This window comes from Psychromonas ossibalaenae ATCC BAA-1528 (assembly GCF_000381745.1).
GTDB classification, from domain to species: Bacteria; Pseudomonadota; Gammaproteobacteria; order Enterobacterales; family Psychromonadaceae; genus Psychromonas; species Psychromonas ossibalaenae.
The window spans coordinates 1-57,671 of the sequence record NZ_KB906989.1; the positions used below are offsets into that span (position 1 = coordinate 1).

At 43.5% G+C, this 57,671-nt stretch carries 62 protein-coding genes, 1 other RNA gene and 1 pseudogene (1 of these 64 running past the window's edge); 14 read left to right on the forward strand and 50 right to left on the reverse strand.

What is annotated here, in order from left to right; all coding sequences use genetic code 11:
• Window positions 1-324, forward strand: a pseudogene (locus tag G327_RS27190) (IS4 family transposase); the annotation flags it as partial.
• A 201-nt stretch (window positions 325-525) separates the two neighbouring features.
• On the opposite strand, the gene G327_RS0112105 reads toward G327_RS27190, so the two are convergent.
• The 12 genes from G327_RS0112105 to G327_RS0112160 form a co-directional block, all read right to left on the reverse strand.
• Window positions 526-951 carry a hypothetical protein gene (locus tag G327_RS0112105; RefSeq protein WP_019615045.1) on the reverse strand — a complete coding sequence of 142 codons (426 nt, stop codon included), beginning with the start codon at window positions 949-951 and terminating at the stop codon, window positions 526-528.
• Window positions 952-959: 8 nt separating this feature from the next.
• On the reverse strand, window positions 960-4,415 hold the full coding sequence (locus G327_RS0112110; RefSeq protein WP_019615046.1) for a hypothetical protein: 3,456 nt from the start codon (window positions 4,413-4,415) through the stop codon (window positions 960-962).
• Window positions 4,416-4,531: 116 nt separating this feature from the next.
• Entirely contained in the window at window positions 4,532-5,515 is a 984-nt protein-coding gene (locus G327_RS0112115; protein ID WP_019615047.1) for an ABC transporter ATP-binding protein, read from the reverse strand.
• 10 nt (window positions 5,516-5,525) lie between these two features.
• Window positions 5,526-6,482 carry an ABC transporter ATP-binding protein gene (locus G327_RS0112120; protein ID WP_019615048.1) on the reverse strand — a complete coding sequence of 319 codons (957 nt, stop codon included), beginning with the start codon at window positions 6,480-6,482 and terminating at the stop codon, window positions 5,526-5,528.
• On the reverse strand, window positions 6,479-7,459 hold the full coding sequence (locus tag G327_RS0112125) for an ABC transporter permease (RefSeq protein ID WP_019615049.1): 981 nt from the start codon (window positions 7,457-7,459) through the stop codon (window positions 6,479-6,481). Before G327_RS0112125 ends, G327_RS0112120 begins: the two co-directional genes overlap by 4 nt.
• A 9-nt stretch (window positions 7,460-7,468) precedes the next feature.
• A complete protein-coding gene (locus tag G327_RS0112130) occupies window positions 7,469-8,443 on the reverse strand; it encodes an ABC transporter permease (protein WP_019615050.1) in 975 nt (324 codons plus the stop codon).
• Between the two features lie 53 nt (window positions 8,444-8,496).
• Complete coding sequence (locus tag G327_RS0112135; protein ID WP_019615051.1) at window positions 8,497-10,140, reverse strand: ABC transporter substrate-binding protein; 1,644 nt, start codon at window positions 10,138-10,140, stop codon at window positions 8,497-8,499.
• A gap of 379 nt (window positions 10,141-10,519) precedes the next feature.
• Window positions 10,520-11,875, reverse strand: coding sequence for a glycoside hydrolase family 30 protein (locus G327_RS0112140; protein WP_019615052.1), 1,356 nt, complete (start codon window positions 11,873-11,875; stop codon window positions 10,520-10,522).
• Between the two features lie 342 nt (window positions 11,876-12,217).
• Complete coding sequence (locus G327_RS0112145; RefSeq protein ID WP_019615053.1) at window positions 12,218-13,000, reverse strand: ribonuclease H family protein; 783 nt, start codon at window positions 12,998-13,000, stop codon at window positions 12,218-12,220.
• Between the two features lie 79 nt (window positions 13,001-13,079).
• The gene (locus G327_RS0112150) at window positions 13,080-13,316 is read right to left on the reverse strand and encodes a DUF3389 domain-containing protein (RefSeq protein WP_019615054.1); all 237 of its coding nucleotides are present in this window, start codon (window positions 13,314-13,316) and stop codon (window positions 13,080-13,082) included.
• The gene (gene pepT / locus G327_RS0112155) at window positions 13,310-14,548 is read right to left on the reverse strand and encodes a peptidase T (RefSeq protein WP_019615055.1); all 1,239 of its coding nucleotides are present in this window, start codon (window positions 14,546-14,548) and stop codon (window positions 13,310-13,312) included. Before pepT ends, G327_RS0112150 begins: the two co-directional genes overlap by 7 nt.
• Before the next feature lie 123 nt (window positions 14,549-14,671).
• Window positions 14,672-15,541, reverse strand: a complete 870-nt coding sequence (locus tag G327_RS0112160; RefSeq protein ID WP_019615056.1) for an AraC family transcriptional regulator — start codon at window positions 15,539-15,541, stop codon at window positions 14,672-14,674.
• A 184-nt stretch (window positions 15,542-15,725) separates the two neighbouring features.
• On the opposite strand from G327_RS0112160, the gene G327_RS0112165 reads away from it, so the two are divergent.
• A complete protein-coding gene (locus G327_RS0112165) occupies window positions 15,726-15,917 on the forward strand; it encodes a hypothetical protein (protein WP_019615057.1) in 192 nt (63 codons plus the stop codon).
• 160 nt (window positions 15,918-16,077) lie between these two features.
• Here the strand turns inward: G327_RS0112165 and G327_RS0112170 are convergent, their stop codons facing one another.
• Window positions 16,078-16,386, reverse strand: coding sequence for a hypothetical protein (locus G327_RS0112170; protein WP_019615058.1), 309 nt, complete (start codon window positions 16,384-16,386; stop codon window positions 16,078-16,080).
• Between the two features lie 313 nt (window positions 16,387-16,699).
• Between G327_RS0112170 and pspB the strand changes: the two genes are divergently transcribed.
• Window positions 16,700-16,921 carry an envelope stress response membrane protein PspB gene (pspB, locus tag G327_RS0112175; protein WP_019615059.1) on the forward strand — a complete coding sequence of 74 codons (222 nt, stop codon included), beginning with the start codon at window positions 16,700-16,702 and terminating at the stop codon, window positions 16,919-16,921.
• Complete coding sequence (pspC, locus tag G327_RS0112180; RefSeq protein WP_019615060.1) at window positions 16,918-17,310, forward strand: envelope stress response membrane protein PspC; 393 nt, start codon at window positions 16,918-16,920, stop codon at window positions 17,308-17,310. Before pspB ends, pspC begins: the two co-directional genes overlap by 4 nt.
• Window positions 17,311-17,381: 71 nt before the next feature.
• Here the strand turns inward: pspC and G327_RS0112185 are convergent, their stop codons facing one another.
• Window positions 17,382-18,116: a transporter substrate-binding domain-containing protein gene (locus tag G327_RS0112185; protein ID WP_019615061.1), complete on the reverse strand. Its 735-nt coding sequence runs from the start codon at window positions 18,114-18,116 to the stop codon at window positions 17,382-17,384.
• 22 nt (window positions 18,117-18,138) lie between these two features.
• Entirely contained in the window at window positions 18,139-19,674 is a 1,536-nt protein-coding gene (locus G327_RS0112190; RefSeq protein WP_019615062.1) for a methyl-accepting chemotaxis protein, read from the reverse strand.
• A 242-nt stretch (window positions 19,675-19,916) separates the two neighbouring features.
• Between G327_RS0112190 and G327_RS0112195 the strand changes: the two genes are divergently transcribed.
• From G327_RS0112195 to metQ, 4 genes are all read left to right on the forward strand, one after another.
• Window positions 19,917-20,774 (forward strand): PfkB family carbohydrate kinase, encoded by an 858-nt coding sequence (locus G327_RS0112195; protein WP_019615063.1) that lies wholly within the window; start codon window positions 19,917-19,919, stop codon window positions 20,772-20,774.
• Window positions 20,775-20,988: 214 nt separating this feature from the next.
• Window positions 20,989-22,023: a methionine ABC transporter ATP-binding protein MetN gene (metN, locus tag G327_RS0112200; protein WP_019615064.1), complete on the forward strand. Its 1,035-nt coding sequence runs from the start codon at window positions 20,989-20,991 to the stop codon at window positions 22,021-22,023.
• A complete protein-coding gene (locus G327_RS0112205) occupies window positions 22,013-22,699 on the forward strand; it encodes a methionine ABC transporter permease (protein WP_019615065.1) in 687 nt (228 codons plus the stop codon). Before metN ends, G327_RS0112205 begins: the two co-directional genes overlap by 11 nt.
• Before the next feature lie 54 nt (window positions 22,700-22,753).
• Window positions 22,754-23,569: a methionine ABC transporter substrate-binding lipoprotein MetQ gene (gene metQ, locus G327_RS0112210; RefSeq protein ID WP_019615066.1), complete on the forward strand. Its 816-nt coding sequence runs from the start codon at window positions 22,754-22,756 to the stop codon at window positions 23,567-23,569.
• 91 nt (window positions 23,570-23,660) lie between these two features.
• Here the strand turns inward: metQ and G327_RS0112215 are convergent, their stop codons facing one another.
• The 9 genes from G327_RS0112215 to hemA form a co-directional block, all read right to left on the reverse strand.
• Window positions 23,661-25,430: a sensor domain-containing diguanylate cyclase gene (locus G327_RS0112215; RefSeq protein ID WP_019615067.1), complete on the reverse strand. Its 1,770-nt coding sequence runs from the start codon at window positions 25,428-25,430 to the stop codon at window positions 23,661-23,663.
• A gap of 266 nt (window positions 25,431-25,696) precedes the next feature.
• Window positions 25,697-26,791, reverse strand: a complete 1,095-nt coding sequence (gene rlmM / locus G327_RS0112220) for a 23S rRNA (cytidine(2498)-2'-O)-methyltransferase RlmM (protein WP_019615068.1) — start codon at window positions 26,789-26,791, stop codon at window positions 25,697-25,699.
• Between the two features lie 316 nt (window positions 26,792-27,107).
• The gene (locus G327_RS0112225; RefSeq protein ID WP_019615069.1) at window positions 27,108-27,488 is read right to left on the reverse strand and encodes a DUF423 domain-containing protein; all 381 of its coding nucleotides are present in this window, start codon (window positions 27,486-27,488) and stop codon (window positions 27,108-27,110) included.
• Between the two features lie 38 nt (window positions 27,489-27,526).
• Complete coding sequence (gene kdsA / locus G327_RS0112230) at window positions 27,527-28,372, reverse strand: 3-deoxy-8-phosphooctulonate synthase (RefSeq protein ID WP_019615070.1); 846 nt, start codon at window positions 28,370-28,372, stop codon at window positions 27,527-27,529.
• A gap of 16 nt (window positions 28,373-28,388) precedes the next feature.
• Entirely contained in the window at window positions 28,389-29,234 is an 846-nt protein-coding gene (locus G327_RS0112235; RefSeq protein ID WP_019615071.1) for a SirB1 family protein, read from the reverse strand.
• A 3-nt stretch (window positions 29,235-29,237) separates the two neighbouring features.
• The gene (locus G327_RS0112240) at window positions 29,238-29,624 is read right to left on the reverse strand and encodes a SirB2 family protein (RefSeq protein ID WP_019615072.1); all 387 of its coding nucleotides are present in this window, start codon (window positions 29,622-29,624) and stop codon (window positions 29,238-29,240) included.
• 30 nt (window positions 29,625-29,654) lie between these two features.
• The gene (gene prmC, locus G327_RS0112245) at window positions 29,655-30,479 is read right to left on the reverse strand and encodes a peptide chain release factor N(5)-glutamine methyltransferase (RefSeq protein WP_019615073.1); all 825 of its coding nucleotides are present in this window, start codon (window positions 30,477-30,479) and stop codon (window positions 29,655-29,657) included.
• Window positions 30,480-31,571 (reverse strand): peptide chain release factor 1, encoded by a 1,092-nt coding sequence (gene prfA / locus G327_RS0112250; protein WP_019615074.1) that lies wholly within the window; start codon window positions 31,569-31,571, stop codon window positions 30,480-30,482.
• 111 nt (window positions 31,572-31,682) lie between these two features.
• On the reverse strand, window positions 31,683-32,942 hold the full coding sequence (hemA, locus tag G327_RS0112255; RefSeq protein WP_019615075.1) for a glutamyl-tRNA reductase: 1,260 nt from the start codon (window positions 32,940-32,942) through the stop codon (window positions 31,683-31,685).
• Between the two features lie 253 nt (window positions 32,943-33,195).
• Here hemA and G327_RS26065 point away from each other — a divergent pair, with 253 nt between their 5' ends.
• On the forward strand, window positions 33,196-33,639 hold the full coding sequence (locus tag G327_RS26065) for an outer membrane protein assembly factor BamE (protein WP_019615076.1): 444 nt from the start codon (window positions 33,196-33,198) through the stop codon (window positions 33,637-33,639).
• A gap of 77 nt (window positions 33,640-33,716) precedes the next feature.
• On the opposite strand, the gene G327_RS0112265 is transcribed toward G327_RS26065, so the two are convergent.
• On the reverse strand, window positions 33,717-34,007 hold the full coding sequence (locus G327_RS0112265; RefSeq protein ID WP_019615077.1) for an RnfH family protein: 291 nt from the start codon (window positions 34,005-34,007) through the stop codon (window positions 33,717-33,719).
• A 7-nt stretch (window positions 34,008-34,014) separates the two neighbouring features.
• Window positions 34,015-34,452: an SRPBCC family protein gene (locus G327_RS0112270; RefSeq protein ID WP_019615078.1), complete on the reverse strand. Its 438-nt coding sequence runs from the start codon at window positions 34,450-34,452 to the stop codon at window positions 34,015-34,017.
• A 140-nt stretch (window positions 34,453-34,592) separates the two neighbouring features.
• On the opposite strand from G327_RS0112270, the gene smpB reads away from it, so the two are divergent.
• Window positions 34,593-35,078, forward strand: a complete 486-nt coding sequence (gene smpB / locus G327_RS0112275) for an SsrA-binding protein SmpB (RefSeq protein WP_019615079.1) — start codon at window positions 34,593-34,595, stop codon at window positions 35,076-35,078.
• Between the two features lie 109 nt (window positions 35,079-35,187).
• Window positions 35,188-35,542, forward strand: a transfer-messenger RNA (tmRNA) gene (ssrA, locus tag G327_RS26520).
• 76 nt (window positions 35,543-35,618) lie between these two features.
• Here ssrA and G327_RS0112280 read toward each other — a convergent pair.
• The 24 genes from G327_RS0112280 to G327_RS0112395 all read right to left on the reverse strand — a co-directional run bounded on the left by G327_RS0112280 (window position 35,619) and on the right by G327_RS0112395 (window position 53,864).
• The gene (locus G327_RS0112280) at window positions 35,619-35,816 is read right to left on the reverse strand and encodes a hypothetical protein (RefSeq protein WP_019615080.1); all 198 of its coding nucleotides are present in this window, start codon (window positions 35,814-35,816) and stop codon (window positions 35,619-35,621) included.
• 1 nt (window position 35,817) lies between these two features.
• Entirely contained in the window at window positions 35,818-37,428 is a 1,611-nt protein-coding gene (locus G327_RS27350) for a hypothetical protein (RefSeq protein ID WP_019615081.1), read from the reverse strand.
• Window positions 37,425-37,898 carry a baseplate complex protein gene (locus G327_RS0112290; RefSeq protein WP_019615082.1) on the reverse strand — a complete coding sequence of 158 codons (474 nt, stop codon included), beginning with the start codon at window positions 37,896-37,898 and terminating at the stop codon, window positions 37,425-37,427. Before G327_RS0112290 ends, G327_RS27350 begins: the two co-directional genes overlap by 4 nt.
• The gene (locus G327_RS0112295; protein WP_019615083.1) at window positions 37,886-38,782 is read right to left on the reverse strand and encodes a hypothetical protein; all 897 of its coding nucleotides are present in this window, start codon (window positions 38,780-38,782) and stop codon (window positions 37,886-37,888) included. Before G327_RS0112295 ends, G327_RS0112290 begins: the two co-directional genes overlap by 13 nt.
• A complete protein-coding gene (locus G327_RS0112300) occupies window positions 38,779-39,711 on the reverse strand; it encodes a hypothetical protein (protein WP_019615084.1) in 933 nt (310 codons plus the stop codon). The genes G327_RS0112295 and G327_RS0112300 overlap by 4 nt, the downstream gene beginning before the upstream one ends.
• The gene (locus G327_RS26070; protein ID WP_019615085.1) at window positions 39,711-41,966 is read right to left on the reverse strand and encodes a tail fiber protein; all 2,256 of its coding nucleotides are present in this window, start codon (window positions 41,964-41,966) and stop codon (window positions 39,711-39,713) included. Before G327_RS26070 ends, G327_RS0112300 begins: the two co-directional genes overlap by 1 nt.
• 17 nt (window positions 41,967-41,983) lie before the next feature.
• Window positions 41,984-42,556, reverse strand: coding sequence for a phage tail protein (locus tag G327_RS0112310; protein WP_019615086.1), 573 nt, complete (start codon window positions 42,554-42,556; stop codon window positions 41,984-41,986).
• Window positions 42,556-43,755, reverse strand: coding sequence for a baseplate J/gp47 family protein (locus G327_RS0112315; RefSeq protein ID WP_019615087.1), 1,200 nt, complete (start codon window positions 43,753-43,755; stop codon window positions 42,556-42,558). The genes G327_RS0112310 and G327_RS0112315 overlap by 1 nt, the downstream gene beginning before the upstream one ends.
• The gene (locus G327_RS0112320) at window positions 43,752-44,084 is read right to left on the reverse strand and encodes a DUF2590 family protein (RefSeq protein WP_019615088.1); all 333 of its coding nucleotides are present in this window, start codon (window positions 44,082-44,084) and stop codon (window positions 43,752-43,754) included. The genes G327_RS0112315 and G327_RS0112320 overlap by 4 nt, the downstream gene beginning before the upstream one ends.
• On the reverse strand, window positions 44,074-46,251 hold the full coding sequence (locus G327_RS0112325) for a phage tail tape measure protein (protein ID WP_019615089.1): 2,178 nt from the start codon (window positions 46,249-46,251) through the stop codon (window positions 44,074-44,076). Before G327_RS0112325 ends, G327_RS0112320 begins: the two co-directional genes overlap by 11 nt.
• The gene (locus G327_RS26860; RefSeq protein WP_019615090.1) at window positions 46,248-46,424 is read right to left on the reverse strand and encodes a DUF6890 family protein; all 177 of its coding nucleotides are present in this window, start codon (window positions 46,422-46,424) and stop codon (window positions 46,248-46,250) included. Before G327_RS26860 ends, G327_RS0112325 begins: the two co-directional genes overlap by 4 nt.
• A gap of 8 nt (window positions 46,425-46,432) precedes the next feature.
• Window positions 46,433-46,714: a putative phage tail assembly chaperone gene (locus G327_RS0112335; RefSeq protein ID WP_019615091.1), complete on the reverse strand. Its 282-nt coding sequence runs from the start codon at window positions 46,712-46,714 to the stop codon at window positions 46,433-46,435.
• A complete protein-coding gene (locus G327_RS0112340) occupies window positions 46,711-46,950 on the reverse strand; it encodes a hypothetical protein (RefSeq protein WP_019615092.1) in 240 nt (79 codons plus the stop codon). The genes G327_RS0112335 and G327_RS0112340 overlap by 4 nt, the downstream gene beginning before the upstream one ends.
• Complete coding sequence (locus tag G327_RS0112345; RefSeq protein WP_019615093.1) at window positions 46,950-47,195, reverse strand: hypothetical protein; 246 nt, start codon at window positions 47,193-47,195, stop codon at window positions 46,950-46,952. Before G327_RS0112345 ends, G327_RS0112340 begins: the two co-directional genes overlap by 1 nt.
• A 12-nt stretch (window positions 47,196-47,207) precedes the next feature.
• Window positions 47,208-47,630, reverse strand: a complete 423-nt coding sequence (locus tag G327_RS0112350; RefSeq protein WP_019615094.1) for a DUF5675 family protein — start codon at window positions 47,628-47,630, stop codon at window positions 47,208-47,210.
• Entirely contained in the window at window positions 47,630-47,839 is a 210-nt protein-coding gene (locus G327_RS0112355) for a TraR/DksA C4-type zinc finger protein (protein WP_019615095.1), read from the reverse strand. The genes G327_RS0112350 and G327_RS0112355 overlap by 1 nt, the downstream gene beginning before the upstream one ends.
• Window positions 47,840-47,841: 2 nt before the next feature.
• Window positions 47,842-48,294, reverse strand: a complete 453-nt coding sequence (locus tag G327_RS0112360) for a phage protein (protein ID WP_019615096.1) — start codon at window positions 48,292-48,294, stop codon at window positions 47,842-47,844.
• Between the two features lie 3 nt (window positions 48,295-48,297).
• A complete protein-coding gene (locus G327_RS0112365; RefSeq protein WP_019615097.1) occupies window positions 48,298-49,431 on the reverse strand; it encodes a DUF2586 domain-containing protein in 1,134 nt (377 codons plus the stop codon).
• 27 nt (window positions 49,432-49,458) lie between these two features.
• Complete coding sequence (locus G327_RS0112370; protein ID WP_019615098.1) at window positions 49,459-50,160, reverse strand: phage virion morphogenesis protein; 702 nt, start codon at window positions 50,158-50,160, stop codon at window positions 49,459-49,461.
• Window positions 50,157-50,660 (reverse strand): phage tail protein, encoded by a 504-nt coding sequence (locus tag G327_RS0112375; RefSeq protein WP_019615099.1) that lies wholly within the window; start codon window positions 50,658-50,660, stop codon window positions 50,157-50,159. The genes G327_RS0112370 and G327_RS0112375 overlap by 4 nt, the downstream gene beginning before the upstream one ends.
• Window positions 50,657-51,121 (reverse strand): head completion/stabilization protein, encoded by a 465-nt coding sequence (locus G327_RS0112380; protein WP_019615100.1) that lies wholly within the window; start codon window positions 51,119-51,121, stop codon window positions 50,657-50,659. The genes G327_RS0112375 and G327_RS0112380 overlap by 4 nt, the downstream gene beginning before the upstream one ends.
• A gap of 120 nt (window positions 51,122-51,241) precedes the next feature.
• Window positions 51,242-51,955: a phage terminase small subunit gene (gene gpM / locus G327_RS0112385; RefSeq protein WP_019615101.1), complete on the reverse strand. Its 714-nt coding sequence runs from the start codon at window positions 51,953-51,955 to the stop codon at window positions 51,242-51,244.
• An 8-nt stretch (window positions 51,956-51,963) separates the two neighbouring features.
• Entirely contained in the window at window positions 51,964-52,977 is a 1,014-nt protein-coding gene (locus G327_RS0112390; protein WP_019615102.1) for a phage major capsid protein, P2 family, read from the reverse strand.
• Window positions 52,977-53,864 carry a GPO family capsid scaffolding protein gene (locus G327_RS0112395; RefSeq protein ID WP_019615103.1) on the reverse strand — a complete coding sequence of 296 codons (888 nt, stop codon included), beginning with the start codon at window positions 53,862-53,864 and terminating at the stop codon, window positions 52,977-52,979. The genes G327_RS0112390 and G327_RS0112395 overlap by 1 nt, the downstream gene beginning before the upstream one ends.
• Window positions 53,865-54,067: 203 nt before the next feature.
• Here G327_RS0112395 and G327_RS0112400 point away from each other — a divergent pair, with 203 nt between their 5' ends.
• The 3 genes from G327_RS0112400 to G327_RS26525 all read left to right on the forward strand — a co-directional run.
• Window positions 54,068-55,834 (forward strand): terminase large subunit domain-containing protein, encoded by a 1,767-nt coding sequence (locus G327_RS0112400; protein ID WP_019615104.1) that lies wholly within the window; start codon window positions 54,068-54,070, stop codon window positions 55,832-55,834.
• The gene (locus tag G327_RS24580; RefSeq protein WP_019615105.1) at window positions 55,831-56,871 is read left to right on the forward strand and encodes a phage portal protein; all 1,041 of its coding nucleotides are present in this window, start codon (window positions 55,831-55,833) and stop codon (window positions 56,869-56,871) included. Before G327_RS0112400 ends, G327_RS24580 begins: the two co-directional genes overlap by 4 nt.
• 734 nt (window positions 56,872-57,605) lie before the next feature.
• On the forward strand, window positions 57,606-57,671 hold the 5' portion of the coding sequence (locus G327_RS26525; protein ID WP_019615106.1) for an Ogr/Delta-like zinc finger protein. 186 nt of this gene lie beyond the right edge of the window; 66 of the gene's 252 nt are visible here — the first part of the coding sequence; its start codon is at window positions 57,606-57,608; the stop codon falls past the right edge of the window.

A 57,671-nucleotide genomic window follows, 5' to 3' on the forward strand; every position in this document is an offset into this window, starting at 1 on the left:
CCTGAATTAGTAAAGCAAGAGTTATGGGGGATATTATTAGCGTATAACTTAATACGTTATCAAATGGTATTAATGGCAAAGTCACTCGATGGAATACATCCTAACCAACTAAGCTTTCATGGTGCATCCATGCATATTATCTACGAGTTAACGATGTTGCCATTTTGCTCACCAGGAAATATCCCAAAGCATGTGATGAATATAACAAAAAGTGCGAAACAATTTGTTTTGCCAGCAAGGCGAGAGAGGCGTTCCCCCCGAGAATTGAAATGTTCAAAAAATGGCTACCCGCTTAAAAAAAGAAATGCCGTTCACCTTAAGTGAACGGCATTAAGATAAACTGCCTTTTTATTATACTAATCCCACTAATTTAATGATCTATTTAGGCGTAGGGAAAATGGATGAAAGCAAGGCATTGCTTGCAGTAACTAGTTGCTCTAATTACAAAATCGATAACGAAGCTAGCATTCATTTTAACCAGTATAAATGAATAGATAATTAACGGATTTGGTATTACTTAAAAAATTACGACCATAACGAGGTCGTTATTTTCAGCAGATCCTGACGAACACTGTCATCAATAATAATCGATGGTGAATTAGCATCATTTGTATCACTATTTTCTACAATCAAAACTTTACCGTCTTCACTCAGTGTATGGGTATGGTAAATACCGCGCTTAATATTGTAGGTTTTGTTGATCTCCATATCCCAGCTGATTATGTCTCTTATACCACCCTGCTCATCAAGCTCCGCACAAAATAAGATGCACTTGCCTGATAACAGTATAAATACCTCGTCAGTTTCGTTATGACACTGAAAGTTATCAATTTTATCAGCTTCTAACTCATCAATATAATTGAGCATTGCAACTCGCCATGCCTGAAAATCAACGACGGGAGAATATCCCGCCGCATTAAATTCAGACACCTCTAACAGGTGACTATTCACAGTAACTCCTAAGGTCTGTTCAGCAACATCGTTTCCGGAATAGAAACAGTAACCTGTTTAACACCACCGCTGCGAGAAAATATCTGGCGGCTAAGCATTGGATTAAGCGATAAGGAGTTCAGATGCAGCGATTCATTGTTTTCCAGTTCCACCTCTACCTTAGCGGCCCCTTCCTCCACTGTTTTATAAACAAAAGGAACTTGGCAGTAAGTAAATGCCAGTGTTCCTGCAGTAAGGCTGATACTCTGCTGTTCATTATTAAGGTTAATGAAATCGAATTGATCAGCAGCAGATAAAAACTCTGTTGGTTTAAGCAGAGAAGGTTTGAACTGAATTTGACCATCATCAACCAGTAAACCTAATTCACCAAAGCGGGTCAGAATCTCTTCTTTTACCTGCCCGGTCATGCCAGGCTGCTGAGCACCAGCCTGTTTAGGCGTATGCGAATACGGGTCAGTCGGGAAGGCACCGTAAACATCAGGGGTTTTATTAAAGCCGATACCAGCACGTACTTTGTAATAGTATTCAGCAAGTTTCTGTGTCGCATCAGACTCAGGGTTTAACTGCAATGCTGCAAAATAGTTTTCCTGAACAGCCAGTAATAACTTAGAGACCATATGCCAGTAAATAGAGCCCAGACCTTCATAACCGAACATAGTGCCTGAACGACCAGTAAATGCCTGATGATTAAACACTTCTTCATAGCAGGCAAAAACGTCAGCTAAAGCTCCTGATTCGATATCCTGATAATCCGATTTAACCGCATCTAATACTGTTGATAATACACCTGCATTTTCAAAGTTGGCGTTAAAGTGATAAGCCCCTTGTGCATCCATTTCGATAACGCGGCGATCCTCTTTAGCAAGCATCGCTTTAAGCAGCGGATTAGCCTGTACACGTGCTGCATCGATACTGTTTTTATCTGCAAAACGCGATAAATCACGATCCGGATAAAGCATAAATGTATTCTGATCTGCACGGAACATTTCGCTGGCATATAAGTTATCCAGTAAAGTAACAGCCTGCTCAGGTGATAATACACCGGCAGACAAAACTGCCACCTGACCTTCGAGCATAGGATAAAGCAGATCAACATTTACACTTTCAGGCGTGTAGTTAATAATATTATAGGCATTGTACAGGCCGTCTTTACGCAGGTTAGTTTTAATACTTTGGTCAATTACCTGCAGACTAGCAGCCAGCATCTCTTTAATGAAAATACCGTCAAGACTTGTTTTCCCCGAGAAACCGTTTTCATAAACAGCAGCTCGGTAGTCTGCTGATGCAGCAGCCAATTTACGCAGTACTTGATTTCGTTCTTCACTGCTGATATTTTCCAGCTCAAGCTGCACATTAGCCTGCTGCAGGATTTTCGAAGTACTAACAACCCACTCAGCCAGTTCCGTTGAAAGCTGTACATTACCCGTATTACCTTTTAATAGTTCTTGTAAAAAAGCAACATAACGGCGCATGTAATACAAGGTCACCATAGATAAACCAGTACCAACAATCGCATTATTAGCATCATTCCATTCTGGTCTCTGCGTATTTAACCAGATTCCGCCGTCTACCACTAAGTTACCGAGTTTAGCCAGCAGAGGTACGAGTAGTTTCTCAGTTAAGTTAACCATATAAACATTATTATGCGCATCTAATAATAAGCGCCCGTCACTACCAAACTCATTAACAAGATTCTCGATAAGAGCTTGTTTATCATCATTGAAGATAACGGTATTTTTAGCATCAGCAAATAGTTTTTCAACGCCTTCAATTTCATAGGGAACATTTGCATAACTGAAAATTTCAGCAGTTAATAACTTATTCAGTTCTTGAGGCTGGTATTTCTGAGATAACTCTAAGAATTTAAGAAGGTAAATAATCTGATGATCACCCCAGTAGCCGATATTGCTCCAGGCATCGTCAGCTTCTAACAATTCCCAGTCAACCCCCGCTTTGGTGATACGGTAAGGATTGTAACCATCAACAGTCGATGCATTAACAAACTTAGAAATAAACGACTTAATGAAGTTAGGGTAACTAAGGCCCAGCGCTTCCCAGTTTTGGAAAATATCACGCCAGTTGCCCTGATATGAGAGCAGCCTGTCTCCGTTATCATCTTTCAGTTTAATTTCAAAATGGTTCCATGGACGGCTTGGATCACCATGACGACGGCCGAAGGTTAACGGCAGGTATTCATGACAAAGACGCACAAGCTGCGGATCGTTCTGCTCAGCTGCAAGTGTGATCAGCTCCTGGTAGTCAATACGTTCAGGCAGAGCATCTGTAAATGCACTGCAGTTTTGCGCGACAACTTTATTTGAGCTGGTTAAGGTTTTTACAAAATCCTGCTTTTCTACCCAGTATTGATCAACAACCACGCCGCCGCGCATATTATTAAATAAAACATTTGCGTAGTGATGCACAGTTGTCTCTTCTTCAGCCGTTTTCTGGTAAGCATCACTGCCCGCCATCAGCATAATAAGATCCTGGTGGTTGGCTTCAATCGAGTGTTTAATATTACTCTTAACTGCAATGTTAGCCTGCAGATTTTGCTGCAGCGTCACAATATCACTATGTGTTTTATCAATATCTGCGATTATCTGCCAGCTGCTTTCTTGTCCACCATCAAGCTGACAATTTTTATGAATGAAATATGCGCCTCTTAAACCACGGCGTAAGGTTTCACTGCTGATCTGCTCACCACGACGGAAAGCACCAAGCTGTTCGCTTGACAATAAAATAGACCGGCAGTTTTCTACAACACTAAATACGGTTGTAGCCCGCAGTGACTCAGCCGGATCTGCGCGGTCACTTAACTTGGCATATAAACTGTATGTTGCCAGTGTCGAGTCTGGTAATAATTCATTCCATTTGTAGGCATCAAGTAACGCACTGCTGGTCTGCATCAGAGCAAGCGGCGCATTAGGCGGCAGAATATTTTGAATACCGTCAATAATTTCAAATTCAACAGCCTGCTGAGAATCATTTGTTACTGTCGAACTGCGTACAAAACCGTATTGTTCACTGGTTGCCCATTGGTATTGAAAAGTCAGTCCCAGATCAAAGTTAATTTCTTCAAAAATAATCTTATCGCCGGCAACATTTTTATAAAGGTTGCGCTGAACCTGATAAAGACTGTTATGCTGCAGATTGAACGGTTCCCACTGTTTACCGCCGTTTTCTGTGAGTACTTTAACAATTGTTTTACTACCGGTATTTTCCGCACTCTCATGAATATAATCCACTGATTTATATGGAAACAGTGCATTTTCCGGTCTGACTCTACCCGCAGATAAGCAGCCGCTGGATGAAATAAACAACCAGTGATCACTTGCCGATACAACACTGATAAAAAATGGATTCATCTGATCCGCATTTTTGATCTGGTAGTATTTATCCCCGTCTATGGAAACAAATTTCCCCGATATATGGATCGATGAATTGTTACTATTTTCGTTTGTCATAATTAAACCTAAACCAAGAAAGCGCTTTCTTTTGAAAGCAAAAAAAACAGGTACCTAATACAGATAAACCAGGTGATCTGTGTAAGCACACAAAATTAAAATATAAAATTTACAACTTAAATGTTGTGGCATCGGATGAAGTGATCATCTGCTATTTGAGTGACTTCAGGGAAGCTCTCATTACAGCAGTCTAATGCACGAGGACAACGCGCTGAAAACGGGCAGCCTTTAGTGTCCGGCTTCCACATTGGTATTTCGCCTTTTTTAGCACCCAGCTCTCGACGACCGCTTTGACCTGCTTCCGGTACAGCAGAGAGCAGTAACTGCGTATAAGGATGCTGTGGTGTCTGCGTGACTTTGTCGCTGTTTCCCCACTCAACCATATGCCCGACGTACATAACCGCCGTTTTTTCGGCGAAATATCTTGCCGTTGCAATATCATGGGTAATATACATAAACGAAATACCGTGCTTATCTTTAAGATCGGCCATTAAGTTTAAAATACCTAAACGAACAGATACATCGAGCATCGAGATCGGTTCATCGGCTAAAATAACTTCCGGATCTACTGCTAGTGCGCGTGCAATAGCAACACGCTGTCTTTGCCCGCCGCTAAGCTCATGTGGATATTTTTCAGCCGTTTCAACAGCAGGAAACAACCCCACTAATTCAAGCAGCTCATAGACCAGCTTGTCGATTACTTTTTTATCTGCACGCTTATGAATAAGCAGAGGGCGCGCAATATGATGATAAATCGAATGTACTGGATTAAGTGATCCAAACGGGTCCTGGAAGATCATCTGCACCTGACGTGCATATTCCAACGTACCGTGATCATCAATATACTGCTGCAGCGGTTTTCCTTTAAAGATAATATCGCCGCCGGTTTTTTCATAAATACGTGTTAAAACACGGGCACCGGTACTCTTACCAGAGCCGGATTCACCTACGATTGCCAGTGCTTCACCTTTGCGCAGATCAAATGACACATCATTCACCGCACGCATATAACTGTTTTTACTGCTTGATTGTCCAATCGGAAAATCTTTAATCATATTTCTGACTGAAAGCACTACTTCAGGATTATTTGTCGTATCCATCATTGATTCCTTATAATTTGTGACATGCAGCGTGGTAATCCACATTCAGCTCAGCCAGCAGCGGATCTTCTTTCTTACAGATATCCATACAGTCTGCACAGCGGTCCTGAAAATTACAACCGGTAGGTAAACGCAGCAGATTAACCGGATCGCCTGGTATTCCGTAGAGACGCTCTTTCGGCCCGTGAATAGTCGGAAATGATGCAATCAAACCTTTGGTATAAGGATGAGAGGGCTTGCTGAATACTGTTTTAGCATCACCGATTTCAATCAGATTGCCCGCATACATAACACCAATGCGATCTGCAATTTCCCCCATTAAACTTAAATCATGACTGATAAATAATATTGAAAATCCAAACTTTTCTTTTAAATCATATAATTCATTTAAAATTTCACGCTCTACGACCACATCTAAAGCCGTGGTCGGCTCATCCATAATGATCAGTTTAGGCTCCAGCGCTAATGCAATGGCAATAACAACACGCTGCCTCATGCCGCCGCTAAGTTGATGCGGGAAACTTTTCAGACGATCACCATGAATCCCTACAATACCCAGCAACTCTTTGGCTTTTACAGCTGCTTGTTTAAAACTGATTCTTTTATGGGCTACGATTACATCGGTAAGCTGTTCACCAATAGTAATAACCGGGTTTAATGAATTCATTGCACTTTGAAAAACAATGGAAACATCATTCCAGCGGAAATCACGCAGCTCTTTATCGGACATTTTTAAAACATCACGACCGTTATAAATGATTTCTCCCTCAGATATCAGTGCCGGCGCTTTATGTAAACGTGTTATTGCAAATGCTAAGGTACTTTTGCCGCAGCCCGATTCCCCTGCAATGCCTAATGTTTCACCTGGAGCAATCGTTAAACTAACGTTGTTAACTGCTCTTGCTACACCATTTGCAGAAACGTAATCAACACACAGGTTATTAATTTCTAACAGTGCTTCTTTCATAGTAGACCTCGACGTTTCATTGTTTCTCTATTCATTTTTTTCCATAACTTCATATGCGGACCCGTTTTCAGTTTTGGATTACTGACCTGATCAATCGACATATTGATTAACGCGAGTGCACCGCCCGTTAACGCTAACGCAATTGCAGGAACAAGCATCTCCCACCATGCGCCGGTATATAAAGACGAAGAAACCTGTGCCCAGTAGAGCATTGACCCCCAGCTTACCTCTGTTGCATCACCTAAACCTAAAATCCCCAGACCCGCTTCGGCGCCCATTGCGTAGATTACTGTGCCGAGGAAACCACCAAACACAATGGAGATTAAGTTAGGTAGAATTTCAACTAGAATTATGCGTATTTTCGACTCCCCCATCACTTCCGCAGAAATTATGAATTCTTTGTTTCTAATGGCCATCGTTTGTGAGCGTATTACCCTTGCCCCCCACGGCCAGGAGGTAACACCGAGCAGTACCGTAATCACCATCGAACCAACCTGCCCGAGAAAGGCAGCCAGTACAATCAACAGGGGCAGCTGCGGAAATACCAGGAACACATTTGTGACAAAGTTCATCCACTCATCAATCTTACCGCCTAGATAACCCGATGTAACACCGACTGCAATCGCGATAGTCATTGCGATAATGCCGGCAAAAAGTGCAACAGTGAGGGATTTCCTTGCCCCGTGAAGTACCTGACTATATACATCTCGACCATTTCGCGTTGATCCCAGTACATGCTCAGCATTTGGTGCGACATGCGGCCGGGCAACACGTTTCTCAGGGTTATGTGTCGTCAGTACCGGTGCAAATAAAGCACCAAGAAGAATTACGGTCATTAAAGACACACCAATAATGGCAGGCGGGTTACCGTGAAAAAATGCTTTAGTTTTTATCCATGCAGAGTGACATTTCTTTTTAAACTCGCTTTTATGGCCCGGTACAGGTGCATTTGCATCTGATGTAATTGAGTTATTCATATCTATACCTTATTTAGAAATTCGAGGATCAAGCCACACATAAAGCAGATCGGCTACAAAGTTGGCGGTAAGCACTGCAGAAACAAGAATCAGCAGGATTGCCTGAATAAGCGGATAATCTCGTGCCATAATGCCTTTAAGCAGAATATTTCCCAGGCCCTGATAGTTGAAGACTACCTCGGTCATAATTGACCCTGCGAAAGAGAAACCAATCGCCATCGCAATGGCAGTGGCTACCGGTAAGATTGCATTGCGGCCTGCGTAGCGGTACATCACTCGAAAACTGCTTAATCCTTTTGCTTCAGCCATGGTCACGTAATCTTCACCAAGAACATTGATCATTGCATTACGCATGTTAAATACCCAGGTGGCAATGCCGACCAAAATCATTGAGCCCATCGGTAAAACCGCATGTTTTGCAACACTGCCGATAAATTCCAGAGTAAACCCAGGATCTATTGCCGGGTCATAAGTATATGCAAGCGGTAAAAGTTCCAGCTGTAAGCCGAAAAAGTAAAACAGCAGCAGTGCTGTTACGATATATGGGAAATTACTAATAAAAGCTAAAAACGGCGGGACAAACTGTCCGAAGAATCCTTCGCGCCGGTATGATGAATAAGTTCCGATTGTCACCCCAAGAATTAAAGCGACAATTAATGAGCCTAATGCTAAGAACATAGTCCATGGCAGCGACATACCGACAACGGTTGTAACATCGATAGGAAACATCAACACTGACGGTCCAAGATCAAGAGTGAAAACACTTTGCATGTATGAGAGGTATTGTTCAAAAACATTACCGTCTACAAAACCATACATCTCTCTTACCGCATCCATCTGGGCAGGATCCATTTTACCTTGTGCAGCAGCGAACAACGCATCAATAGGGTCACCGGGCATCATTCTCGGCAGCATAAAGTTAAATGAAATTGCTATCAGGAAAGCAGTGAAATAAAAGCTAAGTCGGCGTAATAAGAAACTCATAATTTTTTCCAATTGTTAAAGAGCCGCAGCGCGGCTCTTTTGATAGAACTAGGTTACTTGAGGTGAAGATTATTGATAATCAAGTTACGCTTGCCGCCGTCATACCAGACAGGCTGAACATAAGGATTTTCCTTGCTCGGCCAGCCGACTAACTTCGCAGTACTGTACTGGAACCAGGTTGCATTTGAGAATAATGGAATAAACGGTAAGTTTGCCGCCGTAAACTCCTGTAGTTCATCTAATATAGCCTGCTGTTTCTGCGCATCATTTGTTAGACCAAAGCTGTCAATCAATGCATCTATTTCTGGAGAATGCACGCCGTGACCTGCATGCCAGCTTTTACCTATCTGTGACGTTGAGAAATATGCCTGATAAGCCTCAATCGGATTTGTCGCAACCATTGACCAGTTAATTGACATTTTGTAATCACTGTCTTTTAATCCGCTGTCATAAACAGCCCAGTCAACAGTTTTAACGTTTGCTTTGATACCAATTTCTTCATAATACTCAGTAACCATCTGTACTACTTGAATCCAGTCGGTCCAGCCGTTTACAACATTGATGTCAAATTCAACTCTTTTGCCGTCTGTCATATCTCTGAATCCGTCTCCATCAAGATCTTTAAGACCTGCAGCATCAAGCAGCTGCTTGGCTTTTTCTGGATTGAATTTAGTAATATCCTTGTACTTTGCGGTTACATCCTTACTGATATAGGGTCCGTAAAGTTCAGCAATACCAGCAGCATTGAAGTTAGCTGTCGGATAACCGTAAGCGGCGATATCAACAATCTCTTCACGATCCAGTGCCATTGACAAGGCTTTACGCACATTCAAATCATCAAAAGGTGCTTCTTTAGTATTTACATAAAGATGAATCGCATCATTAGCCGGATACCAGTAATGATTATTTTTAGGATCAGTGGCCACAAAAGTATTATCAATATCAGCAATAAAGTTAGAGCCCCAGTCAATTTCACCTTTCATTAATGCAGGCTGCACTTGTGAGTTATCGTTGTATGAACGGAATGTTATACAGTCAATATACGGGCGGTTAGGCAGGTAATAATTTGCATTACGACAAAGCTGCATCTGCTGCGGTTTGAGATATTTGATATCAGTCATCGGGCCGCTGCCGACAGGATTTGGATTAGTGAAGGTTGGTAAGTCTTTATCTGCAACTTTACTCCAGATATGCTCAGGTAAGATATGATATTTAGGCAGACCCCAGATAAATGTCGAATCTGCATTGTTCAATTTAAAAACAATTGTCTTAGCATCCGTCGCTGTGACGCTCTGCAGGTTGCCGGTTGTCCAGATCGCTTTCTGGTCAAATGCAGGTGTCGCCTTAGTCATTGTAAAACTGAATGCCACATCTTTGGCCGTTAACGCTTTACCGTCGGACCAGCTCAGGCCGTCACGAAGCTTAACAGTAATGGTTTTCAAATCTTGCGAATATTCAGCAGACTCTGCTAAACGGTATTCAACATTACCGGTCATGTTATTAAAAACCATCAGCGGCTCATACAGCACGCCTTCAAACAGTCCGCCGCTTGTATATGGGTTGAAGTTCTCAACGAAACCAGTATTTATAATAGGAACGGTTAATGTTCCACCCTGTTTAATCTCTTCAGCCATAACACCGTTTGCTGATACCAGCAAGCCGCATACGATCGATGCTAAAATCTTTTTACTACGCATTAAATAGTCCTTTTTAATTTAAGATAACCAGAAGAAAGCGGTTACTTTTCGTCGTATGAACAAATACTGTTCAGTCTCGTAAATTTAAATATCCGGCAAAGAAAGCGCTTTCTTGAGGTGATACTATGCTGCGAAAACCACTGGAGCAACCTGATTTATTAGAAAGCTGTACTTCGATCACACTTACATAATAGTAGCCTATTCTCAGTACCGTCTTTTGTGCTTATTAGTAATTAAAATTAAAGATGAATAATCAATGTGTTAAATAAATTTAATAGGTGTTGCCGATATGGGTAGGAAAGAGGCAGGTAAACTGCACTTCTGATATTGCTAAAAAGCTCCTGAACTTAGGGTTTCAAGAGCTTTTGGCTAGTAAGAATTAAATAACCACAGTCTGAATAGATCTTGCAGGCAGAGAGATATAACAGCCCTTATTTATATTATGCAGCGCATAGATCAAACTTTGTTGTGAATTATTGCACACAACAATGACCTTTTGTCCGTCAGGATTAATAAAGCCGGTTGTTTCGATAACGTCTGTTGTGCTGCACACAGCTATCCGCTTTGCACCTTTCTTTATAAATTTTGAAAAATGACCAAAGTAATAATATGAGGGGTTCAGAATCACTTGATTGTTAACCGTATCTCCAATAATAGGCGCGCTGCATAGGTTATTAACATGATTTGGTCCGCCGCTTTCATCAAGAAAAAGATTCCAGTCACACCAGGCGGATGTATTATGGTTCAAATCATTAATAATTGAGTGTGCGTAACGTTCGCCGACCTTCCAGTCGCCAATATGAGGCCCCGCTTCCTGACAGCCTTCGGTAAACCATATTTTTTTATCCGGATAGACATCATTGATCAACTTCAGATTCTGATAGTTGTCACCCATATACCAGTGAATACCGATACCATAGACATATTTACAGGCGGCTTTATCATCAAACATTTTCTGAGCCCGATCATAGGCTTCTGCGCGATTATGATCCCAGCAGACTAATTTGATATGCCCTAAACCCTGTTTTTCCAAAGTCGGACCAAGATAATCACGAACAAAATCACGCTCTTCTTCCGAAGTATATACACATGAGTCCCATACCTGAGTCGCCGCCGGCTCATTCTGTATTGTCAGGGCAGATATTGTGATTCCCTCAGCCTGCATCGCATTGATATATTTACAATAATAGAGCGCCCATGCCTGACGGTACTGATCTTTTAATTTTCCGCCATTATTCATCTGCCCGTTAGTCTTCATCCATGCAGGAGGACTCCATGGAGAGGAAAAGAGTGTTATTTCTTCTCCAGACAACTGCTTAGCCCATTCAATCATTGGAATAATCTGCAGCTTATCCCGCTCCAGGTTAAAACCTTTCAGTTGTGGATCTTCTATTTCACAACATGCCCAGTTTCCTAAAGAAAAGTCACAACTGTTGATATGGGTTCTGCAGAAGTTATAACCGATCCCTTTGTGCGGATGAAAATATGCTTCCATCATCTGCTTCTGCTTATCAGGACTCATTCTATTAAGGACATCAGCAGCAGACTCGGTAAAAGCACCGCCAAACCCTTCCCACTCCTGAAAAGTCTTTGATTCATCCATATAGATCTTATGCAGTTCACCTGCATCAGTGTAAGTAGTTATATCCTCCTGCTCATAACCTTCGTGCAGATCAACGAGTTCTGTTTCACTCAAAAGTAAATTACTGCCTTTAACTGTCTGGTAAAGTTTCATTATTTCTCCAAGAGTCCAATGCAAAAGTAGAGGCAGTTTAAAGTATCAATTATTCAAAACCACAAAAGAAAGCGCTTACAAAGATCTTCATCACACTTTATATTCATACAAAGCCACACTAAAAATGAGGAAGAAATAATCACCATCGATAAATAACACGATGAAATCGTATGAAATGGCTGTTGGAAACATCGTTTGGGAGCTTTAATACAGGAGGAGTGTTTTATACTAAAGGTGCTGCTAATGTTAGTCTTAAAGCCTTACACTCGGACTAAAAACCGGAAAATGTTCACCTATTTCAGGTGAACATTTCTTTTTTACTCAACGAGAACGATACTATATTTAGCCGTTTCTCATTGCTAAAACAGCCTGTATATTAACTTCCTCAGTATAGCGATTAAAAGCACATTCTTTGCTTTCAATCGCTAATATTGACATCCGGTCAGCTAATTCATTACCTTCAACACCGACATGACCATTCACATGCAGCACTTGAACCTTGTCTTTTAACTGCAGATACAACGCGAACATCTTCTGGATAAGCTTCAGATTTTTGATTTCACCGCCGGACTTTTTCCAGCCGTTCTTCTGCCAGTTAACCGCCCATTGGCTGATACACTTAATAGAATATTGTGAATCACAAAAAATGACCGCTGTTCTGCCTTTACCAATTTCAGCTTCAGCCATCAGCAAAGCCTGATGTAAAGCATTCAGCTCTGCTGTGTTATTGGTCCCCTGCGGGTTATATAAACCATACCACAGCTGATCCAAAACATTATCACGATATACAGCAATACCGGAGCCCGCTTCACCTGGGTTTGGCTCACAGCCCCCGTCGGTGAATATTTTTGTATCCGTTAGCATAGCAGCAATTTCACCTGCTGTATAAGTTTTAACAGCCTGAGAAGATGTTTTTTTCCGAATTCCGGAAGCGCCTGAGGTACGGTTATTATCTGCAGGCGCGCTAAAAGATTTACCATTAAAAGCAGCCTGCGCTTCTACTGATGTTTTAAAGGACTTATATTTTGCACCGTTAAACTTATCCACCTGCTTTCTGCACGATTCCCAGTCAGTAAAAATGCCGGTTTCTCTGCCCTTCCATACTACATAATATTTTTTTGCCATTTTTAACTTCCAAACTCTTCGAGGCACTCAATTCAGACTGCTATTGTAGAAAAGAAACTGCGCCTCTCAAAAAGATAAATCAGCGATATTCAATCGCGACACCGGTTTCCTGTGCAACGCTTTGTAACTGCTCACTACCATCCAAACATAAAGACCAGCTTATACCGCTACCGACAGCAGTGATAACATTAGCGCCACCGATAAGGGTTATTTCGTCAACCTGAGCCTGCAGAGTAATTCTTGCTTCACCGCTCAGCTTGATCATGATTTCACGGTTATTAGCAATGATTTTTCCCTGAGTGAAATTAATCAGCATACCGGTTTCTCTGATTCAGCAGTTATTTCAGCCAGTTTAACAATTACTTCAACAGCTTTGTGCATCGCATCAACACTGACAAATTCATGAATACCGTGAAAATTATAACCCCCGGTAAAAATATTCGGACACGGCAGCCCCATAAATGACAATCGCGCACCATCTGTTCCGCCGCGAATAGGTTTTATATCCGGCTTAATATCACAAGCTATCATAGCCTGCTGTGCATACTCAATAATATGGGCAAACGGTTCAACTTTTTCACGCATATTACGATAACTTTCAGTGACTGTTATCTCAACAGAGCCTTTATCCTGAGCCTTGTTAATATCAGAAGCCAATCCCTTAATGAATTCAATACGTGACAGCTGCTGCTGCGCATCAAAATCACGAATAATATAGTTTAGTTCAGTTTTAGCGACAGACGCTTTCATATCCGTTAAGTGGAAAAAACCCTGATAAGCCTCTGTTGCTTCCGGCGTCTGCTCAGCCGGCATTTTTGAAATAAACTCAGCGGCAATAGTCATTGAATTAACCATTTTATTTTTTGCCGTTCCTGGATGTACATTCACCCCATTGCAGGTCACAACCGCAGATGATGCATTAAAGTTTTCATATTCCAGCTCACCAAGCGGCCCGCCGTCAATCGTATAGGCCCACTCAGCACCAAATTTTTCAACATCAAACAGATCCGCGCCCCGGCCGATCTCTTCATCCGGCGTAAAACCAATACATATATCACCATGCTTGATTTCAGGTCTCTGAATTAAGGTCACCACAGCAGTAATAATCTCAGCAATACCGGCTTTATTATCCGCTCCTAGCAGAGTTGTACCGTCCGTTGTTATCAGAGTCTGGCCGTGCAGTTCATTAAGATCGGGAAACTGCTCCGGCGACAGAACATGCCCGCTAGTACCTAAAACTATATCCCCGCCCTGATAATGCTCAACAACCTGCACCTGAACATTTTCTCCCGAAGCATCAGGTGCGGTATCCATATGTGCAATAAAACCAATAGCAGGAACATCATAATCAATATTCGCCGGCAGTTTTGCCATTAAATAGCCCTTATCATCAAGCACAACATCACTAAGCCCAAGGGTGATTAATTCCTGCTTCAGCATTTCAGCAAGCTTGAACTGCCCGCGGCTGCTTGGGCAGTCTGCAGATGTATGATCGGACTGAGTATCAACAGAAACATAATTAAGGAAACGCTGAATAAGATTTTGCATGGGAGAGGTTCTTCTATTAATTGAGTGATATTCATTTTTGCTTATATTACAGATAATTATATTGCGGTAAATCAGGTTAAGCGGTGTTTAAAGGCAGCCGTTCAAACTCTGTGCACTGTATTTTTATACCTTAACCGCTAGTTTAAACTCACTGCGGTAAGCGCGTGGAGTAAGGTTTTTATATAACTTAAACTGACGGTTGAAATTAGCCTGATTTCGATAGCCAACTTTTTCAGCAATTAAACTAACCGCAAAGTTTGATGATGTAAGCAACTCCGCAGCATGGTTTAACCTCAATTTTTTCAGGTACGTTCCAAAGTTCTCGCTAAAATGCTGTTCAAAAATTCGATGAATAGTACTTTCACTGCTGTACATAAACTCCGCAAGATCGCTGAGTCTGATAGGGTTATGAAAGTTATCTTCGATGTAACAACAGATTTTTTCTATTTTTTCTTTCTCAGTTTTATCCAGCTTGTTTTTTGGGGCAGCCGAAAAAGACAATAAGCTTTTACAGTTTTTGTCATTACACAGCGTATCCAGTACCTGCAGTAATATTGTTAACTGGCCGATAGCAGAAATATTCAACATTTTATCTGCTAATTCAAATACCTTTTCCGCCGTTGCAGCAGAAAATAAAAGCCCTTTTTGAGCACGTTTTAATAACGCATCCAGTTTTCTCAGCTCCACACAATTGAACATCATATCTTCAATCCAGCGGCGCTTGAACCAGAAAACATGTGTTTCACAGTGCTTCCCGGTATTTCCTATTGAGTTGAACGTATGCGCTATATCCGGAGCAATCAGGAGCAGGTGATTATGTTCAATATTACCCTGATAATGGCCGATAAAGACCTGACCGGTAAAGTGGCGATGCAGCACCAGCTCAAACTCCTGATGAAAATGCCAGTCGCAGGGTTTATCCGACTCGGTGATCTTTTTATAACGCCAGGACATACCTAACCGCTGCGGCACTTTTTCAATTGTTGCTTTCATTTTTCAGTCCCGATTTCAGCCTTCCCAGCATGCTTGAATAGTATTGGTTAATACCCTAATAGTACTTAAAGATACAGATATTGAAAAGCAATGACGGAATAGTATTTATATTGTGCAGAATACTATTAGTTAACTCTGCACTTATGGTTACAGTCAAGGCATCAACAACACCAAGGAGAAATTGATGAAATCATTAAGCACTTATATTAAGCGTCATATCACACAAAACCGCAGAAACTGCCTGCTGCTGGTCATAAAAACATATGGAGTCAACTACCCGGGCTTATGGCGATCATTCGGGTACAGTTCAGTACAGGACTATGAAAAAGATGTAACTCAACAACTGCATACAGATCTAATAAGGGAGAATAAGTGAATCAAATAACAGTAAAAAGTGCCGGTGGTTAATTATTTTTACGATTAGACTCCAATAACAGCACTGATTATTAATTTGTTTGTGGTTTTTAATGGTTATTTACATCTGCCTGTTTACAGATAGGCAGGCCTACACTTCCCTGTGCATAATTCATAAGAGACTACGAAGTAAGGGCAATTTTTCGGGGGGTAAGATGATGGTAATGAAGCCAGTCATCAATATTATCGGCACTCAGAAATATATTAAGATCATCATATTCTGCGTCTGTAATTATTACTGAGTAAGATGCCAGCCCGACAATCATGACCTCATCCAGTTTTATTCCTGCTGTTACATTAGGACAGTTACCACAGGATATACGACACACTCTTTTTATCTCACAGCCGGCAGCTTTTTTTAAATCTGCTATCAGCCCCTTTGAAGACAACTCTTTATAGCTAAACACTCTGCTGTGTAACGGTTTTTTCACAATAAACCTCCATACAAAAGATAATTTATACTAAAACTCCGTAGTAATTAAAGCTCTTATTGCGGATATTTGCTACAATTTTTGCAATTATTTTTACAAAAAAAGTACATTTCCATATCAAATAGTTTAGTAAAAGTGTTTTTCAAGTATCCGGATTACAGAATTGTATTTTCCCGCTCAGCCTGAGCCGCAAAATATCCATTCTATTTATAATAAATTTGATAACAAAAATAATAACAACAATGATAACTTCATCACTGCCGTGTATATTAATAAGTAATACCTGTTTGTTTAAATTATTTAAGGAATACCTATGGATTTTATTGTGGTCCCCCTGAGCATATTTTTAATTTTTGTCGCGCCACTGTGGCTGATCTTGCAGTACCGCAGCCGCAAACAGACCAATAAAGGTTTATCAGAGAAAGATCAGGAGCACCTGCAGGCGCTAATTAATCGTACAGAACAGATGCAGAAGCGCATTAAAGCGTTAGAGCAGATCCTGGATAATGAAGCGCCGCAGTGGAGAGAAAAATGAGCAGAAAAAAACTCTATCGCGATCCTAAAAACGCTAAATTAGGCGGTGTTTGTGCAGGAATAGCAGAATACTTTTCCGTTGAAATCTGGCTGGTACGGCTTATTGTCGTATCCGCATTCTTATTCTCGGCTGGATTACTGGTCATTATCGCTTATATCGCGGCTTATTTTATATCAAATAAAATGCCGGAAAAACGTGAATGGCGCCAAAGTATTTATCAGGCACACAATATTAAGAAGAAATCATGGCAGGCAGGCCGATCAGCTGAGCAGATATTAGAAAATGTAAGTCGTGAATTTGAAGATATGGACAAGAACATTCAGCAGATGGAGGCTTACGTTACCTCTTTTGACTTTAAAATGAATCGTGAATTTACAAAAAAACAATAATCTATTACCCGTAGGCCGGCATCTGCATAATCACAAATGCCGGTATAAAAGATCCAGCAGCTCACAACTATTTATTGTTTGATGCCATATCTGTCTAAAATTTCGTTAAATTTTCCATTACTTTTAATGGTGGCCAGGCCTTTATTAAAAGCGTCAGTCAACTCAGCCGCTCTTGGATTTGCCTTGCCCGAAGTGACATGTAAGGGATTAACTGAAAGCGCGCTGCTGGTGAATGAGAAATCTGCGACATTCAAACCTTTTGCAGTTATCGATGATTTAGCAACCAGCTCATCTTCAAGAGTAAGATCGATGCGTCCTGCTTTTAGTTTCTTAAGGTTAGCAATCAGATCATTGGCTTCAGGACGTGAAAAGTTATCGGCATTTAGAAATGCATCACCATAACCATAGCCCCTGACAATACCTATTTTTTTGCCGTCCAGACTGGACATACCGTCAAATTCAAAACTGTCATCTGCCTTTTTAATAAACTTAAGACTGTTTTCAAGATAGCTGTCGCTATAGGTTAAATAGTTCGTCCTCTCCTGAGTGAACCAGGTCGCAGGAAGAATATCAACACGCCCCTCTTTCACTTCATTAAGCGCTCTTGACCAGGGCATTATTTTGAAGTTTACCTGGTAGCCCTGACTGGCAAATGCAGCAGTGACAATATCAATCGATATTCCCTGATTGTTAACAGCACCTTTCATGACAAAAGGAGGCCATGGATCCTGTGCGGCTGTAACGCTGCTCCCCCAGGCGATAGTCGAGCTTAACAGTGCTGCGATAAAGACCAGAATATATTTCATATTAAACCTCTTTAATTTAATGTTAAGTACGGAACTTCGACATTTGATTGACAATATTATTGCTTAGCTTGAGCACTTCATCTGTCCGCTGCGCATTTTTAGCTGCTCCGTCGGATACCATATTAGATGCTTCAGAGGCTTCAACAATTGCCTGACTTATTTCTTCCACAGCCCGTTTCTGCTCTTCGGTTGCTTGAGAAATCTGACTGCTTTTATCGGATATATGCTCGATTAAACCACTGACTTCACTGACTGAAGACTGAGATTCACTGACTCTTTCGGCTGTTTTTTCTAACAGCTTAGCAATACGGGTAAGCTCTGCTTCTACGGACTTCGTCGCACTATCAAGAGAAGATATATTTTTTTGAATCTGCTCAGTAGACTCCCCGGTTTTTACCGCTAAATTCCGAACTTCATCGGCAACCACGGCAAAACCTCTGCCCTGCTCACCGGCACGCGCCGCTTCAATAGCTGCATTCAATGCTAACAAGTTGGTCTGCCCGGAAATATCGTTAATCACATTAAGAACCGTTGAAATCTTTTCACCTTCATTAACCAGTTTGTGCATTTCGGTGTTTACATGATTCATCTCTTCGCGCATATTAATGATTTCCTGCGCAGAATTTTCTATTGCAACATACACTTCACCGGCAAGCAAAGTCGCGGTGGACGCTTCATCCGCAGTTTGCCCGGCAGTATCAGTCACGGTTCCAACTGAATGGTTAAGTTCTGTAGCAGCCGCTGCAACAGTGCTAAGCTGATGCTTCTGCTGACTTAATCGATCTGCACTGGCCCGTGCCATTTCACCACTGGCACTGGCTCTGTCTTCAAGCTGTCCCGATGACTCAGTGACTTCGAGCACAATAATGCGCAATGAAGCGGTAAATTCGTTGATACCTTCTGTTATTTCATGAAACTCTTTTAATTTAGCGGCTGGAATTTTATTCGACAAATCACCTTCACCCGATGCAAGATTTTGAATTCTTTCCGTCAGCTGGGTTAACGGCCTTAATACTGCAAATGCCAGCACCGCGATAATAAGCAGAGAAATAATAATGTCTAATATCAGCAGTTCAATAACACTACGGTATAAAGATGCGCTTAATTTAGCTTCTAAAGAAGTAGTCTCAAAATAAACAATCACTTTTCCGACATCATTTTTTTCTTCATCTTCAATAAAAACCAGCGCTTCTGTGACTGAATTTTCTTCCGGGAAGAGTGAATTATCCGCAACGTCAACAGCAAGTTCATCTGCATTATCTGCATTAGGCATCAGAAACAATACATCTGCATCTTGATTATCAATAATTTTAATTGCTGTAACCTCAGGCAATTTAAGCTCAGCAGAAATGGCTAAACGAGCAGTATCTAAATCAAAATCCCATATTGCCCGAGGAAGGCTGACGGTCAGTCGACTTGCCGTATTTTCAATATCCACGTCCAGGCTGCTGTACAGGTCCTGTTTAAAGTCGTTATATTTAAGATAGGATGAAAGCAGTAAAACAACCGTAACTGCGACGACAACCTGTACGACAAAAATAGCTTTAATACTTTTCACAATAATTTCCTTTTGTAAATAAGCGCAAAAAAGGCTAGTTCCTAGACTTAAACGTAGTTATTAATATGAATTTTATCAATGTTGGTAGAGCCCTCAATTCAGTGATATTTACTTGACCCAAAACAATAAAAAGTAGCAATGATCGCAATAAAAAAGCAAAATGAATCCGGCCTGCAGCAGTAACAGCAGCATCATATGAATTTACCGCTATCGAAGCGTATCAATCAGCAATGGAGCCCTAAATGGCCAACATACTTTTACTCGCTAATCTCAATTGTGATCGTGTCCTGCAGTTAGATAAACCACTAACAACCGGCGGCCGCCATCACTACCGCGATATGGGGCGTCGTTTAGGCGGAGGCGGCGCTAATACAGGATTAGGCCTGGTTTTTGCGGGACATCATGTTTCCCTAGTCAGTCAGATAGGCAATGACAAAACCGCAGACTGGTTATTAGCAGAAGCAAGTCTGAACGGCCTTGACTGTCATCTGTTACAGCGCAATGATCTGCTCACACCGGAACTGCTCCTGCTGATGACTCCCGGCGGAGAAAGAACGATTATCCGCCCGCAGCGTCCTCTTTTTACATTGGGTCAGGCACCGGATTTCTCACTCTGGAATGCCTTATATATCAACTCTTCAGCAGTCGGCGCTGAAACCTGGGCTGAATCAGCGCTTGAACATACCCTAGTCGTAGCGCAGTTAAGTAAAGACGAACGCCCCCGCCCCTGTCATATATTAATATCTTCTAAATCAGATATGGCAGGACGCAGCTCAGACTGGGAAAATAATGCCGCAATATGGCAGTATGGTCAGCAGATTGCCGGCACCGCATTACGCTATTTTATTATTACCGATGGTGAGAATGGTGCAGTCGCCTATCAGCAGGACTCGCAGTTACATACTGCAGCAGTGCCCGCTGAAGTTGTCGACACCACGGGTGCAGGCGATGCATTTGCTTCTGGTTTAATCAACGGTCTTGCTGACGGGCAGGATATATCACAAGCAATGAAACAAGGTGCCTACTGGGCATCTATTGCAGTAGCCACCGACAGCTCGATTCCAGGTGAAGCACTGCAGAATTTTTTAAAAGCACTCTGAGCCCTTCGCAAAATGTGCGTCCCTTCCTATTTAACAGCAAAATTAGATGTTAACTAGTCGTTGACTTGGACGTCCAGACGGCTTAGTATCATCACATTACTTACTTAGACGTCCAGACGGCTTCGTAACTTTTCATTGTTTACGCTAAATCATCTGCTTTCTGTACGATGCAGACAGAAAAATCATGTCATTGTTAGCAAACTCAGGAAATTTGATGATAGAAATAAAAGAAGTTAATAAGGTATTTTATCAGGGAGAGCGTGTTATTAATGCGCTCAGTGATATCAACCTTACCATTGCCCAGGGAACCATCTTCGGTGTTATCGGATCCAGTGGAGCAGGAAAAAGTACCCTGATACGCTGCGTTAATTTACTGGAGCGCCCGAGCAGCGGTAGTATCGTTGTTGATGGCATTGATTTAACAGAACTTTCTAGCCAGGAGTTAACATTAAACCGCCGTAAGATCGGCATGATATTCCAACACTTTAACCTGCTGTCGTCACGCACAGTGTTTAACAATGTCGCTCTGCCTTTAGAACTGGCAGGCACGGCTAAAAATGAAATAAAAAGCAAAGTTGACGGGTTATTAGAGCTGGTCGGGTTAAGTGATAAAAGTGATACCTACCCGGCAAACTTAAGCGGCGGGCAAAAACAGCGTGTTGCCATTGCCCGGGCACTCGCTTCTGATCCGAAAGTATTGTTGTGCGATGAAGCCACCAGTGCGCTGGATCCGGCTACCACACAGTCTATTCTAGAGCTGCTTCGCAAAATTAATCAGGAATTGAACTTAACCATTTTATTAATTACCCATGAAATGGCGGTGGTTAAAGGTATCTGTTCTGAAGTTGCTATTATCGGCGATGGCAAGTTAGTTGAACAGGGTCAGGTCGGTGATATTTTTGCTCACCCGAAAACCGAACTTGCACGTCAGTTTATACGCTCGACTCTGGATCTTACGATACCGGAGGATTACCGCTCACGTATGCAGACACAGCGCAGCAGCGGCAGTTATCCCCTGGTACGTTTAGAGTTTACCGGTGCATCCGTAGATGCCCCGCTAATCAGTCAGGTTGCACGACAGTTTAATATCGATATCAGCATTCTCAGCTCCAATATGGATTATGTCGGCGGTGTTAAATTCGGTCTGATGTTAGCGGAGTTTTTCGGAACAGAACAGTCGGCAGAGCAGGCAGTCGCTTTTCTGCATGAGCATAAAGTAGAAGTAGAGGTATTAGGTTATGTCGCTTGATTCAGTAATTAACTGGTGGGTCGATAATGAGCGCCTGGTGTATTTATTAATTGATGCACTTGGACAGACTTTAAGCATGGTTTTCTCTTCGGGTTTTATCGGCTTTGCATTAGGTATTCCATTAGGTGTTTTATTACATCTGAGTAAAAAGAATGGTTTATTAGAAAATCATGTTTTAAACAAATCTCTGGGTATCATAGTTAATATCGGACGCTCAATTCCGTTCATTATTCTGCTGGTTGCAATCATCCCGTTTACACGTTTTGTAGTGGGGACTTCAATCGGTACAGCAGCAGCAGTTGTGCCGCTGACCATAGGTGCAATTCCATTTATAGCCCGTCTGGTTGAGGGGGCATTATTAGAAGTCCCGTCTGGTCTGGTAGAAGCAGCACAGGCAATGGGGGCCAAACCGCAGCAGATCATTACTAAAGTGCTGCTTCCTGAAGCACTGCCCGGCATTATTAATGCGGTCACCATTACCTTAGTAACCTTAGTGGGTTATTCAGCAATGGCCGGCACCGTGGGCGGAGGCGGGCTAGGAGATGTCGGTATCCGTTATGGTTATCAGCGTTTTGACGGAACCGTCATGTTTATTACTGTGGTTATCCTGGTAATTCTTGTACAAATAATTCAATCACTTGGTGATCATCTCGTTAAACGTGTTGATCATCGTTAAACCATTTTATTAAAACTAAAAAAATCAGGGCTTACCTTGAAAAGGAGAAATACCATGACATTTAATCTTAAAAATATTTTCACTGTTGTAGGCTTGGCTTCAACACTGGCACTTGCCGGCTGCGGTGAAAAAGATGCAGTTGTTGATCAGAGTAAGATAACTATCGGTGTTATTGCCGGTGCAGAAGCACAAGTTGCAGAAGTGGCAGCCAAAGTAGCCAAAGAGCAATACGGTTTAGAAGTAAAACTGGTGACTTTTTCAGACTACATCACGCCTAATGCGGCACTGGAAGAAGGCTCTGTTGATGTCAATGCATTCCAGCACAAACCTTATCTGGACCAGCAGGTTCTAGATCGTAATTATAAATTTGCTGTCGCTGGTAATACTTTTGTTTACCCGATTGCAGGTTACTCAAAAACAATCGGCTCGCTTGCTGAATTAAAAGACGGCGATCAGATTGCAGTACCAAGTGATCCGACAAATCTAGGTCGTGCTTTACTGCTTCTTCAGCAGCAGGGTTTACTGCAGTTAAAAGAAGGTGCAGACCTGACAGCAACGGTACTGGATATTGTCAGCAGCCCTAAGAACTTAAAAATAGTTGAGTTGGAAGCCGCACAGCTGCCGCGTTCTCTTGATGATGTCAGCCTGGCGATTATCAATACAACTTATGCCAGCAGCATCAACTTATCACCAGAGCGCGACGGTATCTTTGTTGAAGACAAAGAGTCTCCTTATGTAAACCTGATCGTTGCTCGTGAGGACAACGTAACGGCTGAAAATGTAAAAGCATTTGTTAAAGCATACCAGTCAGAAGAAGTTTACACGGCAGCTAAAGAAATCTTCAAAGGCGGCGTTGTCAAAGGCTGGTAATTAACCAGGCGGAATACAACACTGCAAAGCTAAATTAAAAGGGTTTGAACTACTAGTTCAAACCCTTTTTTAATGAGCGCAATTATATGAATTAAGATAAAGAACTGCAGACTCTATTTCGCCCTGAATCTTTAGCTTGATAGAGATATGCATCGGCTTGTTTAAACATTGATGATTCATCATGGTAAGGCTGCTCAATAATGCTGCTGAGACCGATGCTGACGGTAATTGATAATGAACATTCTTTACAATTGAACTCTGTATTTTCAACCGTTTGACGCAGCTTTTCGGCGATTCTTAACGCTTCATCAATATTCGTATCAGGTAATAGCAAGGCAAATTCTTCACCGCCTACCCGCCCGAGATAATCAGATTTACGAACCTGGCTTTTGCAAATTTCCACAAACTTCTGCAGTACGAAATCACCACTCGGATGGCCGTAATTATCATTAACCAGCTTAAAGAAATCGATATCTAATAATAGTAAAACCAGATCATTTTTAGATTTAACGGCTTTCTGATAATCCAGCCTGAACAAAGACATAAACTGACGGCGGTTAAACGCCTTGGTCAGGCTGTCAATGGTTGCATGTTCGATTAATTCATTTTGTGTCTCGATCCGCGCTTCTAATATATTATTTGCATAGTGTGCCAGAGTAACAAATTCTGAATATTTTAAGCTGTCTTTAACAATGAGTTTATTTTTAGTCGATGCAGATTTGAATACATGGATAAAGCGCCGCATATCCCTTTCTAAGCTGTTTTTGAACCCTAGACCCACAATCAGGAATACGACTAATAAAAACAGCGTAATACTCATTACACCAAACATAATACTCTGCAGTGATTTATCCATTTCTGATTCAAAATGTGCAATATATAAGTCGACCTCCTCGGTATAGGTGCCGGAGCCCACTGTCCATCCCCAGGGGGAAAAGAACTGTACGTAAGAAGTTTTAGTCGACACTTTATCAGTGACAGGATTCATCCACGAATATTGTACAAAACCACCGTACTGTTCATTAATCACCTTATTAATACTGGTCAGTAATTTGTTACCGCTGGTATCTGAAAACTCGGAAATATTACGGTGCTGCATACTAATCAGTTCGGGATGCGCAATAAATTTGCCCTGATTATCATACACAAAAATATAATCAGAACTTTCCCGCTTGAAATTAATTTTATCGAGAATACTCTGTTTAGTACGCAGCTCAATATCAGACTCATATTCAAAACTGCCGATATACCAGCCGAGTGCTTTAAACTGTTTTATATAAATCAAAGCAGGCTGCCTGCTCTGGTCTGAGGTAATTAAATTTTCCTGCAGGAAAGCACGCCCCTGATGCTTGATTAAAGTGGTCATTTTTTTACTCAGCGGCTCTGAAAACTCACTTTTCTGCCCGCTTTTAGCGGTTCTTGAAATATCCAGCACAGGCGAACCGTCACTATTATAAATAAAATAATAACGCGGCTGGTCTCCGCCCCATCGAACGGGTGCTAATGCATTAACAACCGATTGTTTGATTTCTTCAAGTGAACTGTCTGCCCGGTTCTGAAAATAAATATTATCTGCAATTAATAATGCCTGTTCAACATGCTCCTGGAGGTCTGACTTAACCTGATTACGGTTGCTGTACCTTTGAAAGGTAATAAAATCGATCAGCTCCTGCACCTGGTCTTTAACATGTGTTTTTGTCGCTAATAATTGTGCATTACGAAGTTCATTAATTTGCGTTCGATGATCTGATTTAATCATTTCAATATAATAAAACGAAATTGAAACCGAAGAGGTGATTATTAAAACTAAAATCACCGCTGTAAATCTAGCCAGCAAACTTTTATTTTTTATTTTATCCACTTATTCACAGCCTGTTAGTTTTTAGCATGGATTTTGTGTCCGCTTTATATGGGCAGCAGCACGAAGTAATATAATAAATTAATTTGTCTGATATTTTCACTACGCAGGTCAATATTATTAATAACTGTTTGACTGCATTGACTATTCACAATGTCTGAATTTTTATAAGAGAATTTTAAAGACAGGCCGAGAGGTACAAAAAAAGCCGCAGAATCATCTTAAGCAGCTTTTTATCGATAAGAACTGTTTTACTTAGCTAGCTATTTTTACTTGCCTAGCTGCTTACCCCAGACATTACCCTGCAGGCTGACATGCACAGTAATTTCTTCCCTGTCATGGTAGAGGTGCTTAGCCTGAAGCTGGTAACTCAGCCCCGCTTCCTCAAGCATATCCGTTAATATTTTTAAGTCTTCAGAAGCTTCCTGATAACGTTTTTTCATCGGTAACTTCAAATTGAAAATAGTCTCTTTACACCATCCTTCAATTAACCATTTCGCCATCAGTTTCGCCACACGCTTAGGTTTTTCAATCATATCGCAGACTAACCAGTCGATGTTTTTACGCTCAGGTTCGTATTTAAATCCATCAACCATATAGTGCGTGACCTGACCGCTGTCCATCAGACTTTGTGCCATCGCGCCGTTATCAATACAGGTAACAAACAATCCACGGCGAACCAGCTGATAGGTCCAGCCGCCCGGACAAGCACCCAAATCAACAGCGCGCATTCCAGAGTGCATTCGTTCTTCCTGCTCTTCCGGTGTCAGGAAAATCTGAATCGCTTCATCAAGTTTCAAAGTCGAACGACTTGGCGCTTCACTTGGTGAACGTAAACGGGCAATACCCATGTAAAATTCGCTGCGGTTATGCGGCACAGAAAAACCGATATAAGCCGACTGGTTATCTAAAAAGCATAAGTGATAACATAGTTTTTTACGGTTTTCTTTAGCCGTTAAACTATTCTGTTTCTTTAATGCCTGACGCAGGGGGACGGTAAATTTACGGCAGAAAGTAAGCAGAGGTTTTGTTTCATCACCTTCAGGCGTTTCTACGTAAAGATCACCGCCTAGCGGCATATTACGCGTTACTTCTAAAATAGGAGTGATACGATCATCCAGCGGTAAGTCTTCTACAAACGCTTTTACCGCAATTAACTGGCGGGAAAAAATAAGCTGTTTATAGTTGATGCTTTTTAATAAACCTTCCACTTCTTCCGGGTTATAACACTGGTAAAAAACATAACCGCTGTTACGTTTAGTCTTCACAAAACCAAATACTTCTAAAGCGCCGGCTTTATCCTGTATTTCATTTGCACAGTCATTCTCAAAACCTGGACGACAATATAATAAAATTCCTAACATACTTACCTCTGTTCAGACACAGCTGAACGTAATCTTTAAATTTTGTAACAATGATGAATGAAATTATTTCATTTGCCCGTCAATGCATTCTCAAACCCAGGACGACGACAATATAATAAAATTCCTAACATACTTTGTTCAGACACAGCTGAACGTAATCTTTAAATTCTGCATTTCCACGCAAAGCATAGGAATGAGATACAACGAACTCTATTCAAGTCTGCATTCCCGCGCGGAGCATGGGAATGAGATACAACTAACTCTATTCAAGTCTGCATTCCCGCGCGGAGCATGGGAACGAAATAACCAACTCTGGTTAGTCTGAGCTTTTAATATTCTTATAACTTAACAAACTCAGCATCAGTAACAGCCATCCGGCAATCAGCATCAGCCCGCCGATTGGCGTTATCGCCCCGAGGATCTTAGTCCCGCTTAATACATATAAATACAAACTGCCGCTGAAAAAACAGATACCTGTTACAAAAGCAATTTTACTCGCTATTAATAATCGGCTGGAGATAAAAACAGACAGTACACTTACCGCTAATAAGGCAATGGCGTGCAGCAGCTGATAAGTTACAGCTAACTGAAAGTATTCAACCTGTGCGGGAGTCGCCCAGGTGCCTAAACCATGGCTGGCATAAGCACCGCAGGCTACGCCTGACGCGCCGAATAACGACGCGATAATAATAAACAAACGTGTTGTGTTACTGATATACGGCTTATTGATAACAATTACTCAGTGTCAATAATATCTAAGCTTTTTGCCAGTTCGTCCATCTGTTTCATCTGTGACAGGAATGGTTTCAGCTTATCAAGAGGAAGCGCACACGGGCCGTCACACATAGCATTAGCAGGATCTGGATGAGACTCTAGGAACAGACCGGCAATGCCCTGTGACATACCGGCTAAACCAAGTTGTACCACCTGACTGCGGCGGCCGTCAGCACTATCGCTGCGTGCACCTGGTTTTTGTAATGAATGCGTTACATCGAAAATAACCGGGTAGCCGGTTTCTTTCATGGTGCTGAAACCCAGCATATCAACAACCAGGTTGTTATAACCAAAACAGCTGCCGCGTTCACACAGGATGATCTCATCATTACCTGCTTCATTAAACTTAGTAATGATATGTTTCATTTCATGCGGCGCTAAGAACTGTGCTTTTTTCACATTAATAACCGCGTTAGTTTCTGCCATTGCTTTAACAAGGTCAGTTTGACGGCTTAAAAATGCAGGTAACTGAATTACGTCCACCACTTCAGCAACAGGTTTTGCCTGATAAGGTTCATGAACGTCGGTAATGATCGGCACATTAAAGGTGTTTTTGATCTCTTCAAAAATACGCAGACCTTCTTCTAAACCTGGACCACGGAAGCTGTTAATTGAAGAACGATTCGCTTTATCAAATGACGCTTTAAAAACATAAGGAATATTCAATGCAGAAGTTGCTTCAACATAGGCTTCAACCATTTTCATTGCTAAGTCACGAGACTCTAAAACATTCATTCCGCCGAACAGTACAAATGGACGATCATTAGCGACGTCGATATTGCCGACTTTTACTATTTTCTGGTGCATAACCAACTCTCTTATTTTAATGGATTACTTGTATATTTGTATCGAGATTCATCTGTTCAATCTGCTGTTTCAACAAATTTACAATCGGATCTTTCGGGTATTGTTCAATAAAGAACTCAAAATCTGTACGCGCTAAATTAAAACATTCCAGCTGCTGGAACAGGAAGCCGCGATCTCTGACTTCATAGGCATCTTCCGGTTCAATACGCAGTAAAATATCACAGCAAAGCAGCGCTAATTCCAGCTCATCAGCCTGAATATAAGCCGCTTTAATGACGTTTACTAAGCGCATGATAATGGTTTTATTATCATCGGGATTAAGCATATCCAGCGTTAGACGGGCATGATTACCAAGCTGACCGCGCACTTTCAGTTCAAGCAGCTCCCAGGAAGGTAATTCACCGGTAAACGGGTCCAGATACACCACTTCATTTTGTAAATTAATACGGATGATAAATCCACTTGGAAAACAGATCCCATGAGCATCAAACCCGCACTCATTTAAAAAATCCAAAGCCAAAACACCTAAACTGATTGGAATACCTTTACGGCGGGCCAGTACTTTAGACAACAACGCATTTTTTACTTTAAAAAAGGCTTTCCAGTCGCCTTTAAAATCCTGCTGCTGATAAAGAATATCCAGTAACTTATGCAGTTTAGCGCGATCCGCTTCAGCAAAACCTGCTAGTTTAGATTTAATCACGATATGCTGCAGATTAAGGTCATCTTCGAACTCTTTGACATTAATACCAGTCAATTCAGATTCAACAGCAACTGCAATCTGGATAAGGGAATTTTCGTCAAAATTAAACTGAGCATCGATCTGCAGAGTGTCTGCTTCATTATTAGAAATTTTAGTCACGTTTTAGCCCACCATTAAAATTGCTTGTTTGGTCATCGCAAGCTGTCCAATATATACAATCCAGCCGAATGCGCCGATGAAAGTCATAAACTGCATTCTTGTGCGCGTTTTTTCATTTAATGCAACGTGTACCATCACTACATAGGCGGCAAATGCGCCCAGTTTCTCTAATACCCAATAGCTGTGCTCCTGCAGCGGATTAACCTGTAAAACCCCCATTAAGGCCACACCTAACAGCAGAACGGTTAAATTAGTATGCAGCAGTACTTTTTTAAATACTGCTTTTTTAGCATTAGCATGCTTAGTTCTTAACCAGTAAAAATTTAATACAAAAAGAACAACCGCAAGCAATATAAAAATTAAATGGGTATGTTTTAAAATTGTGTACATTCATGTCTCCTGACGTTTATACGTCATCTCTTATTTGAAAACAGCCATGGTAATACGATCGTTACCACCATAATCTTTTTTAGTCTGAACCTGTGAATAGCCGTATCCGTTTAATATTTCACGTACCGCAGCCCCCTGCTCAAAGCCATGTTCAATAATCAACATGGCCTGTTTTTTCAAATACTGCCGAGCCTGCTCAGCGATTAAGCGAATATCCGATAACCCTGACTGTTCTGCAACCAGCGCAGATAAAGGTTCAAAACGAACATCCCCCTGCTCCAAGTGATGGTCGTTTTGATCGATATAAGGTGGATTACTGACAATCAGATCAAACTCACCGCCGACATCTGCGAACCAGTCACTTTGTTTAAAGGTCACATTCGCCATCTCTAACAGCTGTTTGTTTTCATTCGCTAAAGCCACGGCATCACGGCTGAAATCTATACCTAAACACTGTGCCTGAGGCAGTTCACTGGCTAATGCTAAAGCAATTGCGCCGGTGCCTGTCCCTAGATCTAATATATGCGCATCCTGCGGACAAAACTCAAGCGCAGTTTCTACTAATATTTCCGTATCTGGGCGCGGAATTAACGTTGAATTATTCACTTTAAGCGCTAACGACCAGAATTCGCGAGTACCGGTCAAATGTGCAACAGGCACCCCGTTAACCCGCTGACTGATTAACGCTTCAAAGCGGCTTTTCTGTTCACGTGTTAAATCCCGCTCAGGCCAGGTCATCAGATAAACTGTTTCCTTAGCGAGTACAAAAGCTAACAGGACCTGTGCGTCTAATAATGCGCTGTCACTGTTAACTAATGTAAATTCTGCCCAGACTAATGCATCATCTATACGCAATTAGAAATCACCCTGTGCAAGTGCTGCTAATTTATCCGCTTGATCTTCTTGTAAAATCGGATCCAGCAGCGCATCCAGTTCACCTTCTAACACTTCATTTAGGCGGTAAAGCGTTAAGTTAATGCGGTGATCACTTACACGCCCCTGCGGATAGTTATAAGTACGAATACGCTCGCTCCGGTCACCGCTGGCAACCAGGCTGCGGCGGATCGTCTGCTCTTCAGCCTGATTCTTTTCATCTTCCGCCTGCTGCAGACGTGCTTGTAAAACCGACATCGCCTGCGCACGGTTTTTATGCTGTGAACGCTGATCCTGACATTCTACTACTGTGCCCGTCGGTAGATGGGTAATACGGATAGCAGAATCGGTTTTATTAACGTGCTGACCACCCGCGCCCGATGCACGGAAAGTATCAACTTTTAAATCAGCCGGATTAATTGAAATAGCGTCGGCTTCTGGAATCTCAGGCATCACTACAACAGTACATGCTGAAGTATGGATACGCCCTTGAGACTCAGTTTCTGGTACACGCTGTACACGGTGACCACCAGACTCAAATTTCATAATACCGTAAGCGCCGTCACCATCAATTTTAGCGATTAACTCTTTATAGCCGCCCTGTTCACTGGCATTGGTATTCATCACTTCCATACGCCAGCCTTTTGTATCAACGTATTTGCTGTACATACGGAACAGGTTGCCGGCAAAGATAGCGGCTTCATCACCACCGGCACCCGCACGAATCTCCAGATAACAGTTACGGTCATCATTAGGATCTTTTGGCAGTAATAATATCTGTAAATCATCAGATAATTTTTCGACTGACTCTTTTGCTTCTTTGATCTCCTCTTTTGCCATATCACGCATATCAGGATCGTCATCTTCCATCATCATTTCAGCAGCTTCTAAATCTTCAACCGCTCCCTGGTAAGCCTGGAAACACAGCACCACAACTTCCAGCTGTGAATACTCCTTAGTTAGTTCGCGGTATTTGTTCTGATCACTAATTGTATCCGGATCGCCAAGCAGTGCCTGAACCTCTTCATAACGCTCAACAAGCCCTTCTAATTTGCTTACAATTGATGCTTTCATATTTGTTCTCTTCTTGTTTTATATTCTTTGCGCTTAACCAGACTTAAAAAGGCCCGACTAAGAAAATTTATTATTGTTATAGCGGTGACGTTTTGTCACCCGAGGGTAAACTTATTCATCTAAATTGAGTCCTAAGGCAGATCGTAATATCTGCAGCTCATTATCATCACCCGAGCGGCTCACCTGCGTTAACGCCTGACTTGGATGATGAATTAATTTATTGGTTAATTTAAACGCGAGTTCTTTTATTACCTTTTCCGGCTCACTGCCGTTGCTTAATGAAAGACTCGCTCGTTCTAATAACTGATCCCGCAATACCTCGCTGTTATTACGGTATAAACGAATTGTTTCAACCGCTTTTAGAGACTCCATCCAATGCATAAAATCATTGATGCAGCCCTCGACAATTTTTTCAGCTTCAATGGCGGCTTCTTGTCTTGCCTGTTTATTTTCTTCAATAATGCCGTGCAGATCATCAACGCTGTAAAGATAGGCGTCATTTAGCTCGCAGACTTCAGCTTCAATATCTCGCGGTACTGCAATATCAATAAATAACATCGGCTGATGACGCCGGGTTTTTAAAGCCCTTTCAACCATGCCCTTACCAATAATAGGAAGCGGGCTTGCTGTTGATGAGATAATAATATCAGCATCCGGCAGGTGATTAGGGATTTCACCCAAAGTAATTGCCTGTGCATTAAACTGTTCAACCAGTTCCATAGCTCGTGATAATGTACGGTTGGCAATAGTAATATTAGGAACTTCATGCTCAACTAAATACTTGCCCACCAGTTCAATGGTTTCACCGGCACCAATTAATAAAACCCGGCTCTGTGATAAATCACTAAAAATCTGTTTGGCTAAAGAAACCGCGGCAAACGCCACGGAGATAGCATTGGCACCGATCTGCGTTTCAGTCCTAACTCGTTTGGCCACAGTAAAGGTCTGCTGAAACCATTTATTAAGAATTTTATTAATGCTTTTCGCCTGACCGGCTGTCGCAAAGGCTTGCTTTATCTGCCCGAGTATCTGCGGCTCTCCCAACACTAGCGAGTCCAGACCGCATGCAACACGAAACAGATGCTGCACAGCCTGTTCATTACTGTAACAGTACAAACTCTGGCTCAATTCACTTTCAGCAATATCGTGAAACAAGCAGAACCATTGAATCACTTCCTGACAGCTTTCCTGATTCAGACTGCAGTAAATCTCAGTTCGGTTACAAGTGGAAACGATCACCGCTTCCTGCACAGAACTTTGCGCTAATAACTGCTGGTAAGCATCCAGTAAAAACTCGGGTGCAAATGCGACTTTTTCCCGCAGTGATACAGAGGCAGTCTGATGATTAATTCCTAACGCAAATAGAGGCATTCAATAAATTCACAACACAAATTAAAACGATTTATACGAAAGTGGGAATTCTACGGACATTTAGGCAATATATAAAGAAATCGATTCGTCACAGCCATATTAAAGCTGTTTTTTTCATATATTAGTGTCTAACTGTGAACGAACAAAACAGAATCAACAAATATCTGTCGTTATTTTTTTACAAGTCAGCGTGCCTTGGGTATTATCGACGCTCTGTATATCCACTCACTTGAATTAAGATGTTGTTAAAACCATGCTTATTAAAAAAATCATAACCCCATTATTTTTAGTTTTCTCTCTGTCGGGATGTTCATTTCTTTACGATACATTTGTTTATCAGATTGACGTAACCCAAGGTAACTATATTGACGATGAAAAAGTAGACCTGGTCGAAATAGGTATGACACAAGAGCAGGTTATCTTTATTCTTGGCTCTCCGATGTTAATTGACCAGTTTGACTCATCAAAATGGTATTACATTCGTTATATCAAACCCGGCGCAGAAGAAATTCAGCAGCATCAGGTTCTACTGACATTTGAGAATAAAGTACTAGTAAGTATGGAAAGGGAAGATACAATCGAAAACAATCCTCTACTTAAGTCAGGGCGTAAAAAAGCACCGAAACCATCGACGGAAAGCTCTAAAGGCGATACCGGCGAAGAAGCAAGATCTCCGGCTCCGATTATCGAAGACTAGCGGATAAACCACACTCAAAAAAAAGGGCAGATAACTAAACGGTTATCTGCCCTTTTTTTATCTATTCAAATAGTTTTTTATTTAGCAGTCATTTTAGCGGCCCGCAGTTTACGCATCTCTTTCGGATCAGCGATTAACGGCCGGTAAATTTCCACACGATCTCCGACTTTCACGACCGAGTCTAATTTCTCTGGGCGACTAAAAATCCCCACTTTTGCATCACTCACTTTAATTTCAGGAAAGTGCGCACAAATTCCTGAAAGTACAATAGCTTCTGAAATAGTACAGCCCTCTGAAACTAAAACAGACAATAATACCTGCCGGTCCGAACGACCGTATACAACTTCAATCTCGAATAAATTATTCATGCTTTTCCTAGCGGATCCCGTAAACAACTTTAGCGCGGTTTGAAAATGATTTTACCATAGAGCCGACTAACTCATTAAAAATACGTCCAAATGCTAATTCCACCAGTGAACTGCTAAACTCAAACTGCAGATCTAAACTTACTTTACAGGCTTTTTCATCAAGCGCAGTAAAGGTCCAGCCGCCGTTTAAATGCTTAAAAGGCCCTTCAACCAGTGCCATTATAATACTTCTGCCTTTCACCAGGGTATTTTCGGTGACAAAGGTTTTACTAATGCCGGCTTTGGATACCTGTACCGATGCCTGCATAGCACCCTCACTACTCGACAAAATATTTGAATCAACACAACCAGGCAAAAATTCAGGATATGAAAGTACATCATTAACTAAGTGATACATTTCATCTGCACTGTACATCAGCAGCGCACTACGGGATACGTGTGCCATTTGCCCTCCACACTAAAAAAGACGTCATATTACACCATCAATCCGCTAAGAAAAAATATTTCCCTATTTTCAGCCATAAATCAGCAACTTTTACACAAATGAAATAGCAATTTGAAATTGTCACTTTATAATACGAGGCTATGGCTAAGAAAAAATCAAAAACTAAAAACAACGAAAATACGATTGCACGCAATAAACGTGCTAGTCACGAGTACCACCTGGAAGAACGCTTTGAAGCGGGTCTAGAATTACAAGGCTGGGAAGTGAAATCGTTACGCGCGGGTAAAGCGAATATTGCCGATAGTTATATTTTCCTGAAAAATGGAGAAGCATGGTTATTAAACGCAACGTTTCCCCCGTTAATTGCAGCATCATCACATGTAGTATGTGATCCTCTGCGTTACCGTAAACTACTACTTAAAAGACGCGAACTCGACAATTTAGTCGGTAAAGTGGAACGTCAGGGTTACTCTATTATCCCAGTCTCTTTATACTGGAAAAAAGCCTGGGTTAAAATTTCCTTTGCATTAGCAAAAGGTAAACAAGACCACGACAAACGTACAGATGTAAAAGATAGAGAATGGAAAGTGCAAAAAGAACGCATGATGAAGCACAGCGTTCGATAAACAAGCAGTCAACTAACAAGATGCAATGTAACGCTATCTTGTTGTTGAATGTTTTGTTAAACTTATTTCGTTAGACGATGTCATACTAATTGTCTAGTGTTATACCTGTGGGGATGATTTAGGACTCGACGAGATTCTTGAAACCCAAGGTGCATGCCGAGGTGACGGCTGGCCTCGTAAAAAGCCGTCAAAGTTATAGTTGCAAACGACGATAACTACGCTCTAGCAGCTTAGGCTAGCTAGCCTTCCACCCACGTTTCTCCTATGGGCAGGGATTCGGAAGGTCATTCACATTTGGATAGCGAGGGAACCTTGTTCGAGGGTGAACCGCGAAATAGTATCGGACTCGCTCTTTGCAATCCTGTCTGTCGGAGTGTCGAGAGTTAACTAAAAGATAGACTAAGCATGTAGTACCGAGGACGTAGGTTTTTCGGACGGGGGTTCGACTCCCCCCATCTCCACCACCTACAAGGCCCTGTAATCAATAGGTTACAGGGCCTTTTTCGTTTTAGTGACCACATTCTGTCCACCCTCAAAATTTTAAGTCACTTTATAACTCCCCGCAGAACTTCCAGAAGTAACCGGCACTTGTGCATTTCCTGTTATTTCATCAACAACTGCATTAGCAATAGCTTCAGCAAATTTACTCGCCATCGCAAATTCACCATCAAGTACAAAGCCCTGGGCTTTTAACTCTGTTTCTAATTTTTCTTTTAATGAAGATTTACTGAGCGCCATTTTATTTCCCTGAAAAAACGGTGGTTGATACATCCACATGTGGGCTACCTGTAAACGGACAAATAGTTGCCCCAGTACAGATACCTGCCCCGCCATTTAATTTTATAGTTGCAGCGTCCTGGGTGATGTTTGCCGCAGTGATGCTTAAATCTTTTTCTATTGTTTGAATTTTATTACCCATCACTTTTAATTTGTCGTCCAGGGTAACCACCACATTACGTAGTTTTCCAATGGTTGTGATGAGCTCTCCGGCAGTCGCCACCTGCATATTACCCAGTGAGCCGAGTGTTAAATCATCACCGGCTAATAAATCGATTGCACCCAGGGCTTCAATGACCTTTTGCCCGATAATCTCTTCAATACTGTGCTGACTAATAGTGAGAGTGTGTTTACCGAACTTACCCTGGTATTCATCGGCTTGGTGATGTTGTTTAAATGCTTGTTGGTTTTGGTGCTGGTCGGTTTGCTCGGTTGTATTACCTGCTGCGTCTGTCTTTTTACTGACTTCATTTCGCTGCTGTTGTAACTGTTCGCCTGGCTGTATATCTGGTAACGCGTAATCTCGGCCATAAACACCACGGATAATAGGTAAATCGTTCCGGCCATAAGCAAAGGCGATTTCAACAATGGTCCCTTCAAGTGGATAAGCCAGTAAACCTGACTCGTGGCCAGACATATGCACCGGCATCGGAATTGATTTATAAACAGGTACATTTAAATCTGCCTGCAGGGACTCGGTCAGCAGTTGAATATCGATTGCATAACGCGGACGGAATGGATCGGCTATTTGTCCTGCGCTGGCATTATCTCGCACCGCTTCAACGCGCCCAAACTTAGGCAAATGGTTTTGCGTGGCAAGCTCCGGAAAGTGTTTTAGTATCTCACGCTTTTTAGCCGGCACACTATTGGTTTGAGGTTCCCAGTAGGCGGTCATCTCATCGCCGATTAAATCTAACCGGGTAAGGCGTTTTTCAGTTAACTTTTCATCTTTGATTAAAGCGCCCGGTCGAAGCATTGGAAATGGAGCAAAAGTCATATTATCGCCGTTGGCCCTTGATGATAAATCCAGCGGCACGGTGACCGGCTTGCCATAGAACCGGCAGTCCTGGTAAGCACTGATATGCACGTTTTGGTCAGTATGTTGAAACCAGACTAAATCAGGCACCTTAAAAGCACGACCGATTTGCTGCAGACACTGGTATCCAGTTCCCTGGCTGACAAAGTTCGGGATTTGTTTATCGGTGTAATCCACTTCTTCCGGCAAGATAAACTGCAGTCCTGTTTTTTCGCCCAGTGCCGTTAATACTTCCCGCATAGTGGGGTGTTCAATACTCAGTGGCCAGCGGTTACTTAAAATGCCCACATTTTCTTTTACTGTGATTTTATAGTGCCCGTTCTCTGCAGGTTGGACTTTTTCAATATACCCTTCAAGAAATGGCTTTAAGTTACTTTCATAACCGATATCAAAACGCACGGCCTGATGGGGTTCAGGTATAAATGTATCGGCAAGGGTAAAAATCGCCACACTGCCCAGGGATAATTTCAGACTGACCATGTGCGAGGCTAATGTTATTTCCTCACCGGCGATATAAAGACGTTTTTCTAATTTCATAGGCCCGTTTCTTCTGCATCTTTAAGCGCCTGTTGATGGCGAGTATTTTGCTCCTGCGTAGCTTTTGTCTGCTCTTTTTTACGGTTTTCTTTCTGCTCAGCAACGCCGTTATACTCACGCAGTTCAAAAGAAACATTCCAGGCTAATAAGCTGTCATGCTCAGTGGCATTAATACTGCCGGTGAATTTTGCCTGCCTGATTTTTAATGCAAGCGCCAATACATTACCCACACGGTAAACCTGGCGGTTATCATGTTTATCCTTTGCCGAGGCGAGTTGATACAGCAGGGTTAATATCCATAAGGATTTAAACGGAATAATCCCGGCAACGGATAGTTTCTTACCTTTATCCCCCTGCTCTGCCGTATCCGTGCCCGATGACTGCCCGCTCATGTCCTGGTCTTTAAGCTCCATTGACATGCCCACTGTCATGGCGTCGAGCTTTACGATTATTCCGTTTAAGCTGAGCATAATAACTCCTCAAAGAATGTCAGTGGTGCGGCACTAAGCAGTAAACTGGCAATGGTATGTTGATTATTACCCGGTGCCGACGCTTGGCTTAACTGGGCGGCAATACTTTCCGTGCTTCCACTGAGAGACATACTCCAAACGCTGCCGGTCAGGTTTTTCAGTGCGTTAACGGCCTCGCTTATTTCTGCCAGCTTGCTGGCACGCTTAGTAGCTAAGACTTGTAATTTATCAATGACGTGATTTTTATCGTGGGCTAATGATTCAAGCGTCGCAACCTGCGCCCCTTGGTAATACAAGGTTTCTCGAAGAGGGCTCGCGTGTAAACTGCCTGCCGGTTTAAAGCGGGGCTGGCTAATAGATGCAGGCTGAAATAACTTATCCACTGATTGTGTGGATAACGCAGTGGACTGTCTGGCGACTTGTCCCCAATCAGGTAAAGGGAATACGCTCACCAGGTTATTTAAGACAGACGCAAACTGATTTAACTGCGATTCACTGACCATAACAGCAACACAATAAAGTTGCCCTGCAGGGCGGTTTTTATCAACCTGGTCACGCAGTTTAGCAGCCAAACAGCTAACCGCTTGTTGTGGATTAAGGTAAGCACCGGACGCCTGCTGATCACCGACTTGAAACTGATAAGGTGAAGCTGTTAATACTACCCCTTGAGTTAATAACAAATCTAAATCATCGCGAAGCCCTAGCAATGCTTGTGCCTCAACGCTTAACGGGTGGCGCGTGTAATTCGCATCACTGATTAAAGGCGTTAACCGAGCAGTGGCCTCATCCATTATTGTACCAACTTCTGTGGTCACCGTTTCAGCATCCGTTTGAATAGACTGAGCAACGCTTGGCCATGTGAGTGGTGAGTTAACCCAGTTCATGCTATCTCCGGTAAAACCGGCCTGCCGCACTCAGGAAAATCATCTTGGAGCAGGTATTCATGAAGTAATTTACGCGCCATTAATAACGCGTAATATTCCCTTTTGCTATAACGGGTAATGCGCAAAGCTGCATACTTATCTGGAATGTGTTTATCTTGAAGATAAGCGTTTAACATCTGCTGGATTACTGTTAACTGCGCAGTCTGCCACTCTTTTTCTTTTTTAATCCACACAGGCCGGTGGCGTATTTTGTCATATAGCCAGGTGCCGGTGATCTCATCCCAGGAATCAAACTCTTCTCGCTCAAGTAACGTATGCGTATCAGGAATAGGGCCTATCTTTTCAATTAAATAATCTTCCCCTCTATCACGGCTTTTTGCATAGGCCATTTTCCCACGGTGGTCTTCTATTAATACCCACCCCTGCATTATCAATCGAGCAACAACCCCTTCAGATACTTCCGGTGGCGGCGTAAATGTATGATTATCAGGTAAATCAAAATTAAAATCACTGACTAACAGCTCATTGGCTTTACGGTCCCAATAGGATTTACCCAGCTCAATATCATAAACCGTCCATTGCTCATCTTGATAGAGAACGGTTTGAGTATCACTATCATGACGTGGAGGCGCTTCTGTAATAGCACCTTCAGGATAATAACCATCGGGCTCACCGATATAGTGCTTTTGGCCATGTTCGCTGTAAAACTCAAAGAATGTTTTATCTTCAATCTCATCCTCCCATGACTGCTTACCAACATTGTATCTAGCCGTCATGCCCGTTTTTGAAGGTGTATATATATCTTGAATACAGTCTGCCCCCAATGACGTACCAGCCACTACATACTCATCTTGGTTTTGAATCCACCATCCACTTAACGCGATACGGGAAACCGACACCACCGCTGATTCATTAAAAAATACTGTCATTATACTAGCCTCACTATCCAGTTGAATTTACGGTTTTTGATGGTGTTTTCTGTGCTGCCGAATGATGCAATCAACAGGGTATGCGCATGAGAGCCAATGGGAATACTATGCGTATGTCCAGAGTGCGAGCTACTGGCAATAAAGCTGCCACTCGATAATTCAGTTTCTTGTACGTAGCCACCCATTCCATTGTCATCATTCCCACCGGTCATAGAATGTAAGTGGGCTCCGTCAAGCTCAGCCTCTTTAGTGCCGACATCAGTGCTGCCGACTGTTGAGCCCTCATGAGTATGGGAAATAACCTGATCTGCTTCATAAGCAAGCACTAGCTCTTCATCGGTTTTACCGACAACAGCAAGCCCCCTCATATCATCTAAAATACCAGTGGGGTAAGCCTCAGCAGTTTCAGGGTAAAGGTCAACATCAAATGCCTGCCCTTTCATCACGACAAAACCCTCCGGCGGTGTATCCGTTGGCCACGGCAGAGGGACACCGACAGGGCAAGCTGAAGAGCTCGCCAAGTCATAGGCAGCTTTCACTGCGCTGGGAGTGGCGGCTAAGACCGTACTTGTTGAGCTAATGGAGGTCGATAACTGCACCGCTCCTTTTTCTGTCGTTGATGCATCAGCAATTGACAGCGTTCGGTCAGCAGATAAATCACCGCCTCCCAGCAATGGACTGGTTGTGGCGATAGTGACTGTCTGCGCGACTTTACCGGCGGCGAGGTCGTAAGCGGATTTAACCGCACTTGGTGTGGCCGCTAAGGCAGTGCTTGTAGAATCAATGGCAGTCGATAACTGTGTGGCGCCATAAACTGTGGTGCTGGCAACCACATAAGTCCATTTTTCATTCGCAACACCTAGCGCTTCAACGCCTTTGTCATAGGCCGTTTTTACCGCCGTGGCAGTAGCGCTTAATATACTTGAGACTGTCGACACGGAATCGCTCAACTGCACCGCACCTTTCTGCTCAGTAGTACCGTCATCAATTGACAAGGTTCGGTCAGTAGATAAATCACCACCTCCTTGTAATGGGCTGGTTGTTGCAATAGTTGTTGTTTGACCCGCTTGACCGGCGGCAAGGTCATAAGCGGATTTAACTGCAGTCGCTGTCGCTCCCAAGGTACTCGATACTGTCGATACTGAATCAGTTAACTGCACCGCACCTTTTTGCGCAGTTGTACCGTCATCAATTGACAGAGTTCGGTCAGCAGATAAATCCCCGCCCCCTTGTAACGGGCTGGTTGTTGCAATAGTTCGACCAGCAAAGGCTTCACTGATTTTGTTAGCAATGCCGCGCCAGAACTGCGCTAGTTTCACATGCTTACTCTCGATTGACTCCTCATCAATATCACTGTCAGTGGCAGCGTTATCCTGCCGTTCGAACGAAGGGGAGCCACCTAAAAAACGTGTATCGGTGATATTGCCTTCTTCATCAATCTCAGCAATGTGCGTCACGTAATGCGCATATCCATCTTCATCAATATAATCAACCAGATCGTCTGTCGATGAAATAAGTTTAACCACAGTGCCCCACTGACTGGTCACCAGCCCCTGCCAGCTGGCATCCACATAAATTCTGCTGGGCATTAACACATCAATAATAGGCATATCGGTTTTACTAGCGCAGCGCAGGCCCCCTACATACCCGACACCTTTCGTGGCGGTGTAAACCGTTAGTGCATTGTCCGTCACCTCTTTTTTAGTTACCTTAAATCCGTCATTGATAAAGGAAGCAGCGTAATAATGGTCAACATTGCTTAAACGCGCAGCGTCATCGATACCGAACAGGCGTGCGGTAAAATCAATCTGCCAAGTGGATGCATCAACATGAATTTCAGTCAGCTGTTTTGCGCCGCTATAACTCATCATGATTGAGCGGGTGATGGCATTACCGTTCTGCTCACCGATAATCGTTTTTAGTTTATGAACGATCGGGATATGACTGATAGCAGCCAGTACGTCTGAGCTTTTATTGCGCAGTCCAATCCAGTTAAAATCAAAGTCGCCGATGCTGGTATCCATTATTAATGAATAAACCACCGCATTAGGATTGACATAACCTGTCTGGCTGACATCACTGATAAATACAATATGCTCTTCATCCGGCAGCCCTTCTTCTGGGTCAACCGGCACGCTCGGATCTTGCCCTGGTATATTGGCCAGTACAAACTCATCAAGTATAACCGGCAGGCCTAATGCTTCCTGCTCCGCTTTATACGCTTCAAACGCAAGTGTAATAATGGTGTTTGACATGCTCTTCCTCTACTTTGCTATTCTTCTAATATTGCGACGTGGCATTGATGATCCCAATCCATCGGTGCCACGCTCATTTCTAGGCAAACCGGAGCAATCACTTCAAATTCATAGCGCCGACATGTTCGTCCGTAACTCCTGATAATTTCATCCAATAAAGCAGCATCTTCGGTCAGCTGAGAATCATCAACACGTATTGAGATAATGTCCCAGTCACGCCCAGGTAACCGCTCATCAATTTCAATAAAGCCCACGCCTAAACGCTCAAAAATCTGAATAAATCCGGCAACACTACCGGCATCTTTAGCATTAACGACCGCATATTTAACCCGAATACGAAACAGGGAAAGCGGCTCATCCTCAAAACGGCTGATATCTCTGTCCCACGCCATTAAATTAAGCATGGATTCACTGCAGGTTAATGCATCCGCCTGATGCAATGGGAAGAGCAGCCAGCCATTGATTAAACGAAAAAACTGATGAACACCTTTTGATAAAAAGTACGGCTCGACTAACTGCGGTGATATGGTTTTGCCGTCCTGCCACCATGGAATAATGCTTTTGGGTAATATCGGCAGTTTCTTTAACATTACATCTCCTCGCTAACAGATAAAGTGCTTAGCCTCGGCTGCTCTAGCGCGCTGATAATGTCCTGCTGCACTTCGCCGTCAACGATGAATAATATTGATGTAACAGGCGCCATCGCATTGTGAATTTCACGGCCCATCTGCGATAAACTAAAACGGCTAAGCGGCAGCGTGCGGGTCATATCAGTAAAGCCCTCTGTTTCACGAAAAGCAGCACGAATGCGCTGCTCAACTTCCGTGAGTTGAATAATGGTTTCCTGCTCTGTTAAATTTTCAACCAGTACCACGGTCGCCGTCACTTCATGGTATTTATCCGGGATAGCCTCACAAATCATGATATCGCCGTGCCCGTGGTGGCCATCATTCATAATATGCTGATTCAGTTCATCAAGTGTCGCTTGGGGTGTTTCCCCTACTTCCATTAAAATATAAGCAATGGCAGAGCCTGGCGTAATATCGCCGGTGTTTAAAAAGAAAACATGATCGCTTCTAATACCGGCCACACTGGCAATAATGGAGCGGTAGGCATCATCAATATGCCAGCTTCCGGCACTGGTAAAGGCATTCTGAAGTCTCAGTGCCAATGCCTCATCGGTTTCAGCGTTCGCGCCCAGGCGGGTTATCCAGTCAGCTTCATTAACCGCGGCGATAATGCCAGGGAGCTCTACGGGAATAATATTAAAATACCCCGCCGGTAAGTTATATGCACTGCCGGCCTCTACTGCCTGTGTCAGTACCTCGCCGGTAAGTTGCCCTGCATCAACCACCGTGTCGCTTAACACCTGCACCTGGTATATCACCCCGTCAATCGGTAGCGTTTGAATAATTGCCCCTTGCACAATCGTCACGGCATCATCTGCATTAGCTTTAGTAAAAGTGATATTCCCCTGCGTTTTTTCCGCTTCTTTTACGCTGACGTTAAGCTCCCAGGCTTTAAGCTCAAGTGCCCACCGCGCTGCAGTGGCGACAAACATATTCGGCAGTACAAAACCGGCTAACAACCCTCGGACAAGCCACACCGCAGGCGTGACAACAGCCGCCCGTACCCAACTCCAAAACGGCGACATCTGCGAGTCATTAGAAAGGTGACAGCCTGCATCAACCACTTCTGTCTGCAACTTTTCTGCAAGCGCCTCGGCGCTGGTCGGAATACCAGCCTCATTTAATATCTGCTCAAAATCAGCGTCTGGTCGTTGATTCATCTGTTAACCCTTATTTCCCCAGTCGGCCCATATTCATAGGCATCGGCTGTTAATATTATTTCGCCGGCTTGCCGCTCCGTGGCCGTTGCACTACCGGGCGTGATACGAATATCCAGCTCGGTTAACTGCTCTATCTGCACCAGTACATCAGCCCGTAAGGCCGGGTTTCTTTCACCAATTAATTCACGGGCGAGTCCCGACTCCATAATGGCGTGTTTAATATCCTGCGAGATGCTGTACAAATCACTGCATTCCAACGGCTGCTGTCCCGCATCTATTTCCCAGCCGCCATTCATTACTTGTAAATCAATGTACTTTTTATCCGGCATTGAGTTCATCCCACTGCGCTAACTGATCCGGTGTAAATGCATTTTGTGTGGTGATAAACACATCGCCATACTGGCGCGTGACCGTTGGTTTAGCTTTATTAACGGTCGTGACATTGGATACCATCCCTTGAGGTAACTGTGTTTGATTTTGCGGCAGCTGATAAGGCGTAACACTAGGCAGTGACTCATCAGAAGTTAACGAGGTATTTTCAAAGGCAGGCATTGCGTCCATGGTATCCACCACCGGCGACGTGACATTCACCGCTTGAATCTGCTGGGCAATATCAACATCAGGGGTGCCAGGCTGCGCGAACGACGACATTTCAGACGCTGACGGCATCACAGGCACTTCAGGGATAAGCGGTATTTTTGGTGTTTCAGGCATGAACGGCTGTGCAGTGTTTTCCATCATTGGCACAGTTTCAGGCGCCGTAAAAGACAACATGGGAGGCACTTCACCGGCCTTTATCTGACTAGCTGATGTCAACGCAGGCGCTTCAAGCTCCGGTGAATCAATTGAGGCCATGGCAGGGCTTAGCGGGGGAAGCTCTGTCTGCGTGACCATTGATAACATGGCGGGTATCTCTGTGGTTTGCGCTTGTTTTTCAATATCAATACCAGGTGCCTGCGGCAACTCGCCCGCTTTAAAGTCGATATCAACACCCGGCACTTTATTAAGCATACTGATAACCCAGTCAATGGTATCTGCTAAGTATTTGAAAACCGCAGTATCACCAAACGAGGCTTTAAGCTCATCCCACCAGTAAATGGCCGCACCTACGATGGCTATCAAAGCAACAAATCCTGCCACTACCCAGGTGATGGGGCTAGCCCATAATGCAGCGTTAAATAACCAGGCTGATGCGGTCATTAAAATGGTTTGAATGCGAAGCAGTTTAAAGACGCCGCTTAATGCCGTCATTGTCAGTGCCCAGCCGGCTGACATCATCTGCCCGATACCCATAGCAAGCGACAACACTGCCACCACACCCGCAAGGGAAATACCAGCAATGGCTGCATACCCCATGATTTCACCTAATATCGGGAATTCATGGATCCAGGTAGTCAGCACCGTAATACCATCAATCATTGATGCAACAAGCGTATTGATTGACGGTAGTACAGCGCCAAACACAGAAGCGCGCACCGCAAAGAAAACAGCCTCTAAACGTTCCCACTGGTCAGTCATGGACGCAGCCATTTCTTCGGCTTTGCTCATTCCCTGAACCTGCCCTAATGCGTCAATGTTTTGAGCAAGACCTGCGGTATCTGCCATCAGCAGTTTAATCATGCCAACGGCTTCCTGCGTGCCGAATGCCTTAGTCAGCTCTGCTGATTCAGCCACACTGATAGTCTCGCCATAACGTCCCTTTAACTGTTCTAAAATATCAATCATCGGCAGCATCTGTCCCTGGCTGTCCGTAAAGCTCATGTTTAATTCATCTTGCGCTTTGGCAACACCATTTAAAAATGCACGGTATTTTGTGCCTGCTTCACTGCCTGACATGGTCGCTTGTAATGTACCAAGTATCGCCATCTGCTCGTTCATGCCGATACCCACAGAAGTCGCTTCTGCGCCAATACTGGTAAATGCACTGCTCATCTCAGCGCCTGTTGTTTTAAACATCTGCACCGCACTGGCCGTCATGCCGGCAACCTGCTCAACCCATTCCCCCCTCCCCATTTCTGCAGCTTGATTTTTAAAGATGCCGTACATGGTGCCCATGTAATTGGTAATGGTGCCCGTATCCGCTTTAGTCGCGGCCGCCAGTACCCCTGATGCTTTTGTAAATTGTGATAACTCATCACCGCTAAGCCCTGCAATGGCAGATTGAATATCATAGGAAGCAGCGACAAACTCTTCAGCGGATTTACCGTATTCGACAGAGAAATCAAGCGCCGTCGCCTGCAGCTGCTTTAATGCTGCATCGGTCACCCCCAACGATTTGACCTCCCCAATTTTTCTGTCCATTTCAATGGCCGGCATTAATGCATTTTGAATAGCAAAGCCTGCCGCCACCAAACCTGCACCACCACTGGCCATATTAGCCATGCCCTGACGACCGGCATCAACAGTGGTCTGCATTTGCGCAGTGATCCCCTGCAGAGGTTTAGTTACCTGGTCAATCAGTGCCACGGTCATTAACAATCTGTCTTGAAAACTCATTTTTTAAATAATTTTCCTATGGCATTAGCGACGGCTATTTCTTGGCGTTTATAAAGGTGTGTGTCTAACCACATGGCGCGAGCAAGGTTTTGCGGCTGGTCATCCTCATTGGGCAGAAGATGACGACGCAGGGTGAGAGCTTGTTCATAAGGGTTTTTATCAATTCGCCCCACCCGCTCGGTTAGTTTTTTAAGCTAACCTTAATACCGCCCTTAGCACCTTTGTTAACTTCCATGAACAGCTCCATGATTAATCCAGGTACCGTGTCTAATAGTTCAATTAACGTGTCTTTCTGCAAACTGTCGACCGTACGCGTTAAGAAGGTATACGCCGGGGCGACTTTGTTATCCGGCATGAGCTCATTGGTGTAGTTGTTATGGTCAGTTACGGTAGGCGTGAAGTTAAGCTCAGTACTGCCGACTCTGACGACGATAATTTTTTTTGCTGTATTTACTGGTTTCATGCGTTCTCTCTTCTGTTTAATGTTTCATAAATTCGGTTAAATCCCGTTTCCATCTGACGCTCTAGGCGCTCTGCATGGTCTTTGAACTCATCTTTCGTCACGTAGCTTTCTGCTACATGTGTTTTAAACTCAGATATTTCTTTGTTTAATGAAAAAAACTTAGCAATTAATGTGGTCATCAATACCGTGACAAACATCGCCACAGCGATAAATGCTTTGATTACCGTCGGATCCATCACGTCTCCTTTTGTGGCTGGGTTAAAGGCACTTCTTTTAGCCGTTTTCCCTGCAGTGATAAAACGATGTCGTCTACAGTTCCCTGCACAACATCATTGGAAGATAAGCTTTTTAAGGTTTCTAGCCCCCCAATAATCAGGCGGGTAACAAAGCGTTCAGCCATCACATTCCACGCCATTTTAAACAGCATTCCCTGCAGAATTTCCCAGATTGTTTTACCTAAAATAGAGATTAAAAAATGCATATTGACTCCTTACTAATCTTTGATAATGGTTAATTGCGCAGGCAAGCCGCCAAGCTCATTCATGAGCACATCAAAAGCATCGCCTGAATGCGTCACACACCATTCATCATCCAAAAATCCAAAATCAAGCCCCGGTGACAGACAACCAAGCAACTCTGAGGGTTTATTGGCCGGGTGAATCAGGCAGGCAGTACGCAGACTTGGTCCGTCAATCGTCACGCCTAATGTAGCGGCAACCAGCGCATAACAGTCGCCATACTTAGGGCTGTTATGCGGCACGATTAAATAACTTCCCTCCGGTACACAGGATTTAAAGGGCTCGTTATTACGCCATTCTCGCTCAACCATGCGACAGACTTTGCTGCTGTCTGCGCGGTGCATCGTTGAGTAAGTCCCGTGCTCAAAGTAACGCCGTTTTAAAATAAAATGTTTCATCAAATCCCCTGCTCGGACAGCGACTGACAGCTAACACATAACTGACAACCTGGTACTGCAAACCGGCGGGCTGCCGGGATAGCTTCATCGCACAAAGTGCAGTTGTGTGCACTGGTAATAAATGTGTTTTTACTGCTCTGTTGATGACGATTAATGAGCCTTTGTGTCTGGGCCATTTCATGCTCACTGGCGCGGTCTAAATCATCCATATTTAAAAGAGGCCCCGCGTATCATTTTCACTCAAATAGGGAATACCGTTAATACTGACAAAATGCGGACTGGTGACAAAGCCTTTGAGTTTACGGGTGGTTTTATCCGCGCTTTCAGGATCAACACTGATTAAATCTGAGATAACCAGTTTCACGCCGTACAGCTCAACCTTGTCTTCATCGCTGCCGTTGTTTGCATAGAACTGGCAGTCATGCGGGGCAATTTCCCGCCAGCTTCCTGCCTCGCGGGCCTTTTGCTGGAGCTTACGAAAGTTGTTTAAATCCAGCTCATATTCTGTTTCACACTGGGCGCTGCCGTCGGTGTAACCATCTGTTACCCCGCGAGTCAGTGCCACGGCCGATTCATCACTAATGGTGGCCGTCGCCGACTTCACATGCACCATGACGCCAAGAATCGTGACGTCAAAATTACGACCGGTAAATCTCGCAGTCATCGGTTATTCTCCTATCCGTTGATTAAGCATGATGCCCACGGTAATTTTCACCGGGCATTCATAAGGGGTGACAGCCATTAGAATTTCTATTTCTTCGCTGTTAATCCAGGTGATAGTAATGTCCTCATCCAGAGGCGGTTTAATCTCGCCTGGAAATACATAATCACCAATGATGGTACTGACCGACATCTCACGTAAATCCTGGCTGAAATACAGTTTTGCAGAGGCGATACTGCCGGGGGTGGAATTAAGCTCTCGGTCTCCTAAGCGCGCAATAGCTCGGATGCGGACTTTACGGGCAGCCTTCATTGCAACGCGGATATGGCGGATATCTTGAAAATCCCCGCCGGCCACATCAAGCGTGCGCCCTGTTGTCCAGTACTGGCCGTCATAGTCTGGATACCACATCGGTACCGCATAACGGTTTGATTCGAGTGTTTTTAAATAGGCAAGCTCTAACGGCGCCCCGTCAACATCAACGGCAAGCTCTGTGCTGCCTAATACACTGCCGGTTTTAACGCGAGCTGGAGAATCGGCAATGGATACTTCTTGATTGGCTAAGCGACCGGCATAAATGCCAATGGTTGAACTGTCGGTATGTACCAGCGGGACAACCGTCACGTATTCACTGGCCACCGAATCCTGCATGGAGACAGTAGCAGTTACCCACTGCGACCAGGTCTGCCCGCTCTCATCACTGGTATCAATGTAAGGGCAGCAGCAGATAGCGAAAGTTTCGCGGCCAAGTTTGGCTTTTAATTCATTGCGTAAAGCGGCTGCATCTTCAAAGAGCTTTTTATCTTCCGCTGGAAAGTCTAAAACAAAGGCCTCAAAGCTCGATGTTTCATTGGCTTTACTGACCGCATCCTGCCAGTTATCCCCCTCTTTTAAAATCATGACGCCAGCGGTCCAGCCTTGCTTGCCGTTAAGCTGCGCTGCTTTCATCGTGGTCATCAATGAGCACCCCGCATCACTCAGGGCTTCATCTAAATCACTGCTGTTATCAACCATGATAAGGTCGCGTTTTGCCCCTTCGTTTACATCACCGTAGCCGACAAATAAAAAATGAAATTCAACGCCCGGGATTGACCCGTTCATCATATTAGATATGTTAATAATAACTTCTGGAAACGCCATTGCTTTGCTCCTGTTTAACTATATTCGTTACTGCCTGCCGTAATTCAGACTCTGGAAAGCACGTCCCCATGCTTTAGTGGTTCTTTCTCTATCGGCCCCTAAAAAGCGGCGTGACGGTGTTTTTATCTGCCAGCTTTTTTTATGAGGCGGCATTAACCCCCTATCCCGCAGGTAACCAAATGCCCCCTGCACCTCTTCGGTAGTGAAGTTCTCAACCATAAACTTAACCGTGGGGACTCTTTTCTTTCCCCTTGGGGCATTAGGATTCATGCGCCTTGCGTATATTTCATACCCCAGTGCTTTAAGTGTTTTAGCCTGCGCTCTTGAGCACCCTTCAGGTTGATTCTTTTTATAATGGTCCCTATCAGCCTTTGCCGTGACTGTGCTTCCTTTGCTGTGCCGGCTGCCGACCACGCCTGCATGTACCCGGTAATTACCTCTTTTAAGCGTGATATCAGCATGATTTTCATCAGAGCTGCCGCTGACGATAATGTGCTGGCGCAGACCAAGGAGCATTTTAGGCTTTCGCTTAGTGCGCCTTTTCTGCCTTTTAGCCCACTTACTGCCCTCCGGCGTCTGCTGGCGTGTAATGTTCTGCCTGGAGGCTGTCGCTATATTGGCTGCCACGCGCCTAAGCAGGCGCTTTCTCTTTTGTGGGGGAAGCGCTATCGCTTTAGCAATGTTTTCTACCTGTTTTAATGTCTTCTTATTAAAACTAATTTTTATCATGATGGCGTTTGTGTATTAGCTATCACCACATCACCATGCACTGCTGTCCATATCTCATAAGGTGCTAAAGACCAGCGACTGCCCTGCCAGTAAATTGGCCCTGCATCATCGGGCACCACCATCACCGGCTCAATAAATTCAATCTCTAAATGCATCAACACAGTGGTTTCACTCTCAGATTCCACATCAAAAACCGGATCGTTTAATTCAAACTCATCACGGTGCTGGTCGTTGTCCATTATCCAGGCCATGACGTTGGCAATAATCACCGCCGGGTCAACCTGCTGAAAGGGAAACCGCTCAAACGTAAATAACGCGCTGTAGGAGATATAGCCAATATCGTGGCCACGGCCTTGGTTTTTAGCGCCTATTAGCATCTCTACATCTTCCATCCAGCATTCAATATGTTTGTGCTGGCGCTCAGGTGTCACTTTTTTAAGGTGCCCCAATAACCCCTGCAGGTAATAACCGGCATCTGTTTGGCTTAATGGCGAACTCATAACAGCGCTACCCCTGCTCTGCCTTCTCCTTTTATCGCCCGAACATGCTGCTGGCTTTCCGTTAATAGTTGGTCGCGCATGTCGATATGACTGGTTGCAACGTTCTCACCCGCATCCTTCATCTGCGTGGTGGCATATTCAGGTAATAACTCTGATTTTGTGCGGGCAAATACCGCTTTCTCATACAAGATAACCAGCAGGTTTTTATCACCGATTTTCGGCTGACCGACCACGTCCTCGGCTTTTTCAATACCTGTGGCTTGATAAGCTGTTTTGACCTTGACCAGCTCAATATTAATCTGGGCAATGGAAGCTGCGACTGAATAAGCGATAGACTCTTTGTCCATTTCCAGCGGTACACCACGGCGTTTTTCAAAGTCGCCCGCGTTTAAATCCGGCCAGAAACCATCATTTTCGATAACAGTGTCTTGATATTCCGGTTTTACCTGGCCGTTAAACATATCCATTTCCCTAATAAGTGCGCCTCTGGCCACTGGCTTAAGGATTAAGCATCGTCATTAATGGCGTGCTCATCCTCGCCAGCCGAGGCGCGGTGGCGTAGGAGCTTTTACAATACGAATTTACAAGTTCGTGCCGTCGATTAAGGCGCGCATGCGCTGCTCAATTTTATCCAGGTGCGTAGTAACTTGTGCTTTCGGGCTTTGGTTTTCAGCTTCAATTAATAACGCTTTTGCTTTTTCGAGTGTTTCAATATCCCCCACTGAAGACGCCTTGGCTTTGCCGGTTTCATCACGCAGTAACTGCAGACCGGCAAACTTGTACCACTTGGCCGTTAACTGCTCATTGATGCGCCACTCTGTTCGAACCTTGTCAAACACCTGGCTAAAGAACGGCTCGATTGCATGGCCTTGTGCCGACATACGCTCACACCATTTCAATACTTCATCACTACAGAACGTGGCAAAGTCGCGTTTAAACCGCTGTGGTGTATCAAGCTCTCGCTCAATCGCTTTATCACACCAGTTAATCGCCGTTTCTAAATCGTCGATATCAAATAACCAAACAATCATGATGGCGAATAACGGGTTATCAAAACGCGCATCGCTTGCGATATATTGCTCAACTGCCATGCGGTACTTAGGCACCAACACATCACGTTTATGTGTCACTTTGTCTTCAAGGCGGTTAAAGCCTTTTAGTTCTTTTTCATCATTCGCGAGTTCAGCGAGTAACAGGTGCAGGCTTTTAGGCTCTGCCCCGCAAGGCTGATGGTGACCTTGTTCACTCTGCTGTTTTAATTTATTGTGACGTTGACGCCTGATTGCACTGACCATAAAAACTCCTATTCGTCCGGCGGTGTAACAGGCCCGATAACAACCTCTTCAATAGCAGCGAATTTATCAAAATCGCCTACGGCATAACCTTCCATGCGCAGGTATGAAGACTCATATTGCTTGCGGTCTTCTTCATTACGCGACTTGCGCCACTGCGTGCCTTTCTGCGTTAAAATCTGCAGGTTCTTTAAGGAGGTTACCCAAATAGCCGTCGCTGGAAAAAATGGCGGTGTGTAGGCTTTTTTACCGTCAATCGTTTTAGCCAGTGACTGTGCTGCTTTATGCTCCGTCGGTGTATTAGCGGATTCCAGTAAGCGGTGCGACTCAGCCGCCACTAAATCACGGCCGACCAGGACGACTAAATCGGGATCCCCTTGATACACTTCATGAATAACGTTATTCACTAAATCGTTCACCACGGAGTCCAGGTTCTTATAGGAATCTTCAGTCTCGCCGGTGGCATCAAGCACGACAGAATCAATCACTTGCCCAGGCGCTTTTTCTTTCACAATGGTTAACCAGCCTTTGTTGACATCTTGACCAAGCGGGTTATTTTCAGGATCGGTTGTCTCAGCAACACTGGTACCGTTAAAACCAATTCTGAGCATGTCGAGTGCGAAGTTACGCGTAATAGAGGCATTCATTAACTTAACGAATTCACCGGCATTACCCGCGTTCGCCCACTGCGTTAAGGTGACCCAGGTAACCGCCGCCCCAGAGTCCGTTTCAACGAGTAGATAAGTATTACCGTCAATGCCCAGCTGAGCAGTAAAACGGCCGTTCTTTTTACGACCGGTTAAAAGTCCACCGGTACCCACATCAACCACCTGACCGGTAATTTGGTCAACTGAAATCATAGAAATGCTTGATAAAAAACCATCAGAATACTGAATCGCCTGACGCAGTTTTGTTTCCATCGGCGGGGTAACTGAAAACTGTTTCGTTACATCGATAACACCGGCAGCTTGTGCCAGAGCAACGGAGTATTCATTTAAATATTTACTGGCTAATGCATTAAACATTAAATTGCCTCCACGTTGGTTTCACCGGCACCTTCACCACCAGGTCGTTGACCAGGTACTTCGGTTGACAGCTCATTGAACTTTGTTTCTAACCCATTCACTTTTTCAGTTAGCGGCTTAAGCTGTTTGGCAAGCTCGCTGCTGAACTGCGCTGCTGAAAACGCTTGTGGCTTTTCTTCTGCAGGCGTTTCAGTTTCAGCCACGGCTTCGGTCTGACTGAATTTTTGATTTAACTCAGCCAGTAAATTTGTTTTAAATTCACTGAAATGCATCTGCATCTCTTGTGCTAATTCTTCTTTAGTCACGTCGGTTTCCTCTGGTTCAGGGATTGTTTGGTCTTCCGGCAGCGAGCCACCAGACTGGAAATATTGAGCGAGGGTGGCAATGGCTTTAGTGATTGGATTTTGTTGAGAGAAGCATTCTGAGAATTCAATCTCTTCGAGTTGGCTGCACTCAATGTTTTTTTCATCACCGCTGCCTGTTGAGAATTTCAAACGGGTTGTGCCTGTTGATGCTGGGGAGTCCGTCACCGCAAGCCCCATTAAGTAACACGTCCCCTGGCCTTTATAATCAGGATTAGGCTCGATGGAGGTAAACAGCTTCTGCTCATTCGCGTTAGCTTTTAAAAGATGAGTATTCGGCGTAATTTTGGCAAAGAGGCGTAATTTACCGCTTCGCTTTTCAGCCTTTAACTGCTCAACAACACCCCAGTTATTCCCCTCGAATTTCCCCCAGTTTGAACGTTGGTGCTCCGGCCAGATTAATGCGCTGTACTCATCATGCGAATAAGTATCAGCCATTTCATTAATCCAGTTAGCAGTGATAGCACGACCGTCAACGGTTGCCCCTTCTGTTGCTACTATTTTCCAGTCACTCTTTTTTGCCATTACCCTGGGCTGCCTTTTTAAAATTGATGTCAGTCAATGTCTCTTTGTAAGGGCAACAATACGCCTTTGAACGGGGCTGGTCAGTCACGGCGCTTCCGACAAATTCCGATTTAACCGTTCTCGGAATTAATCGGAATTTTCTTTAAATATTTGGGGTTTTTCGGGGGGTATGATGAAGACAAATACATTAATAAAGAGTGAAAATGGCCTATTCCCCGGAAATAAAACAAGCGGCAAGAGCGTTATATTTAAAAGCCTGGACACCAAAAGAAATAGCCAAAGAGCTGTCCCTTGCCAATGAGCGTATTGTTTATTTCTGGGCGGATAAGTACGGCTGGCGTGATATGCTGCGAGAGCATACGGTGGATGAAGCTATCTCTACCCGCATTCAAGCATTACTTGAGATTCCAGAGCCCACTAAACCACAATTAGATTTGTTAGACCGTTTAATCGGTCATCATGTGAAGCTAAAAAAACAGCGTAAGCAGGATGAAAAACCAAGTGGTGATAATGACCATCAAGCCAGCAGTAAACCCAATAAATCTAACCGTGGAAAGTCATCGAATAACGACAAGAAAAAGAAGAAAGGCAAAAATAACATTGAGCATATAGCGACTGATAATTTTAATGGTTGGAATGCCTCTTTATTTAAGTACCAGATAAAAATGCGCAATAACATCGGTCAGCGCATTCGTAACATCCTTAAATCCAGGCAGATTGGTGCCACCTATTATTTCAGCGGTGAAGCCTTAGAAGATGCGATTTTAACCGGTGATAATCAGATATTTCTTTCCGCATCACGCAACCAGGCGGAAGTGTTCCGCAGTTATATTATTGCCATCGCCAAAGAGTTTTTAGATATTGAATTAACCGGTAACCCGATTATTTTATCCAACGGCGCTGAGCTGCGTTTCTTATCAACCAACAGTAAAACAGCGCAAAGCTACCACGGGCATGTGTATGTGGATGAGTACTTTTGGATCCCCAAATTTGAAGAATTAAACAAACTAGCCTCTGCCATGGCGACCCATAAAAACTGGCGTAAAACCTACTTTTCAACGCCCTCTTCAAAAACACATCAAGCCTATCCATTTTGGACCGGCGACAGCTGGCGACGCGGTAAAGACAGTCGCGCTAATATTGATTTCCCCACCTTCAAAGAGATGCAAGGTGGCATCGTGTGCCCGGATAGGCAATGGCGTTACATCGTCACTATTGAGGATGCACTCGAGGGTGGCTGTGCGTTATTTGATATTGATGAACTACGTGATGAATACAGCCATGCAGATTTTCAAAACCTGTTTATGTGTGTATTTGTCGACGGTGCAACATCCGTCTTTCAATTCTCACATCTTGAACGCTGTATGGTTGATATGGCGCATTGGCAGGATGTTAAACCCAATGACAAACGCCCCTTTGGTCATCGTGAAGTCTGGCTGGGGTACGATCCGTCACGTACCCGGGACAATGCCTGTTTAGTTGTTGTTGCCCCGCCGATTGTCGCCCCGGAAAAGTTTCGCGTGTTAGAAAAGCATTACTGGAAAGGCCTTAACTTTCAGTACCAGGTCGCGCAGATAGTCAACGTCTTTACGCGCTATAACGTCACCTATTTAGGCGTGGATACCACCGGTATCGGGGCCGGTGTTTGGGATTTAATCAGTAAAAAATACCCGCGGGAAGCCCACGCGATTCATTACAGCAACGAAAGTAAGAACCGCTTAGTCATGAAGATGATAGACGTCGTTGAAGGTAACCGCCTGCAGTATGACGCCGAGCATAAAGATATATCAATGGCGTTTATGGCAATCAAACGTGCGGCAACGCATTCTGGTAATGCCATGACGTTTAAAGCAGAGCGCAGTGAATTAACCGGCCATGCTGATGCTTTCTGGGCTATTTCACACGCACTCATTAATGAACCTTTGGATTATAACGACAAACCCAAATCAACATGGAAAACCGCCACATGACAGATATTCAAGTAACAACGACCGAGTCCCAAAATAATGAAAGCGTCATGTTCAGCTTTGGTGAGCCCGAGATAATGAACAAAGACTTCACTAACTATGAATACAGTGAGCTTTTTTACAATTATGCTGAAGATTATTGGGAGCCGCCGCTAGACCGAAAAGGACTCAATAAATTAACCAGGGCGAATGCTTATCACGGCTCTATTTTAATGGCACGACGAAACATGATTGCGGGCCGGTATCAAAAAGGCGGCATGACAAAGCAGCAGATGCAGTCCTGTGTACACGACTTTTTAGAATGCGGCGATGCCGGTATCCTTAAATTAAGAAATCACTTCGGTCAAGTTATCGGCCTGCACCCGCTGCCTTCAATGTATCTGCGCAAAAATAAAAAAGGCGATTTCTGGCTGCTTGAGCGTGATGATAAAAAACGTAAATACAAAAAAGAAGATGTGATTTTTATTAAGCAGTATGACCCGGTTCAACAGGTTTATGGCGGGCCCGATTATTTAGGCTGTGTGCAGTCAGCATTGTTAAGCAATGATGCCACCACTTTTAGGCGCCGTTATTACAAAAACGGGCTGCATATGGGCTTTATTTTCTATGCTACGGATCCGAATTTAAGCAAAGAGGATGAAGAAGATTTAAAAGAAAAAATGACATCAAGCCGAGGAGTCGGAAATTTTCGCTCTATGTTTGTGAACATTCCCAATGGTAAAGAAAAAGGTATTCAGCTGATCCCCGTTGGTGATATTGCCACCAAGGATGAATTTGAGAATATAAAAAACATTACCGCACAAGAAGTCCTCACCGGCCATCGCTTTCCTGTCGAACTGGCGGCCATTATACCTAATGGCGGTACACGTGGTGACCCAATCAAATTTAACTACGTGTATAACGAAAATGAAGTGATCCCCGCCTGCCAGATTTTAATGGACTCCATCAACAGTGACCCGGAAATCCCAAAACACCTGCAGTTTGAGTTTGATATAAGCAATGAAATGGCAGCCCCTGGTACAACAAGCTTAAATCAGTAAGTAAAAAAAGACCCCTACATCGTAGCAGAGGCCAAAGTAAGTGGCTACTAAAGACCACTTGCCTTAATGATAGACAATAATTATATTTAATCAAATAAACATCTTTGATTTTGATATATTTATATCTCAATTAGCGGTGATATTTTTGAAATAAAATGAAATTCTTGTTTAGGCCTGAAATTCTCTTCAGGCCCCATAAACACTGGCCTGCGCGATCCTTTTCAGATCTTGCAATTTCAACGAGATCTTTCCTAAAAAGCCACGGAAAATTTAAAATACATTACTTATCAGCACCTTAAATATAAACAAGCGATTTACTGACTGCATGTTTTTTCAAAAAACTGAAATTTATTTCAATTTACGAAATTTTATATCGGGCAAAATAAGCGTTTTTAAGCGATCTTTAAGATCGCAAAGCCCCGCACCATATAAGGTCTGAACACCCGTATGAGGTTACACTAGCCCCCTTAAATTTCATGAATTCAAAACTGAAAAAAAAACGCATCACAAACTGCGCAGGTGTGTGAGGGGTGTGCGTTTTCCGTGGCGTAGACTCTCCCTTCCGTGAGTCCGTCAGAATTATTTATAACATTTTTGGCGCGAGAATTTTGGAGGGTGCAGTCATTCGACGACTTAACCAGGGCGGTAAACAATGATGAGATATCAATACGTTATAGCTGTACATAAACACAGCGCATATCATATACTGGGGAGGTCAGTCAGTGAGGTGTCTTATGAGAATTCTTTGTCCGGAATGCGGTGAAAAAAGCAGTATCCAGAAGTCCAATAGAATATCGTTA

Excerpts from the sequence above, each read along its gene's own strand:
- G327_RS0112110 (WP_019615046.1), bottom strand. The coding sequence starts at position 4,415 with ATGACAAACGAAAATAGTAACAATTCATCGATCCATATATCGGGGAAA.
- G327_RS0112115 (WP_019615047.1), bottom strand. The coding sequence starts at position 5,515 with ATGGATACGACAAATAATCCTGAAGTAGTGCTTTCAGTCAGAAATATG.
- G327_RS0112120 (WP_019615048.1), bottom strand. The coding sequence starts at position 6,482 with ATGAAAGAAGCACTGTTAGAAATTAATAACCTGTGTGTTGATTACGTT.
- G327_RS0112125 (WP_019615049.1), bottom strand. The coding sequence starts at position 7,459 with ATGAATAACTCAATTACATCAGATGCAAATGCACCTGTACCGGGCCAT.
- G327_RS0112130 (WP_019615050.1), bottom strand. The coding sequence starts at position 8,443 with ATGAGTTTCTTATTACGCCGACTTAGCTTTTATTTCACTGCTTTCCTG.
- G327_RS0112135 (WP_019615051.1), bottom strand. The coding sequence starts at position 10,140 with ATGCGTAGTAAAAAGATTTTAGCATCGATCGTATGCGGCTTGCTGGTA.
- G327_RS0112140 (WP_019615052.1), bottom strand. The coding sequence starts at position 11,875 with ATGAAACTTTACCAGACAGTTAAAGGCAGTAATTTACTTTTGAGTGAA.
- G327_RS0112145 (WP_019615053.1), bottom strand. The coding sequence starts at position 13,000 with ATGGCAAAAAAATATTATGTAGTATGGAAGGGCAGAGAAACCGGCATT.
- G327_RS0112150 (WP_019615054.1), bottom strand. The coding sequence starts at position 13,316 with ATGCTGATTAATTTCACTCAGGGAAAAATCATTGCTAATAACCGTGAA.
- pepT (WP_019615055.1), bottom strand. The coding sequence starts at position 14,548 with ATGCAAAATCTTATTCAGCGTTTCCTTAATTATGTTTCTGTTGATACT.
- G327_RS0112160 (WP_019615056.1), bottom strand. The coding sequence starts at position 15,541 with ATGAAAGCAACAATTGAAAAAGTGCCGCAGCGGTTAGGTATGTCCTGG.
- G327_RS0112165 (WP_019615057.1), top strand. The coding sequence starts at position 15,726 with ATGAAATCATTAAGCACTTATATTAAGCGTCATATCACACAAAACCGC.
- pspB (WP_019615059.1), top strand. The coding sequence starts at position 16,700 with ATGGATTTTATTGTGGTCCCCCTGAGCATATTTTTAATTTTTGTCGCG.
- pspC (WP_019615060.1), top strand. The coding sequence starts at position 16,918 with ATGAGCAGAAAAAAACTCTATCGCGATCCTAAAAACGCTAAATTAGGC.
- G327_RS0112185 (WP_019615061.1), bottom strand. The coding sequence starts at position 18,116 with ATGAAATATATTCTGGTCTTTATCGCAGCACTGTTAAGCTCGACTATC.
- G327_RS0112195 (WP_019615063.1), top strand. The coding sequence starts at position 19,917 with ATGGCCAACATACTTTTACTCGCTAATCTCAATTGTGATCGTGTCCTG.
- metN (WP_019615064.1), top strand. The coding sequence starts at position 20,989 with ATGATAGAAATAAAAGAAGTTAATAAGGTATTTTATCAGGGAGAGCGT.
- G327_RS0112205 (WP_019615065.1), top strand. The coding sequence starts at position 22,013 with ATGTCGCTTGATTCAGTAATTAACTGGTGGGTCGATAATGAGCGCCTG.
- metQ (WP_019615066.1), top strand. The coding sequence starts at position 22,754 with ATGACATTTAATCTTAAAAATATTTTCACTGTTGTAGGCTTGGCTTCA.
- rlmM (WP_019615068.1), bottom strand. The coding sequence starts at position 26,791 with ATGTTAGGAATTTTATTATATTGTCGTCCAGGTTTTGAGAATGACTGT.
- kdsA (WP_019615070.1), bottom strand. The coding sequence starts at position 28,372 with ATGCACCAGAAAATAGTAAAAGTCGGCAATATCGACGTCGCTAATGAT.
- G327_RS0112240 (WP_019615072.1), bottom strand. The coding sequence starts at position 29,624 with ATGTACACAATTTTAAAACATACCCATTTAATTTTTATATTGCTTGCG.
- prfA (WP_019615074.1), bottom strand. The coding sequence starts at position 31,571 with ATGAAAGCATCAATTGTAAGCAAATTAGAAGGGCTTGTTGAGCGTTAT.
- hemA (WP_019615075.1), bottom strand. The coding sequence starts at position 32,942 with ATGCCTCTATTTGCGTTAGGAATTAATCATCAGACTGCCTCTGTATCA.
- G327_RS26065 (WP_019615076.1), top strand. The coding sequence starts at position 33,196 with ATGCTTATTAAAAAAATCATAACCCCATTATTTTTAGTTTTCTCTCTG.
- G327_RS0112265 (WP_019615077.1), bottom strand. The coding sequence starts at position 34,007 with ATGAATAATTTATTCGAGATTGAAGTTGTATACGGTCGTTCGGACCGG.
- G327_RS0112270 (WP_019615078.1), bottom strand. The coding sequence starts at position 34,452 with ATGGCACACGTATCCCGTAGTGCGCTGCTGATGTACAGTGCAGATGAA.
- smpB (WP_019615079.1), top strand. The coding sequence starts at position 34,593 with ATGGCTAAGAAAAAATCAAAAACTAAAAACAACGAAAATACGATTGCA.
- G327_RS0112280 (WP_019615080.1), bottom strand. The coding sequence starts at position 35,816 with ATGGCGCTCAGTAAATCTTCATTAAAAGAAAAATTAGAAACAGAGTTA.
- G327_RS27350 (WP_019615081.1), bottom strand. The coding sequence starts at position 37,428 with ATGAAATTAGAAAAACGTCTTTATATCGCCGGTGAGGAAATAACATTA.
- G327_RS0112290 (WP_019615082.1), bottom strand. The coding sequence starts at position 37,898 with ATGCTCAGCTTAAACGGAATAATCGTAAAGCTCGACGCCATGACAGTG.
- G327_RS0112295 (WP_019615083.1), bottom strand. The coding sequence starts at position 38,782 with ATGAACTGGGTTAACTCACCACTCACATGGCCAAGCGTTGCTCAGTCT.
- G327_RS0112300 (WP_019615084.1), bottom strand. The coding sequence starts at position 39,711 with ATGACAGTATTTTTTAATGAATCAGCGGTGGTGTCGGTTTCCCGTATC.
- G327_RS26070 (WP_019615085.1), bottom strand. The coding sequence starts at position 41,966 with ATGTCAAACACCATTATTACACTTGCGTTTGAAGCGTATAAAGCGGAG.
- G327_RS0112310 (WP_019615086.1), bottom strand. The coding sequence starts at position 42,556 with ATGTTAAAGAAACTGCCGATATTACCCAAAAGCATTATTCCATGGTGG.
- G327_RS0112315 (WP_019615087.1), bottom strand. The coding sequence starts at position 43,755 with ATGAATCAACGACCAGACGCTGATTTTGAGCAGATATTAAATGAGGCT.
- G327_RS0112320 (WP_019615088.1), bottom strand. The coding sequence starts at position 44,084 with ATGCCGGATAAAAAGTACATTGATTTACAAGTAATGAATGGCGGCTGG.
- G327_RS0112325 (WP_019615089.1), bottom strand. The coding sequence starts at position 46,251 with ATGAGTTTTCAAGACAGATTGTTAATGACCGTGGCACTGATTGACCAG.
- G327_RS0112335 (WP_019615091.1), bottom strand. The coding sequence starts at position 46,714 with ATGAAACCAGTAAATACAGCAAAAAAAATTATCGTCGTCAGAGTCGGC.
- G327_RS0112340 (WP_019615092.1), bottom strand. The coding sequence starts at position 46,950 with ATGGATCCGACGGTAATCAAAGCATTTATCGCTGTGGCGATGTTTGTC.
- G327_RS0112345 (WP_019615093.1), bottom strand. The coding sequence starts at position 47,195 with ATGCATTTTTTAATCTCTATTTTAGGTAAAACAATCTGGGAAATTCTG.
- G327_RS0112350 (WP_019615094.1), bottom strand. The coding sequence starts at position 47,630 with ATGAAACATTTTATTTTAAAACGGCGTTACTTTGAGCACGGGACTTAC.
- G327_RS0112355 (WP_019615095.1), bottom strand. The coding sequence starts at position 47,839 with ATGGATGATTTAGACCGCGCCAGTGAGCATGAAATGGCCCAGACACAA.
- G327_RS0112360 (WP_019615096.1), bottom strand. The coding sequence starts at position 48,294 with ATGACTGCGAGATTTACCGGTCGTAATTTTGACGTCACGATTCTTGGC.
- G327_RS0112365 (WP_019615097.1), bottom strand. The coding sequence starts at position 49,431 with ATGGCGTTTCCAGAAGTTATTATTAACATATCTAATATGATGAACGGG.
- G327_RS0112370 (WP_019615098.1), bottom strand. The coding sequence starts at position 50,160 with ATGATAAAAATTAGTTTTAATAAGAAGACATTAAAACAGGTAGAAAAC.
- G327_RS0112375 (WP_019615099.1), bottom strand. The coding sequence starts at position 50,660 with ATGAGTTCGCCATTAAGCCAAACAGATGCCGGTTATTACCTGCAGGGG.
- G327_RS0112380 (WP_019615100.1), bottom strand. The coding sequence starts at position 51,121 with ATGTTTAACGGCCAGGTAAAACCGGAATATCAAGACACTGTTATCGAA.
- gpM (WP_019615101.1), bottom strand. The coding sequence starts at position 51,955 with ATGGTCAGTGCAATCAGGCGTCAACGTCACAATAAATTAAAACAGCAG.
- G327_RS0112390 (WP_019615102.1), bottom strand. The coding sequence starts at position 52,977 with ATGTTTAATGCATTAGCCAGTAAATATTTAAATGAATACTCCGTTGCT.
- G327_RS0112395 (WP_019615103.1), bottom strand. The coding sequence starts at position 53,864 with ATGGCAAAAAAGAGTGACTGGAAAATAGTAGCAACAGAAGGGGCAACC.
- G327_RS0112400 (WP_019615104.1), top strand. The coding sequence starts at position 54,068 with ATGGCCTATTCCCCGGAAATAAAACAAGCGGCAAGAGCGTTATATTTA.
- G327_RS24580 (WP_019615105.1), top strand. The coding sequence starts at position 55,831 with ATGACAGATATTCAAGTAACAACGACCGAGTCCCAAAATAATGAAAGC.